This window comes from Herbivorax alkaliphila, assembly GCF_030848475.1.
Lineage (GTDB): Bacteria > Bacillota > Clostridia > Acetivibrionales > Acetivibrionaceae > Herbivorax.
Genome location: NZ_JAVDDS010000010.1, coordinates 57,672 through 102,661, shown reverse-complemented (window position 1 = coordinate 102,661; position 44,990 = coordinate 57,672). Strand labels below are relative to the sequence as shown.

The 44,990-nt window shown below is 31.8% G+C and carries 49 protein-coding genes (1 of these 49 only partly in view); 38 read left to right on the top strand and 11 right to left on the bottom strand.

Going from position 1 to position 44,990, the window contains the following annotated elements:
* Nucleotides 1-134: 134 nt before the first annotated feature.
* The 9 genes from RBH29_RS05680 to RBH29_RS05640 all read right to left on the bottom strand — a co-directional run bounded on the left by RBH29_RS05680 (nucleotide 135) and on the right by RBH29_RS05640 (nucleotide 6,658).
* Entirely contained in the window at nucleotides 135-695 is a 561-nt protein-coding gene (locus RBH29_RS05680; RefSeq protein ID WP_306695802.1) for a hypothetical protein, read from the bottom strand.
* A 134-nt stretch (nucleotides 696-829) separates the two neighbouring features.
* Nucleotides 830-1,129, bottom strand: coding sequence for a hypothetical protein (locus tag RBH29_RS05675; protein WP_306695801.1), 300 nt, complete (start codon nucleotides 1,127-1,129; stop codon nucleotides 830-832).
* Nucleotides 1,130-1,619: 490 nt separating this feature from the next.
* A complete protein-coding gene (locus RBH29_RS05670) occupies nucleotides 1,620-1,979 on the bottom strand; it encodes a hypothetical protein (RefSeq protein ID WP_306695800.1) in 360 nt (119 codons plus the stop codon).
* Nucleotides 1,976-2,686, bottom strand: coding sequence for a hypothetical protein (locus RBH29_RS05665; protein WP_306695799.1), 711 nt, complete (start codon nucleotides 2,684-2,686; stop codon nucleotides 1,976-1,978). The genes RBH29_RS05670 and RBH29_RS05665 overlap by 4 nt, the downstream gene beginning before the upstream one ends.
* 170 nt (nucleotides 2,687-2,856) lie before the next feature.
* Entirely contained in the window at nucleotides 2,857-3,408 is a 552-nt protein-coding gene (locus RBH29_RS05660; protein WP_306695798.1) for an AAA family ATPase, read from the bottom strand.
* Between the two features lie 12 nt (nucleotides 3,409-3,420).
* Nucleotides 3,421-3,882, bottom strand: coding sequence for an NUDIX hydrolase (locus RBH29_RS05655; RefSeq protein ID WP_306695797.1), 462 nt, complete (start codon nucleotides 3,880-3,882; stop codon nucleotides 3,421-3,423).
* 128 nt (nucleotides 3,883-4,010) lie between these two features.
* Nucleotides 4,011-4,751, bottom strand: a complete 741-nt coding sequence (locus RBH29_RS05650; protein WP_306695796.1) for a DUF5919 domain-containing protein — start codon at nucleotides 4,749-4,751, stop codon at nucleotides 4,011-4,013.
* Between the two features lie 4 nt (nucleotides 4,752-4,755).
* A complete protein-coding gene (locus RBH29_RS05645) occupies nucleotides 4,756-5,895 on the bottom strand; it encodes a Rossmann-fold NAD(P)-binding domain-containing protein (RefSeq protein ID WP_306695795.1) in 1,140 nt (379 codons plus the stop codon).
* 580 nt (nucleotides 5,896-6,475) lie between these two features.
* Nucleotides 6,476-6,658: a hypothetical protein gene (locus RBH29_RS05640; protein WP_306695794.1), complete on the bottom strand. Its 183-nt coding sequence runs from the start codon at nucleotides 6,656-6,658 to the stop codon at nucleotides 6,476-6,478.
* Between the two features lie 377 nt (nucleotides 6,659-7,035).
* Between RBH29_RS05640 and RBH29_RS05635 the strand changes: the two genes are divergently transcribed.
* Nucleotides 7,036-7,824, top strand: a complete 789-nt coding sequence (locus tag RBH29_RS05635) for an ATPase (protein ID WP_306695793.1) — start codon at nucleotides 7,036-7,038, stop codon at nucleotides 7,822-7,824.
* A gap of 71 nt (nucleotides 7,825-7,895) precedes the next feature.
* Here the strand turns inward: RBH29_RS05635 and RBH29_RS05630 are convergent, their stop codons facing one another.
* Both RBH29_RS05630 and RBH29_RS05625 read right to left on the bottom strand, forming a co-directional pair.
* Nucleotides 7,896-8,639 (bottom strand): type 1 glutamine amidotransferase, encoded by a 744-nt coding sequence (locus RBH29_RS05630; protein ID WP_306695792.1) that lies wholly within the window; start codon nucleotides 8,637-8,639, stop codon nucleotides 7,896-7,898.
* Nucleotide 8,640: 1 nt separating this feature from the next.
* Nucleotides 8,641-10,026, bottom strand: a complete 1,386-nt coding sequence (locus RBH29_RS05625) for a Mur ligase family protein (RefSeq protein ID WP_306695791.1) — start codon at nucleotides 10,024-10,026, stop codon at nucleotides 8,641-8,643.
* Between the two features lie 169 nt (nucleotides 10,027-10,195).
* Between RBH29_RS05625 and murA the strand changes: the two genes are divergently transcribed.
* The 37 genes from murA to fliR form a co-directional block, all read left to right on the top strand.
* Entirely contained in the window at nucleotides 10,196-11,167 is a 972-nt protein-coding gene (gene murA, locus RBH29_RS05620; protein ID WP_306695806.1) for a UDP-N-acetylglucosamine 1-carboxyvinyltransferase, read from the top strand.
* Between the two features lie 10 nt (nucleotides 11,168-11,177).
* Nucleotides 11,178-12,011: a cell division protein FtsQ/DivIB gene (locus RBH29_RS05615; protein ID WP_306695790.1), complete on the top strand. Its 834-nt coding sequence runs from the start codon at nucleotides 11,178-11,180 to the stop codon at nucleotides 12,009-12,011.
* A 60-nt stretch (nucleotides 12,012-12,071) separates the two neighbouring features.
* The gene (locus tag RBH29_RS05610; protein ID WP_306695789.1) at nucleotides 12,072-12,434 is read left to right on the top strand and encodes a small basic family protein; all 363 of its coding nucleotides are present in this window, start codon (nucleotides 12,072-12,074) and stop codon (nucleotides 12,432-12,434) included.
* A 170-nt stretch (nucleotides 12,435-12,604) separates the two neighbouring features.
* On the top strand, nucleotides 12,605-13,840 hold the full coding sequence (gene ftsA, locus RBH29_RS05605; protein ID WP_306695788.1) for a cell division protein FtsA: 1,236 nt from the start codon (nucleotides 12,605-12,607) through the stop codon (nucleotides 13,838-13,840).
* Between the two features lie 367 nt (nucleotides 13,841-14,207).
* On the top strand, nucleotides 14,208-15,305 hold the full coding sequence (ftsZ, locus tag RBH29_RS05600) for a cell division protein FtsZ (RefSeq protein WP_306695787.1): 1,098 nt from the start codon (nucleotides 14,208-14,210) through the stop codon (nucleotides 15,303-15,305).
* Between the two features lie 541 nt (nucleotides 15,306-15,846).
* Nucleotides 15,847-16,743, top strand: coding sequence for a sigma-E processing peptidase SpoIIGA (gene spoIIGA, locus RBH29_RS05595; RefSeq protein ID WP_306695786.1), 897 nt, complete (start codon nucleotides 15,847-15,849; stop codon nucleotides 16,741-16,743).
* A 63-nt stretch (nucleotides 16,744-16,806) separates the two neighbouring features.
* A complete protein-coding gene (gene sigE, locus RBH29_RS05590) occupies nucleotides 16,807-17,541 on the top strand; it encodes an RNA polymerase sporulation sigma factor SigE (protein ID WP_306695785.1) in 735 nt (244 codons plus the stop codon).
* Between the two features lie 167 nt (nucleotides 17,542-17,708).
* Nucleotides 17,709-18,482, top strand: a complete 774-nt coding sequence (gene sigG, locus RBH29_RS05585; protein ID WP_306695784.1) for an RNA polymerase sporulation sigma factor SigG — start codon at nucleotides 17,709-17,711, stop codon at nucleotides 18,480-18,482.
* Nucleotides 18,483-18,544: 62 nt separating this feature from the next.
* A complete protein-coding gene (locus RBH29_RS05580; RefSeq protein WP_306695783.1) occupies nucleotides 18,545-18,805 on the top strand; it encodes a YlmC/YmxH family sporulation protein in 261 nt (86 codons plus the stop codon).
* Between the two features lie 102 nt (nucleotides 18,806-18,907).
* On the top strand, nucleotides 18,908-19,363 hold the full coding sequence (nrdR, locus tag RBH29_RS05575) for a transcriptional regulator NrdR (RefSeq protein ID WP_306695782.1): 456 nt from the start codon (nucleotides 18,908-18,910) through the stop codon (nucleotides 19,361-19,363).
* A gap of 89 nt (nucleotides 19,364-19,452) precedes the next feature.
* Entirely contained in the window at nucleotides 19,453-20,193 is a 741-nt protein-coding gene (locus tag RBH29_RS05570) for a cohesin domain-containing protein (protein ID WP_306695781.1), read from the top strand.
* A 298-nt stretch (nucleotides 20,194-20,491) separates the two neighbouring features.
* Nucleotides 20,492-22,027, top strand: coding sequence for a YifB family Mg chelatase-like AAA ATPase (locus tag RBH29_RS05565; RefSeq protein WP_306695780.1), 1,536 nt, complete (start codon nucleotides 20,492-20,494; stop codon nucleotides 22,025-22,027).
* A 98-nt stretch (nucleotides 22,028-22,125) separates the two neighbouring features.
* Nucleotides 22,126-23,238, top strand: coding sequence for a DNA-processing protein DprA (dprA, locus tag RBH29_RS05560; protein ID WP_306695779.1), 1,113 nt, complete (start codon nucleotides 22,126-22,128; stop codon nucleotides 23,236-23,238).
* 76 nt (nucleotides 23,239-23,314) lie between these two features.
* Nucleotides 23,315-25,411 carry a type I DNA topoisomerase gene (gene topA, locus RBH29_RS05555; RefSeq protein ID WP_306695778.1) on the top strand — a complete coding sequence of 699 codons (2,097 nt, stop codon included), beginning with the start codon at nucleotides 23,315-23,317 and terminating at the stop codon, nucleotides 25,409-25,411.
* Between the two features lie 15 nt (nucleotides 25,412-25,426).
* A complete protein-coding gene (gene trmFO / locus RBH29_RS05550; RefSeq protein ID WP_306695777.1) occupies nucleotides 25,427-26,728 on the top strand; it encodes a methylenetetrahydrofolate--tRNA-(uracil(54)-C(5))-methyltransferase (FADH(2)-oxidizing) TrmFO in 1,302 nt (433 codons plus the stop codon).
* 559 nt (nucleotides 26,729-27,287) lie between these two features.
* Nucleotides 27,288-27,701: a flagellar basal body rod protein FlgB gene (gene flgB, locus RBH29_RS05545; protein ID WP_306695776.1), complete on the top strand. Its 414-nt coding sequence runs from the start codon at nucleotides 27,288-27,290 to the stop codon at nucleotides 27,699-27,701.
* Between the two features lie 3 nt (nucleotides 27,702-27,704).
* Nucleotides 27,705-28,139 (top strand): flagellar basal body rod protein FlgC, encoded by a 435-nt coding sequence (gene flgC, locus RBH29_RS05540; RefSeq protein ID WP_306695775.1) that lies wholly within the window; start codon nucleotides 27,705-27,707, stop codon nucleotides 28,137-28,139.
* Nucleotides 28,140-28,182: 43 nt separating this feature from the next.
* The gene (fliE, locus tag RBH29_RS05535) at nucleotides 28,183-28,494 is read left to right on the top strand and encodes a flagellar hook-basal body complex protein FliE (RefSeq protein WP_306695774.1); all 312 of its coding nucleotides are present in this window, start codon (nucleotides 28,183-28,185) and stop codon (nucleotides 28,492-28,494) included.
* A gap of 46 nt (nucleotides 28,495-28,540) precedes the next feature.
* The gene (locus RBH29_RS05530) at nucleotides 28,541-30,106 is read left to right on the top strand and encodes a flagellar M-ring protein FliF C-terminal domain-containing protein (protein ID WP_306695773.1); all 1,566 of its coding nucleotides are present in this window, start codon (nucleotides 28,541-28,543) and stop codon (nucleotides 30,104-30,106) included.
* Between the two features lie 179 nt (nucleotides 30,107-30,285).
* Entirely contained in the window at nucleotides 30,286-31,308 is a 1,023-nt protein-coding gene (gene fliG, locus RBH29_RS05525; protein WP_306695772.1) for a flagellar motor switch protein FliG, read from the top strand.
* Nucleotides 31,301-32,086 (top strand): FliH/SctL family protein, encoded by a 786-nt coding sequence (locus tag RBH29_RS05520; RefSeq protein WP_306695771.1) that lies wholly within the window; start codon nucleotides 31,301-31,303, stop codon nucleotides 32,084-32,086. The genes fliG and RBH29_RS05520 overlap by 8 nt, the downstream gene beginning before the upstream one ends.
* Before the next feature lie 10 nt (nucleotides 32,087-32,096).
* A complete protein-coding gene (fliI, locus tag RBH29_RS05515) occupies nucleotides 32,097-33,404 on the top strand; it encodes a flagellar protein export ATPase FliI (RefSeq protein ID WP_306695770.1) in 1,308 nt (435 codons plus the stop codon).
* Nucleotides 33,405-33,429: 25 nt separating this feature from the next.
* Entirely contained in the window at nucleotides 33,430-33,873 is a 444-nt protein-coding gene (gene fliJ, locus RBH29_RS05510) for a flagellar export protein FliJ (protein ID WP_306695769.1), read from the top strand.
* Between the two features lie 54 nt (nucleotides 33,874-33,927).
* Nucleotides 33,928-34,719, top strand: a complete 792-nt coding sequence (locus RBH29_RS05505; protein WP_306695768.1) for a DUF615 domain-containing protein — start codon at nucleotides 33,928-33,930, stop codon at nucleotides 34,717-34,719.
* 22 nt (nucleotides 34,720-34,741) lie between these two features.
* Nucleotides 34,742-36,250: a flagellar hook-length control protein FliK gene (locus RBH29_RS05500; RefSeq protein ID WP_306695767.1), complete on the top strand. Its 1,509-nt coding sequence runs from the start codon at nucleotides 34,742-34,744 to the stop codon at nucleotides 36,248-36,250.
* 14 nt (nucleotides 36,251-36,264) lie between these two features.
* Entirely contained in the window at nucleotides 36,265-37,131 is an 867-nt protein-coding gene (locus tag RBH29_RS05495; RefSeq protein WP_306695766.1) for a flagellar hook capping FlgD N-terminal domain-containing protein, read from the top strand.
* Nucleotides 37,131-37,520 carry a TIGR02530 family flagellar biosynthesis protein gene (locus tag RBH29_RS05490; RefSeq protein ID WP_306695765.1) on the top strand — a complete coding sequence of 130 codons (390 nt, stop codon included), beginning with the start codon at nucleotides 37,131-37,133 and terminating at the stop codon, nucleotides 37,518-37,520. The genes RBH29_RS05495 and RBH29_RS05490 overlap by 1 nt, the downstream gene beginning before the upstream one ends.
* Nucleotides 37,521-37,616: 96 nt before the next feature.
* Nucleotides 37,617-38,945, top strand: a complete 1,329-nt coding sequence (locus RBH29_RS05485; RefSeq protein WP_306695805.1) for a flagellar hook protein FlgE — start codon at nucleotides 37,617-37,619, stop codon at nucleotides 38,943-38,945.
* Nucleotides 38,946-39,135: 190 nt separating this feature from the next.
* Nucleotides 39,136-39,333 (top strand): flagellar FlbD family protein, encoded by a 198-nt coding sequence (locus RBH29_RS05480; RefSeq protein ID WP_306695764.1) that lies wholly within the window; start codon nucleotides 39,136-39,138, stop codon nucleotides 39,331-39,333.
* Between the two features lie 72 nt (nucleotides 39,334-39,405).
* Entirely contained in the window at nucleotides 39,406-39,912 is a 507-nt protein-coding gene (locus tag RBH29_RS05475; protein ID WP_306695763.1) for a flagellar basal body-associated FliL family protein, read from the top strand.
* 12 nt (nucleotides 39,913-39,924) lie between these two features.
* Nucleotides 39,925-40,914, top strand: a complete 990-nt coding sequence (gene fliM, locus RBH29_RS05470; RefSeq protein ID WP_306695762.1) for a flagellar motor switch protein FliM — start codon at nucleotides 39,925-39,927, stop codon at nucleotides 40,912-40,914.
* 1 nt (nucleotide 40,915) lies between these two features.
* Entirely contained in the window at nucleotides 40,916-42,118 is a 1,203-nt protein-coding gene (fliY, locus tag RBH29_RS05465) for a flagellar motor switch phosphatase FliY (protein WP_306695761.1), read from the top strand.
* Between the two features lie 98 nt (nucleotides 42,119-42,216).
* Nucleotides 42,217-42,579 (top strand): response regulator, encoded by a 363-nt coding sequence (locus RBH29_RS05460; RefSeq protein ID WP_306695760.1) that lies wholly within the window; start codon nucleotides 42,217-42,219, stop codon nucleotides 42,577-42,579.
* A gap of 41 nt (nucleotides 42,580-42,620) precedes the next feature.
* The gene (locus tag RBH29_RS05455) at nucleotides 42,621-43,145 is read left to right on the top strand and encodes a flagellar biosynthetic protein FliO (protein WP_306695759.1); all 525 of its coding nucleotides are present in this window, start codon (nucleotides 42,621-42,623) and stop codon (nucleotides 43,143-43,145) included.
* Nucleotides 43,120-43,902 carry a flagellar type III secretion system pore protein FliP gene (fliP, locus tag RBH29_RS05450; RefSeq protein WP_306695758.1) on the top strand — a complete coding sequence of 261 codons (783 nt, stop codon included), beginning with the start codon at nucleotides 43,120-43,122 and terminating at the stop codon, nucleotides 43,900-43,902. Before RBH29_RS05455 ends, fliP begins: the two co-directional genes overlap by 26 nt.
* Before the next feature lie 91 nt (nucleotides 43,903-43,993).
* The gene (gene fliQ, locus RBH29_RS05445) at nucleotides 43,994-44,263 is read left to right on the top strand and encodes a flagellar biosynthesis protein FliQ (protein WP_306695757.1); all 270 of its coding nucleotides are present in this window, start codon (nucleotides 43,994-43,996) and stop codon (nucleotides 44,261-44,263) included.
* Nucleotides 44,264-44,408: 145 nt separating this feature from the next.
* On the top strand, nucleotides 44,409-44,990 hold the 5' portion of the coding sequence (gene fliR / locus RBH29_RS05440) for a flagellar biosynthetic protein FliR (RefSeq protein ID WP_306695756.1). It continues 207 nt past the right edge of the window; the window shows 582 of its 789 coding nt (coding positions 1-582); the start codon lies at nucleotides 44,409-44,411; its stop codon lies beyond the right edge, outside the window.

Genomic DNA, 44,990 nt, shown 5'->3' with positions numbered 1-44,990 from the left:
ATTCACAAGAAATATTAATTGTATTTGCTACCACAAAGATTTATGGTGCTAACCTCTAAAGACGTGTATTTAAATGTTAAACAGTAATATATCGTTTTTGTTGCCAGTATAGTGGAATATATTGCCTAGTATACTTACCAAAAAGGTTGTTTAACTGCTCTATAGAACCATCTTAGCCAAAAAGAAACTGAAACTGCAATGGCAATTGTAAAAAGAATACATGCCAGTATTTCTGAACCTATTCCTTCAAAATCCCATGGATTGTGTATGACAAAGTATGCTTCAAGCCATGCTAAATCAAAGATATATGATAAAACAATGGATCTTGTCAATAGGTTTATATAACCTATGGCAGGAGTTTCATCTCCAGCCCATGCACAATGAGCTATCCATAGGGAGGATAGTCCGTCTAAAATCCCGACACATCCGTATCTTAGAATACTAAGAATACCCATAATTATAAAGCAGAGCATAGACCAGGTCATAATTATTAGTCCGCCCCCTCCGTTTTGAGTTAAGAAACTTTCATAAAAAGGGGTATTGCTATCTTCAAGAGGCAGACCAAAAGCCAGTCTTCCTAAAGATTTTCCATCGAAGGAATCAAAGCCTATTTCATCTTCGTTAAGATTATCTAGAAGTATAATGGACTGATTTTCAGGTTTATTGTATTCCTCAACAAGTACGTTGTTTGCCAAAGAGTTTATAAAAAGGTTTGATACATCTATAAGTTTGTCTGTAGCATAAAGGGAGAGTGAACATCCTACAACTGCAATTATAAAGACCTTTAAAAGGGCTAAAGAAGTAGTGTTTCTCCTGCCTGTTAATACGTTTAAGATAGAAATATTTTAACATCAGTTCTCATAGCTGAAATTTGAAATAGGGGAGACCTGCTAAAAATACTTTCGCCAGCCTTAATGGTTTTAGTGCTATTTAAGTTAGGTTCAATATTTTCACCATCTATAAGCCAAATGATATGTGCAGTTACATCTTGGCTTCCCTCATTGATTATCATAGCTCTTGCAGAGTAAAGTATTGATGATATGCGTGGTTTTTTAGCTCCTTCGGTGATTTCAACCTGTAAGGATGCAAAGGAGTATAAGATGTTTGATGTTAGGGTGGCAATTAGCATTGCGATGAATAGCAGCTTTTTCATGATTTTTCACCTGTCTTTCGGGCATAGAAAAAAGCCATTAATATGGCTTGAGGATAGTGTTTCATTTTTGACGCTTCTTTCGTTAATTTGTGGTATATAAAAAAACACTTAGTGGTTGGCTAAGTGTTTTTGGGGTTAGGTTCATGATAATGTGAGAGGCATTTTTCACATAGTTCTTGGTTTAGAAGTATTCGTGAGCGAAGTCAGATGTACCTAGTATCAGAAAGGCACATGGACGTGTCATCTTAAACTATTCTCTACAGTTAATTATATTATACTAAAAATTAATTTCACAAGGATGTCACGATAATTGCACCTAATGTTTCAGAAGTACATCTGCCTCAGATAGCTTTTATTTTTGATGGATGAATTTGGGGCGGAGTGCCGAAACTATTCACAGTATTTAAAACCAGAACGAAGCCTACAAATTCTTGAAATCTAAAGTTATAGTCTCTGTTTTCTTGAGTTATGGATGGAGCAACCATAGTTTCCTATAAATACATTGATGGATTTTGTGCAAAGTCTTCAAATTTTTTTCCGTATAATTAATTTTGGCACCAAACAATCTTCTATAACGAAGCTCCTCTTCATTTTTTATCTCATCTTTTTTAGAATCATGATTATTTACTATAATAATTTTTGGTTTAGTAATACGTCTATTTAGAATTCCTCTCTTAAGTAAATATTTAATATGAATATCTGCATCTGGCATAGAATATCCACAAAACACAATTTTTTCACTTTCTCTAAGTTCATATTCTGCTTTATTCCATATTTGAATAAGAAATGGGTTTGACATCATTTTGAAATAAGTAGGAGGTATCAAAATAGGAACGAATCTTCCTTTGCATAAAGGGCATAACGTGAGGTTTCCATTTTTTTAATGAGTTGTGTAAAACCCTTCATTTTAGAGGTTAGTTTAATTTGTTTGCAAACAGGACAATATAACCAATTTAATGAGCCATGTATTTTAAAAAGTTTTGTGCAGTTGTTAATGTTGGGCGGTTTCCAATTATCCTCAAATTGATAGTTCATGAAGTCGATACAATAATCTAAATCAATATATTCATGTAACCCTGTTATTGCATTATCAATAAGAATATCGTAGTTTAATGAAATAAAAACAGTGTCTTTTATTTTATGATTGTCTATTAATTTATGTATAAGATTTGTATAGTGAAAGTTTGAGGCAACTAATTTACGCTTTAAAATATCCGCTATTAAAAATATTAAATCTTCAATTATATGGTCGATACTATCATAAGATAATCCCTGAAAACACTCTCTTCTATTTTTAGCTAATTCTAGCATTCCTAATGCTTCTTCGAAGGTTGGAAAAACAATGCCATCAATTTTCCCTTTTTGAATATTAATTCCCCAAAAATCTGAAAAGTACCTATAAATATGATTATCTTTTTTTTCATTAGGAGTGTTTATTAATTCATTAAAATAATCTCTAAACAAATTAGATTGACTTGGAGCTCCTTCAGATACCGAGGCACTTGCTCCTAAAAAAATAATATTTTTAGCCATCTTTTCTCCTTTCTAATAATATCAGCCCCATAATGGGCGATAGAATCAATGAAAGTCTATTTAACAGTTCCTTAATAATCAAATGTTAAATAGATATCTATATTAATTATATTTTTTAAAGTATGATTGTTGTAGATGTCAATTGTTTCTTTCCATATTAAATATAAAAACTAAATAACATTATTAACGTTATTTAATATAAAATTCACCCTTTTTTCAATAGGCATAATTGGTACTCTTATAATATCATACTCGAGTTCAGAATAAGCTTTAATTAAATGCTCATTAAGCTCTTTTGACTCCTCTTCACTTTCCATAGTTAAGTAATCTTTATCATAAAAATTAAGAGGTTCAAGTAAAAAAATTTTGGAATATCTAAACTTTAATTTACTATTTCTTAATAAATCTGGCATATCCCTCTTATACAATCTTGCAAACGCAATACTGTCAATTATACTTCTATCAAAAAAAATTGTATCTCTACGATTAAAATTTTTCTCAGCACTTAGTTTCTCATAAAAAATATTTTTTTCAAGTTCCTGTCCATTTGATGTTATACTTTGCATACTTCTCCCTTTACTAAGCTCGTTGTCAATGTATATTCTTAGTATCTCAGGACAAGTTTTATATCCTAAAAAGGAAAGTCTTTCAATAATTTTTGTTTTACCCGATCTAGGACTTCCTGTTATAACATGCCAATTTGACTGAGTAGCATTAATCATATTTTTTTACTCCTATCCAATAAATAAAAATGCTTCTTGCATAACTTTCTTGAAATCCTTAAACATATCTAATTGCAAAGCTTCTTTAAAAGTGTACCATCCAATATTCTTCTTTCTTTCTTTATCTTTTAATATAGAAAATTTAAGCTTACATAAATAAACTAAATCAATATGAAAATGATTCTTTTCGTTGTCATATTGAGGTATATATTCGTGTAAAATACAAAAAGGTGTATTAAGCATTTTTACATATTCATCTTCATATGAAAATCTTTTTGATTTAATTATTGATATATCGTAATTTGTTTCTTCTTTTACTTCTCTTATTAGAGCTTCTTCAGGAGTTTCGTTATTTTCTATATGCCCTCCTGGATAAATCCATTTATTAAATTTTTTATGTTTTATAAGTAATACTTTGCCTTTATAAAATACAAAACCCGAAACTGTGAAATGTGTTATTACATTTTTATACATATTGTCACCTGTCCTTTATCTTTCTTATATTTTTTAAATATAAGAAATTTGCTTTTATTACAATTTATTAAAATAATTATATCATTAATAATATTAGTTTCAGTCTAAATATACATAGGTTTAAAGTATTAATTTTTACTTTCAGAGCAAAAATTATTATCTTTCCAAACTCTTTCAAAATAATCTTTGTAATACTTGTAACCATCTCTGTTTTTTACATACTCGAAAGATATAGTCTTTTGACTAGTCAGACCATATAAGTATGGTCCTAAATATATATAGTTATCAATTCGTTGATATGAAAACAATGGCATTGTGTCATAAAACTTTATTTGTATATTTTTTTTATTAGGTGCTATATTTTTTAACTTTTCAACCCATTTGATAAGATCTATTAATGTCTTTTTAATTTCTCCATTAGAACTTCCTTCATCGATTTCTCTTTGCTCTACAAACATTGAATCAGGTTTTAATGTAAGTATTCTAACCTTTAATCCTTTTTCCACTTTTTTCTCAATATCATTACCAACTGCATCTCTAAAATTTCTTAATCCAAAGCATATCATGTCTAGTTCATTTCTTAAGTTTTTCATATGACGATCACAACTTAAATTCATATCAGATCTTTTTTTGTAAATGTTTATTAAGCCCCATTTATCAACTACTTCATAATTTTTATTCGTCTCCGATAATAAGAAAAAAGTTATAATACTGCTAGCTATAAGAGAACACCCAACGCTTATTAAAGTTATTTTCATATCACTTCCTTTAAAGTTGATTAATGGCAGTGAATATCTTTCATCAACAAAAAAACTAATTAGACAAATAACTATACCGATAAGTAATATAACCTGATTTGTTTTTTTCATATGTTCACACTCCTTTTATTTGTTCTAAATACATTTGTGAAATTATTTCTAAATATTTATCTTCAACACAAGATATTTTAGAATTATCATTAATCTTTTTATCTAAAAGAATGTTGCAGGCACAAAGTATTTCAGAAAAAACCAAGTCAATTATCTCATTTGGCACACTATCAATTAAGAAGTTAACTGGATTCCCATTATTTATTATGTATACTCTTTTTTTATTTAATATGTATAAGTTAATATTCTTGCTAATTTTTCTCTCAGTATATGCATTAAATTTTATTTTTTCTAAATCAATTTCTATATTTTTTGAACTTGCACTGGCTAGATATATATATCCTTTACAATTCAAAATATCAGATAAAGAAATCGATTGAGTTCCAGTAGCTCCTATAATAATATCTGTATGTTCTAAAATCTTTTTTCTTGTTCCTGTTATAAAACCATCAAAATGTGCTTGTAGTTGTTTAATGCTTTTTATATCAAGCACACTAACATTACATTCTCTTTTCTTTAATGAATGTGCCACATTTTTACCAATCATACCATACCCAATAACTAGAGCATTTCGACCACATAAAGTCTTTCCAGTACTTTTTAATACATTTTCAAGTGAATCAACAACTGCATTTCCAACAAATTTAGCTTCTATTTCTTTAAGAAAACTTTTTGCAACTGAGAAAATGGGAATGCTGTTTATTAATTTTACCTGATATTTTTTGTATCCATATGCCGTATCCTCTATAATTCCAATTAATTCATTGCTTCTAATACTATTTAAATGGAAAGCAAATTCACCACCCAAATCAAGTATAATTATTTTTTTATTATCAGTTTTTGACATTTGTATAGCTTCATCTAAAGTTGATATTAACATCTTCTTATTAGAATTGACCAATTCATTTAATTTCTGAATTCTAATCCCTTCGTTTATTATTGTGTTATATATTTTTCTATTAATAGAATATGGTTTAGCTATTAAGCAGAAAATTTCACTACCTACAGATGTAAGAGATTGAATAAACTCATAAGTATCATCTAATATATGCTGAACAATAATAAACCTAACATTTCTAAATAATTCAGTTTTTAAATATTTACTTAGCATAATATTGCATATTTTTAAAACATTTTCATTCATTATATCATATCCTTTTTTTTAGTTGGCTTAAAATCAAATCTCCAAAGTTCTAAAGATACTTCATTGTTCAGAGGTGTTTTGTCTAACTTCGAGAACTACAAACACAAATTTTGATAATATATATTTTTTCATATTGTATTAAACAAAAAAATTAGTTAAGTTTAATTATATTTTAGACTTTATAAAATTTCCCTATTATAATTACTTCTTTTTTCTGTCAGACTCTATGAAGTATCTTCAATGGCTAGATAATAAATCCCTACTAACTTTGTGTACATAATATATCAATAATTGTATACCGAAAAGAATAAAATGTCAAATAGCATATACCAATTTTGACAATTATATTTACAAACATCGAAAATATGAGTATTATCGATATTTTTTGCATCAACCTCAAAAGGAATATCAATAGTTCTATTCACTCCCAATATCAAAGGCTTTATTGTTACATAATCCTTTATATACAGGGAAGGGACTTCTGTCTACTAAGTCGTAAAAGATTTTTTGACAAACAAAAAACTACTTTCAAAATTAAAAGTAGTTTCGGCTAGTATTTAAATATAAAATTGTAGGTACTCTATTTTACTCTTATAATAGTCTTATCTTTAGTGCGAATTACATCCATTTTATTTCTTGCTTCATCTATAAATTTATCGCTCTTTTCCATAACTTTAGAATCAGGATTTTTCATTTTTTTAGAAAATTCTTCTCCGTCTTTTCCAGAAAGAACAATAGATCCTTTGCGATTTATTAAAGCCATAAAAATACCTCCATATTATTCTAACATTTCTTCAATTATAGAATTATTTCTGAAATCAATAAACATTTCAACTGTACTATCATTAATATTAATAATTATAACATAAATAAAGCAAATTTAATGCACATCAGAAGGGGATAGAAAATTTTTGTGAGAAATAATATGGAAGAAACATTGTGGAGCAAGTTGTAGAGCGTGTTAATACGACGAGGAAAGGGAGAGCATTGTCTGAGCGATAGCGAGATTTGCTCGACCCCGAGGAGTATTTACAGGCTCTAAACTGCGTAACTTTAGTTTCTGGAATATTATTCTCACAAAAATTCACACCACCCAACTTAAAACCACCACACCTTTGTGCCTAAGAGACATCTACACATGTGGTGGATCCTAAAAATCCTGGTGCTGTCGATGAAATCATTCATTTAGGCGATTTCTGGGATGAAGATGGAATTAGAAAAAATAAAGATAAAATAATAAAATGCAATAGGGAAGTTGGAGAAAGTTTTAAAAGAGCGTACAGGTACATAAAAGCTGCTTATTTAATTTATGAAGATAACATTGAGATGATAAAGCAGTCCGTTAATATTCCTAAAATTAATCAAGAAAGTTACCAAATTATAAATAGCATTTTTAAAGATATAGAAATATCAGATAAAATGGGGAAGGACAGAAAACTTTTTGCAAGTGCTATTGCACCAAAGGGACTTGTGAATTATCTTTCAACAATTTTAGATACAGATGAAATTTATTGTGTAAGTGGAAAACATGGAACAGGAACAGAAGTTTTTCTTGAAAAAATAAAAAATGCAGCTTTAGAGAGGGGATTTGATGTAGAGTCATTTTATTGTGCACTAAATCCTTCAAAACTTGAACACCTGATAATAAGAGAACTGGATATTTCATTTACAACTTCAAATGAATATCATAGTGCAAATATTAAATTTAGTGAGTATATTGATTTTGACAAGTATATTGAACAGTTTTCTTTAAATGAATTGGTGCTAGAAGAAAACAAGCAAAACTTTGATTTTCTATTGGGTTTAGGAATTAAAAATATTGCTAAAGCAAAGAGTATACACGATGATATGGAGGCTTATTATATACCCAATATGGATTTTGAAGCTGTTCAATTGTGTTTAGAGTCAACTATGGCAAAAATCTTATAAAGATTAGGATTTAAAAGGGACAGGGGGATAAAATTATCTACCCTGTCCTTTTAAATAGCATTGAACTAAACTTAAATAATTCTTTTAATCATTGAATTATGAGCTTTTATTTCAAAATCGTCATCTAGAGATTGTAAGGATACAAAGTCCTTGTATTTTTGTCTTAATGCAATAGTAATAAGGTGATCGGTTAGTGAAGGATTTTTAGGCAGTAAACTTCCATGGGAATATGAACAATACACATTATTATAAAGTGCTCCTTCAAAACCATCTTCACCATTGTTGCCATATCCCTTGATGACTTTGCCTAAAGGTTTTACATCTTTTCCAAGATAGGTCTTACCTGCATGATTTTCAAATCCGACTATTTTTCCATCAAAAGTTTCATTCATTAAAAAGTCACACTCAAATACATAGTTTCCTATTAATCTTTCTTTACTTCCTATTGTCCACAAATCTAATGCTCCTAAAAGCTCTATCTCTCTTTTATCCCACGTCATATAATACTTTCCGAGAATTTGATAGCCTCCACAGATTGCTAAAAATACTTTGTTAGCATTTATAGCATTTTTAATTTCATCTCCTTTTTCATTAAGTAAGTCATTTTGAATTACTTTCTGTTCATAATCCTGACCTCCACCTAAGAATATAATATCATATTCCTCTGCATCAAATTTATCACCTAAAGAAATGTTTGAGATGTTTACATTGATACCTCTCCAAAAGCAGCGTTTTTCTAAAGCCATTATATTACCACGATCTCCATAAAGATTTAATATATCAGGATATAGGTGACAAATATTTAAATCATACATATTATCTCCAAAACTCCTTTAATCCAAATTTTTTCTTTAAAAAATTTCTTATGTCAAGCATTGCTGTATAAGTAGGAAGTATATAAAAACTATGCCCTTTCAAGGTGTTTGAAAGCCCTTTTTCAATAAGTTCTTCATAGTCTTTTACAATTTTTATTTTATCACTGAAAATTCCTGCATATTTAAGTCTTACAGCCATATCTTCTGCTCTGATTCCAGAAGCATAGAAGGAAGAAACATTTTCCTGAATTTTCATAAGCTCTTCTAAGTCTACATCCCAAAGCCATGAAATATCTGTTCCGTCTGCAAGTTTATCATTTATAACAAAAGCTATTTCGCTTTGTTTTGTTTCAGTTAAAAGAAAATTAATTACTTGATTAAATCCTGTAGGGTTTTTTACAAGAATTAATTTAATAGCTTTACCATAAGCCTCAATAGTTTCCATTCTTCCAAATCCACACTCAAAATTTTCAAGAGAAGATATAATGCTTTTAGAAGAAAGGTTTAGAGCATGTCCGCATGATACTGCTGCTAGTGCATTATATGCATTGTAAAGACCTGGAAGGTTAATTTTTGCCTTATGATTTTGATTTCCACTTATTGAAATATCTAGCGTTGTATGTGAACTGTTGAGCTCTTCAACCTTTAAACAGTTTATATCAGATTGAGGACGCTTATATCCGCAAGAGGGACATTCAAATGTACCTAAATGTCCATAAACCCTATTTTTGTAGTGATATTTGTTCATACAGTAGATACAAAAAACAGCATCTGAATTTAAAAGACTTTCGCTGCCTTCATAAGCATTTTGGGCAAAGCCATAGTATAAGACTTTTCCATTATGATTTTTAGCTAATGAAGCACATAGTGAATCATCTGCATTTAAAATAAGCTTAGCTTTAGGTGATTTTTCTATTCCGGATTTTACCTTGCGTAAAGTTGAATACAGCTCACCAAATCGATCTAACTGATCTCTAAAAAAGTTTGTTACAACCAAAATATCTGGTTGTATGTCATTGGTTATTACATTAAATATGGCTTCATCAATTTCAATTAGTGCAGTTTTATATTTGGTTTTTCCAGATAGATTGACAGAGTCAATCAATGTAGTTATTATACCACTAACAAGGTTAGCACCAGATTTATTTGTAATGTAATCTATTTTATTTTCCTTTAGTATTTGACCAATAATGTGTGTTGTTGTCGTTTTACCATTTGTTCCTGTAACCATTATAATTTTAAGGTCTTTTGAAATATGCTTAATTATTTCCGGGAAAATTTTTCGTGCAACTTTCCCAGGAAGGGTTGTACCTCCACGTTTTAAAAGTCGTAATAAAAAAATTAATAATTTAGTAACTATAATGGTAAAAGTAAGTTTAAAATTCATCTACATCCCTGCTTTTAGTAAAATTTTTATCCCTAAAGATTATAACACAAACAGTTTGCTTATGTACAAGTTTTTTTATAGGAGAGTATTTCCCTAAAAAAACATTTGATACGTATTTTATGAAGTGATAAAATATAAAAATAGGTATTGATTAAAAAAGAGTTGCCAGATTAATGTAGGGCGGTATAGATATATTTGTGCCAGTAAACTTACCCATCCAGGTGGGTGCGAAATAGGCCCAAGACCGATAGATATGCATATTAAAGCCTTGAGGAAAATGGGTGTAAAGGTGCATGATGCACATCATGGTTTTTTGTATTGTGAAGCTGATAAAATGAAAAGTTGTGATATACAGCTGGATTTTCCTAGCGTGGGAGCTACAGAAAATATAATGCTTGCAGCTGTATTTTCAGAAGGAGATACTGTAATACGTCAGGCAGCAAAAGAACCTGAAATAATTGATCTTCAAAATTTTTTAATAAAAATGGGAGTTAAAGTTTCAGGAGCAGGAACAAGTGTAATTAGAATTCAAGGAAATTATAAAAAACTCAACAGTGTAGAACACAAAGTAATACCTGATAGAATTGTTGCAGGTACATATTTAGTAATGGCTGGAATCACAGGGGGGGATATTACTTTAAAAAATGTTGCGTCAGAGTATATAACCTCAGTTATATCATACTTAAGGGAATGCGGATGTTGCATTGATTTAAAAAGAAATTCAATACATATTTATGGACCTGCAAGACCAAGGTCAATAGATGTGATTAGAACTTTGCCTTATCCAGGTTTTCCAACAGATATGCAGTCCCAGTTTGTGTCGCTTTTGTCAATTGCTAAAGGTACCAGCATTGTTGTTGAAACTATTTTTGATAACAGATATAAACATGTTGAAGAACTTATCAGAATGGGGGCAGATATTAAATTAGAAGGCCGTCTTGCTGTAATAAGAGGTGTAAGAAAGCTTACTGGAGCAAACGTCTATGCAAGGGACTTAAGAGGGGGAGCTGCATTGGTTTTAGCTGCTCTTGCAGCTGATGGAAAAACAGTAATAAGTGGTATAAAGCACATAGATAGAGGATATGAAGATATTGAAGTAAAGCTCTCAGGTGTTGGTGCTTTAATAAAAAGAGAAGAATGAGGGAATACAAATGAAAAAAAGTGGGACTTTAAATAAAAAAGAGAAAAAAAAACAAAAGAATAAAAAAATTATTAAGAATTTTTTTTGCATTATATTTATAGCTGTGCTAATAGTTGGTCTTGCGTTATCTCCATTATTTTATATAAATAGCATTGAAGTTTATGGCAATAAGCATTATAATAACAGTGAAGTGGTTGAAGCATCAAGAATGCCATATGGTGTCAATTGGTTTAAAGAAATAGGTGCTGATATTAAAGGTATATTGACATTTAGATCAACACAGTCAGAGAATAATATATTGAGCAGGTGTTCATACGTAAAAGATGTTGTTGTTAGAATGGCTTATCCTGGAGTAGTTAAAATAACAATTACAGAAAGGGAGCCAGTTGCTGTAGTTCCATATATTAGTACAAGTCTTATAATTGACAGTGAAGGCTATGTCGTTGATGCAGAAAATGAAAAATACAAAGAGGTTTTGCCTGTTATTGAGGGTCTAGATGTAAATGGTTATAGATTAGGACAAATGCTTAGATCGAATAATATAAAAGGTATAGATGCTTTTAACAGAGTTTTTGACACTATAGATTTTGTAAAAAAAACAAATGAAGACAAAGATTATGTCAAAGGCTTAGACGAATATATATCAAATGTTGATGTTGAGGACTTGGATAATATTTTGATTTTTCTTGATTCAAGGATAACAGTTAATTTAGGTGCATATAGTCAAATAGATGAATATACAATTGTACTTTTAGAGGAAATTTTTTTCAATAATATTGATAAGGATAAAAAGGGATATTTAGACTTAACGACAGGTGACAGTCCTACTTTTATACCTGAATGATGCAACGTGATAGTATATAATTTACTACATTAAAAAATACAATAGAAAAGGAGAAAACTAATGGTTCCATTGCTAGGTTTAATAATTGGGATTATACTGGGAATTTTTATTCCTTTTGACATTCCGCCTGAGTATTCAAGCTATGTGGCAGTAGCTATACTTGCTGCACTAGACTCGGTTTTTGGAGGGATTTATTCAAGTCTTAGGGGAAGTTTTAAAATGAAAATATTTCTCACAGGTTTTTTTGGCAATGCTATACTTGCAGCGGGGTTAGCTTATATTGGAGATAAATTGGGCATACAGTTACATTTAGCAGCAGTTTTTGCTTTTGGAAATAGATTATTTTTAAATTTTGCTAGAATTCGAAGATTTCTATTGAATAAAAACAGAAAAAAAGATAATATAGTAAATGATAATGTTTAAGATTTATATTATCTAAAAAAGATAGATATTTTAAAAATATTTAAATATAAAGTATAATAAAAGTAAGCTTCTGTCAATATATATTAAATATAGGTAGCTTTAAAGAGATGTGTTATGTATTTGTTTTTGAGTAAATTAAAATAGATGAAATTGTTTAGGAGGCTACATAAGTGGATGATATAATATGTTGTATTGATATTGGTACATCAAAAGTTTGTGCTGTGGTAGCTAAAGTGAATAGATTTAAAAATATTGAAGTTTTGGGTAAATCAATGAAGCCCTGTAATTGTGTAAAAAAAGGAGTAATTGTTGATATAGATGAAGCATCTAGCATTATAAGTAGTTGTATTTCAGAAATTAGAGCTATTAAAAACATTGAGATTAATTCTGCATATGTTAATATAATGGGTAATCAAGTAAGCATAGTTTCTAACAAAAGCTCAGTAGAGACTTCAAATTCTGAACATGAAATTACAAAAAAAGATATTGAGAGAGTTTTATTTAATGTAGAGAAAGTGAATTTCCCTAAAGATCGTCAGATTATAGATGTTATACCCAGTCAATATATTGTAGATGGGTGCGATGAGATTGTGGATCCATTGGGTATGTCAGGGGGTAAACTTGAAGTTGAAGCTGATATTATAGCTGGCAAGATTACTTCTGTTCAAAACATAGTAAAAAGCATGGAGAAAGCAAATGTAGAAGTTGAGGGAATTATTGTTGAGGCCTTAGCCATAAGCGAATTATCTTTAACTTCTCAGGAAAAGGAAATGGGAGTTGTATTAATTGATATAGGTGGAAGCATAACAAATGTTTCTTTATTTAAAAATGAAAGAGTGGTCTTTTATGATTCACTGCCTGTTGGAGGGGCTCATATAACAAATGATATATCAATTGGTCTTAGAATATCTTTAGAAGAAGCTGAAAAACTAAAAAGAGAGTATGAGTTGGCTCTTACCTCTCTTATCAAGAATGATTATGAAATTAGTGTTAATGATATAAATGAGAATAAAAAAAGAGAGATAAGGGTATCAGAAGTTATTGAAATAATTGAAGCAAGAGTACATGAAATTTTTTACTTATGTAAAGAATTATTAGAAAAAAATGAAGCATTAAATGGTTTTGATGGAAGTATTGTTTTAGCAGGTGGAGGAATTTCATATGTTGATGGTAATATGCAGCTGGCATATGAAGTATTTGGTTATCCTGTGAGGGTAGCTAGCCACAAAGTACCTGGTGTTTCAAAGCCTGAGTTTTTAACCTCTATTGGCACGGTAAAGTATGTTGCTAAGAGAATGAAAATGAGTAAAAAGGATAATGAGAGCAAGAATAAGATACCAGAAAAGCCAAAACAAAAGTTTAGACTTTTAAAAAAGATTTATAAATTTTTTACTGGATTGTTTTAGAGTTATAGCTATTTTCCAAATATTGTTTTTGTATTATAATAAATATTATTAAGAATATTGTAATGTTATCTGAAAATAATCCGATATATATTAAAGTTTACGTTAACTGTTTGAATAATCCATAAATATGTAATATTTATTTCATTCATAGTATTTTGCCTTTTAGAACAGTCTTAATGTAATAAAAACACAAAAAAGCATATAAAATTTAAAATACAATCTTGCGTTAAACGCAATAATAATATATTATTTAATACTAAGGGAAAGTGTGTAAGTGATGGTGATTAGAAAATAATATCTTGAAAATTTGTATAAAATAGTATTGGATAGTTAGTGCAATTACAAATGAGAAGAAGGGGGATTAAAGTTGCTGGAATTTGATGTTGATATGGAACAATTTGCACAAATAAGAGTTGTAGGTGTTGGTGGCGGCGGAAATAATGCAGTTAACAGAATGATTGCTGCAGGACTTCGTGGTGTTGAATTCATATCTGTAAATACTGATAAACAAGCTTTACTTTTATCTAAGGCAAATACTAAGATTCAGATTGGGGACAAGCTGACAAAAGGACTTGGAGCAGGAGCAAATCCTGAGATTGGTGAAAAGGCTGCTAATGAGAGCAAGGATGAGATTGCAGAGGCAGTAAAAGGTGCCGATATGGTTTTTGTAACAGCAGGTATGGGTGGAGGAACTGGAACAGGAGCAGCACCAATAGTTGCTGAGATTGCAAAAGAAATGGGAATACTTACTGTAGGAGTGGTAACCAAACCTTTCATGTTTGAAGGAAGAAAGAGAATGCAACATGCTGAAAGAGGAGTTGAAACTTTAAAAACCACTGTGGATACGTTGGTTACAATACCTAATGATAGACTTTTACAGATTGCAGAAAAGAAAACATCCATTGTTGATGCATTTAAAATTGCTGATGATGTTTTAAGACAAGGTGTACAAGGTATATCTGATTTAATTGCTGTTCCTGGGTTGGTAAATCTGGACTTTGCAGATGTTAAGACTATTATGTTGGATACAGGACTTGCTCATATGGGAATAGGAAGAGCATCAGGTGAAAGCAGGGCTGAAGAGGCTGCTAAACAAGCAATACAAAGTCCACTTTTAGAAACCTCTATTGAAGGAGCCAGAGGAGTTCTTTTAAACATTACAGGTGGTGCTGATTTAGGACTGTTTGAGGTTAACACTGCTGCAGAATTAGTACAAAAATCTGCAGACCCAGATGCAAATATTATTTTTGGTGCTGTTATTGACGAAAATCTGAAAGAAGAAATATTGATTACTGTTATTGCAACAGGTTTTGATAAAGCACCTGTAATAAAGAAACCCGAAAAGTCTACAGTAGGTGAAAAAGAAAGACCACAGACTGCTGATAATGAGGAGCCTGTCGCAAGTCAGTCAGAGGTGGATGAATTAGAAATTCCTACATTCTTAAGAAGAAACAAATTTAAATAGTTAATGTTTAACTAGGGTTTAAAAATCTTAGCCTCAGGTGGAGTACAATCTCCACCTGAAGTTTATGTGTAGAACACCATCTTATAAAAGCTGGTGTTTTAGCTTTTTAAAAATACGCATGAGTACATTTTTGTGCTTTTGTGTATTTTTTTATTTCCAAATCTATTCTATAATATATCTTAATTTAAAAGCATTGTTCTAGACGCGAAAAAGAATATTCTAAAAACTAAAGTTTTGCAGCCTAGAGCCTGTTTCCATATTTTCATTTACCTTAATAACATGCACTTATAAGTGCATTCGAATTTTTTTTGGGTATTAATTTTTTTTTCTACAGTTTGGTTTGACAAAATAAATATTGTTTTAGTTGTATAATTAATAATAAATAAACATGCTTTTGCATATAACTTATTAAGGTATTTTCTTTATAGACATAAAAAAGCTGGGGTTTGTAATGTGGGGATAAAAATCTTTAGTAAATATAAAAAAGTTATTTGCAAGAGGTTAGTTTTGCAGCGTACTACTTGTTATGAGGAGGGTTAAAATGGAAATATACATTGATGTGTTGATATTACAAAACGTTGTTATGAATTATTTAATATTGATGATGACTGCTAAACTATCCAAAACAAAGATATCTAGTTTACGTTTATTGATAGGTTCTTTAGTAGGTGCATCTTATGTTGTGTTCCTACTAATGTTTCCAGATGTTGAAATATATTATACTACTGCGGCTAAAATTCTCCTGTCTTTTTTTATTGTTGCAGTAACTTTTTATCCTCCCAAGCCAATGATTTTTATGAGAATTCTGGCTATATTTTATATATCAACTTTTATATTTGCAGGTGCTGCCTTTGCATTTTTATACTTTAATAATACTGGTGGACTAGTTCAAAATGGTATATTTTACATTTTTGATAATTCAAAATGGTCTGTGCTGTTTTTTTCGGTAATAACAGTTTATATAATTATAAAAATATTTTGGGACTTGATACAGGAGAGATTTATAAAAGACAATTTATGTATTCCGTTAAAAATAGCATTTGAAAATGGAAAAATAGATTTATTTGCATTGGTTGATACAGGAAATTCCCTTCATGATCCATTAACAAATGTTCCTGTTGTAGTGGTTGAATTTAGTGCAATAAGAAATATATTACCTATAGATATTCAAAATATATTTGAAAATTCAAAAGAGGATGATCTGGTATGTGCTACAAAAGTAATTTCAGATTCAAAATGGTTTTCCCGGTTTAGACTTATACCATTTACATCTCTTGGGAAAGAAAATGGAATGCTTATAGGTTTTAAACCTGATTATATAGAAATAGGGGAGAATATTGATAAGAAGGGGGTATCCAATGTGATTATAGGAATTTACAACAGAACATTATCTAATAATGATAATTATAATGCGCTTTTAAGTCCAGAACTAGTCTAAAAGTTATGGTAGCATGCAGCAAAAGCTAGTATTTACACTAAATTCGAAGGGAGAACTTAAATAATGTATGCTTTAAAGAAATTGAAAATATTTATAATGATAAAGTACATAAATTTTCTTGAAAGATTTAAAATACATAAAAGATTTCCAGTTCATTATATAGGAGGAAGTGAAGCTTTGCCACCTCCTCTTAGTAATGATGAAGAGAGCTATCTTTTAAATAAGCTTGAAAAAAGCGATTATGGAGTTAAGTCAATTTTGATTGAGAGGAATTTGAGGTTGGTTGTGTACATAGCAAGAAAATTTGAAAATACCGGTGTGGGAGTGGAAGATTTAATTTCTATTGGAACTATTGGATTAATAAAAGCTATAAATACTTTTAATCCAACTAAAAATATAAAACTGGCTACATATGCATCCCGCTGTATTGAAAATGAAATATTAATGTATTTGAGAAGAAATAATAAAATGAAAACAGAGATATCAATTGATGAGCCTTTAAATATAGATTGGGATGGAAATGAGCTGCTTTTGTCTGATATATTAGGTACAGATAATGATTTGATTCATAAAACTATTGAAGATGAAGTTGACAGAGAATTATTAACAATTGCAATGAGAAAATTATCTATTAGAGAAAAGAAAATAGTGGAATTACGATTTGGTCTCACTAATGGAGGAATAGAAAAAACCCAAAAGGAAGTTGCTGATATGTTGGGTATATCTCAATCATATATATCAAGACTTGAAAAAAAGATTATAGGCAGGTTAAAAAAGGAAATAAGCAGAATGGTTTAAAGGACAATTTTGTTAGAAAATACCATAAAAATTTCAGTTTAGTAATTGCAATTGGTGCAGGGTTTGTCAAGGTGTTTGAGTAAAATTTTATGTCTTTTTTTACAGTATAAAAATAGCCTCTATGGCAATAATGATACTGACTTAATTATATTGCCGGGAGGTTATTTATGCTAATCAATAAAGTTGAAATTTGCGGAGTAAATACATCTAAACTGCCAGTACTATCCAATGAACAAAAGAAGGTTCTCTTTGAAAGGATGCATAAAGGAGATGCCACGGCAAGAGAGGAATTTATTCGGGGAAATTTGAGGCTTGTATTAAGTGTTATTCAAAGATTTAATAATAGAGGAGAATATGTTGATGATCTTTTTCAGGTGGGATGTATAGGTTTAATTAAAGCTATAGATAATTTTGATGTTTCTCAAAATGTGAAATTTTCCACATATGCAGTCCCTATGATAATAGGAGAAATAAGAAGGTACTTACGTGACAACAATTCAATTCGTGTTAGTAGATCATTGAGGGATATTGCCTATAAGGCTTTGCAGGCAAAAGAAAGACTTACAAACAAGAACTCAAAGGAGCCTACAATAAATGATATTTCAAAAGAACTTGCAATGCCAAAAGAAGATATTGTATTTGCACTCGATGCAATACAGGATCCTATTTCGTTGTTTGAGTCGGTATATCATGATGGTGGAGATGCTATATATGTTATGGATCAGGTAAAGGATGAAAAAAATAATGATGAAAACTGGTTAGAGGGAATTGCATTAAGCGAGGCGATGAGAAGATTAAATGACAGGGAAAAGCTTATATTAAACTTAAGATTTTTTGATGGAAGAACCCAAATGGAAGTAGCTGAAGAAATAGGAATTTCACAGGCGCAGGTATCACGTCTGGAAAAAACTGCACTTATGCATATGAAAAAATATATATAAATTAGATTCGAAGATTATTTTATTGTAAAAATGGTCAATTTGTATTTATGGGGTGTTATATTATGAATAGAACATCAGATTTTAGGCAGAAAGAAGTAATAAATATCAATGATGGAAAGAGACTGGGGTTTGTATGTGATGTAGAGATTGATTTAGAAAGTGGAAGACTGGAGTCTATTGTAATTCCAGGCGAAAATAAATTATTTGGAATTTTAGGAAGAGATAGCGAGTACGTAATCCCATGGGAAAAGATAAAGAAGATAGGGGAAGATATAATTTTAGTGGAAATGGATGATAGGTTTATTAAAAAGTATTTTGAATAAGAGAGGTGTATGTTAAGCTATATTGTTGCGGCTTTATAATGCATGTAGTATAATTAATGTAAAAGTTGCATCTTACTTTAAACTGTATTTTGGAGGATAGCTATGAAATGTCCATATTGTGGATTTGGAGAGGACAAGGTAATTGATTCAAGACCAACAGATGAAGGTTCTGCTATAAGAAGGCGAAGAGAATGTTTGGAATGTCAAAAAAGGTTTACAACTTATGAAAAAGTAGAAAGTTTGCCTCTTATGGTTATTAAAAAGGATAAGACAAGGCAGGCTTTTAATAGGGAAAAACTTATGACAGGATTATTGAGAGCATGTGAAAAAAGACCTGTTTCTTTTAATGATTTAGAAAAGCTGGTTGAGAGCATAGAAAGTCAAGTTTATAATTTTCTTCAAAGAGAAGTGACTTCTCAGGCTATTGGAGAGATGGTAATGGAAAAACTTAAAAGTATTGACGAAGTTGCTTATGTCAGGTTTGCTTCTGTTTATAGACAATTTAAAGATATAAACACATTTATGGAGGAGCTTCACAAGTTGTTAAATGAAAAATGACAAAATAGGGTAAGTTTAAATTTATACTGACAAGCTTTTTGTATTATGGTATAATAATGATAAAAATATATCATAACGAGGTGCATAAAATGAAAAAAATTATTTTAGGTTTAATTGCAGGTGTAGTTTTAAGTACAGGTATTTTTGCTTTGGCGGCAACTGGTTCATGGACGGCAGTGGCTCCTAACTTTGATGTACTTGTAAGAGGTGAAATTTTTGAGCCAGAGGATCCTGCAGTTGTTATTGATGGAAGAACATACTTGCCACTAAGAGCAATGAGTGAAGCTTTAGATGTTGACATTGATTGGGATGGTGACGCAAGAGAAGTACATGTTGACATGGAAGGCTACAGTCAAGGGTCATCTGATGAAGTAGTAGAGCATGAAGATATTACCATGGGAAGTGATGCAGTTGAAGCTAGCCCTGGTGAAACTATAACAATACCTGTGAAGTTTTCTAATGTTCCTTCTGAAGGAATAAACAGTGGAAATTTAAGAATATCTTTTGATAATGAGAAAATTGAATTGACAGGTATAGAGGGTGGGGATATAATAAACAACCCTGAAAATGATTTGCAATATAACATTATGAATGAAGAAGGTGCGGTAACTCTTTTATATGTTGAGGCAAGACAATTAGGTGAAGGAATGATAGATACAGATGGAGTATTTATCACAATTGAAGCTGAAGTAAAAGAAGATGCCCTTGATGGAGTTGATTCAGACAGCTTAAGTGCTGAGTTTACTATAGACGAGAGTAAATTTGAAGATTACGATTTTAATGAAATAGGAGTTATACCTTCACTAGGTGAAATAGAAATTAAAAAATAAAGTACATAAATAATTTTTTCTTTGAAAAACGAGAGTGAGCATGTTGCTTTCTCTCGTTTTTTGATGCTAAAATGCAATAATTATAATTTTTTCCTGTCCTAGAATTAAAATATATGATAAAATATTAATAATTCATAAAAAGAAAGTTTTCGATATTTTATATGTTGCAAAATTAAAAATTTTATATATTGTTATAATTTGTGATATAATAAAATAAAGAAGGTTGTTTATCAAAAAGTCATAAATCACATTGCGTTAATAAAGTCTATTCAAAAACTTATTTCATACGAGGTGAAATATGCTTTCCAAAATTAAAAGTCTGGGTTTAATGGGTATCGATGGATATGTTGTTTTGGTTGAAACAGACATATCAAACGGGCTTCCATCTTTTGATATGGTTGGTTTAGGTGATACTGCTGTCAAAGAATCAAAGGAGCGGGTGAGGGCTGCTGTTAAAAATGCTGGATTTAAATTTCACGTAAATAGAATAACGGTAAATCTTGCACCTGCTGATAAAAAGAAAGAAGGCTCAGCTTTTGATCTTCCTATAGCATTGGGAATTTTGGCAGCAACCAGACAGATAAATGATAATAATATTGACAAAAGTGCTTTTTTAGGCGAATTGTCTTTAGATGGTGAAATCAAACCTGTTAAGGGAATCCTTCCAATGGCTATAACTGCGAAAGAAAATGGTCTTAAAAACATATTTCTGCCTGTGGAAAATGCAGATGAAGCTGCTGTTGTATCGGGTATAAACATTTACCCTGCAAAAAGCATTAAAGATGTTGTAAATCATTTAAATAAAATTAAAAATATAGACAAATATGTTGTGGAAAGGGAAGATATTTTTAAAAACAATATGTCTTATGATGTTGACTTTTCAGATGTAAAAGGTCAAGAAACGGTGAAAAGGGCACTTGAAGTAGCAGCCTCTGGTGGACATAATTGTATTATGATTGGAAGCCCAGGATGTGGAAAGACAATGATAGCCAGAAGGCTTCCTACAATACTTCCCTCTATGATTTTTGAAGAAGCTCTAGAGGTTACCAAAATTCATAGCATTGCAGGGGTACTTCCTAAAAATACATCTCTTATTACTCAAAGGCCTTTTAGATCTCCACATCATACCATATCAAATGTGAGCCTGACAGGAGGGGGAAGGTATCCAAAACCAGGTGAGATAAGCCTTGCTCATTATGGGGTTTTGTTTTTAGATGAACTGCCCGAGTTTAACAGAAGTGCATTAGAAGTTTTAAGGCAGCCTTTAGAAGATGGAGCTGTTACAATCTCTAGAGTTAATGCAAGTCTAACATATCCAGCAAGAACTACTCTAATATGTGCAGCAAATCCATGCAAATGTGGTAATTATCTTGATGATTCAAGAGAGTGTACATGTACTCCAAGACAAATACAACAGTACTTAGGGAAGCTCTCAGGTCCTTTATTAGATAGAATAGATTTACACATTGAAGTTGCTTCCATTCAGTATAAAGATCTTGACAGAGAGGAAGAATGTGAGAAGTCAGATGATATCAGAAAAAGAGTTAACATAACTAGAAAGATTCAGCAGGAAAGATATAAAGGTCTTAACATATATTCTAACGCAGAACTTTCACCTTCAATGATTAAAAAATATTGCATCTTAGACGATGAATGCAAAAGTATTTTAGAGAATGCTTTTGAAAGGTTGGGTTTAAGTGCAAGAGCTCATGGAAGAATACTTAAAGTGGCTCGTACAATAGCTGATATGGAAGAGTCGAAGAATATAAAAGCTAATCATTTATTAGAAGCTATACAGTATAGAAGTCTTGACAGAAAAATATGGAGAGGGTAATGTGTCATGAAATTTATACTTGACTAAGATGCAAATACATGATAAATTGATTGCGACAAATAAAGAATATATTATTCTTTTGTAAAAGGAGTGCTGTTATGGTGGATAACAGGCAGTATTGGGTATGGCTTAGTTCAATTCCTGGTATTGGTTCGGTCAAGTCTAAGAGGCTTTTAGAACATTTTAAAGAGCCCTATAATGTTTGGAAGGCAAAAGAAAATGAACTTAGAAAATTGACTTTTCTTACTGGTAAAGATGTATTTAATTTGATGGATGATAAAATAAAGCAACAGGCACAAAAACATTTAGAAAAAATTAACAAGAACAATATAAAGGTTTTAACCATTAATGACGAACTATATCCATATTATCTTAAGAATATATATGATCCACCTATTGTATTATTTGTTAAAGGAAACATTAAAAAAAGTGAAAAATATGTAGCAGTTGTAGGTTCAAGGAAGGCTACTTCATATGGTTTGAGTATGGCTCATACTATTTCGGGTGAATTGTCTAGGTACGGTATTACTGTTGTGAGTGGTATGGCACGTGGAGTGGATTCATATGCTCATAAAGGCATTATAGATGCAGGTGGAAGTACTATAGCGGTGTTGGGCTGTGGATTAGATGTTGTATATCCATATGAAAACAAAAAGCTTATGAAGTCTATTATAGAAAATGGAGCTTGTATATCAGAGTATTTACCTGGAATAGCTCCATTAGCTAATAATTTTCCTGCACGTAACAGAATAATAAGTGGTATGTCTCTAGGAGTTATAGTAATTGAAGCAGGAGAAAGAAGTGGTTCACTTATTACTGCTGATTTTGCACTAGAGCAGGGAAGAGAAGTGTTTGCTCTTCCAGGAAATGTTTGCAGCATAAAGAGTGCAGGTACAAATAGACTAATAAAGGAAGGGGCTAAAATAGTAACAAGCATTGAAGATATTTTAGAGGAAATAAATATAAACTTTAGTGATGAAAATATCGAAAATTATTTTGCAAAAAAAATTTTAAATGACAGGTTTTTTAAAGGGCTTGACAATGAAGAAAGAACAGTGGCTTCATGTCTTAAATCCGAGCCTTCACATATAGATTTAATATCTAAAAAAACAGGTTTTAGTGTTAAACTTGTAAGTTCTATATTAATTATGTTAGAGTTAAAAGGGATAGTTGAACAGCTTCCCGGAAAGATATACAAATTAAAATATTAATATTTATTTGCATAATGACAATATATAATATTATAATAATGTATTGTTATTTGATAATTTTAATTGGAGGAAAAAAATGGCTGATAAATTAGTTATTGTCGAATCTCCCGCAAAGGCGAATACCATTAAAAAGTTTTTGGGAAGAAATTACAAAATAGTTGCTTCTGTAGGACATGTGAGAGATCTTCCTAAAAGTCAAATAGGAGTTGATTTAGAAAATCACTTTACGCCCAAGTATATCACCATAAGAGGAAAGGGAGAAGTAATTTCAAAACTTAAAAAGGAAGCAAAAAAAGCAAAGAAAATATATCTTGCCACTGACCCTGATCGTGAGGGTGAAGCAATTTCATGGCATTTAGCTTATTTGCTTAAATTAGATGATACTGAAAGGTGTAGAATCACTTTTAATGAAATAACAAAAAATGCAGTTAAGAATTCAATAAAATCCCCCAGAGAAATTGATATGTCTTTAGTTGATGCTCAACAGGCTAGGAGAATTTTAGACAGGATAGTGGGGTATAAAATAAGTCCTCTTTTGTGGAAAAAAGTTAAAAAAGGCTTAAGTGCAGGAAGAGTTCAATCAGTAGCTACAAGGCTTATTTGTGATAGAGAAGAGGAAATAGATGATTTTGTTCCAGATGAATATTGGAGTATAACTGCAGAACTTAAAAAGGAAAAAGTAAGAAAGCATTTTAATGCAAAATTTCATGGAATTGACAACAAAAAGCTTGAATTAAAAAGTGAAAAAGAAGTAAATAAAGTATTAAAAGAAATAGAAAAGGAAGAGTTTAAAGTTAAAAAAATTAAAAAGAGTCAGAAAAAGAAATCGCCTCCTGCACCATTTATAACAAGTACACTGCAGCAGGATGCTTCAAGAAAGCTTGGTTATTCTACTAAAAAGACTATGATTGTGGCTCAACAATTATATGAGGGAATTTCTATTGAAGGTGTTGGCACTACAGGTCTCATTACTTATATACGTACAGATTCTACCAGAATATCAGATGAGGCTATGCAGGATACAAAAAGTTATATAGAAGGTAATTATGGTGAAAAATATTTACCTGACAAAAAAAGAACATATAAAAACAAGTCAAAATCTCAGGATGCACATGAATGTATAAGACCTACTGATGTTAACATTCAACCAGATGATATTAAGAGTTCACTATCAAGAGAACAATACAGACTTTACAAGCTTATATGGGGAAGGTTTGTTGCAAGTCAGATGGCTCATGCAACTTATGATACAATAAGCGTTGACATTAATGTAGGAAGATATTTATTTAAATCAAGTGGTTCATCAATTAAATTTAAAGGATTTATTGTACTTTATAAAGAAAGCAAGGACAATGAAAGTGAGGAAGAAAATCTTGTATTGCCTGAACTTTCAGAGGGGGAACAATTAAAGAAAAAAAGTGTTAATCCAAAGCAGCATTTTACTCAGCCACCTCCAAGATATACTGAGGCAGCACTGGTAAAAGCTTTAGAAGAAAGGGGAATTGGAAGGCCGAGTACCTACGCACCTACAATTTCAACAATTCTATCTAGAGGCTATGTAGTAAAGGAATCTAAGGCACTTATGCCTACAGAGTTAGGGAAAATAGTAAATGATATTATGAAAAAGTACTTTCATGATATTGTAGATGTAGAGTTTACAGTTGAAATGGAAAGAAAGTTGGATGATATAGAAGAAGGGGGCAAAAAATGGGAAGAAATTATAGAGAATTTCTATGCTCAGTTTGTTCATGTATTAAATGATGCGGAAGAGAAAATAGGAAACATTGAAATTCCAGATGAAGTTACAGATGAAATTTGTGAAAAATGTGGCAGGAATATGGTTATAAAAATGGGAAGGTACGGGAAATTTCTTGCATGCCCGGGTTTTCCAGAGTGTAGAAATGCTAAGCCTATTTTAGAAGATACTGGTGTAAAATGTCCTAAATGTAAAGGTAAAGTCTATATTAAAAAAACAAGGAAGGGCAGAAAGTATTTGGGGTGTGAAAATAATCCAGAATGTGACTTTATGACATGGGAAAAACCTTCTAAAGAAGAATGCCCTGATTGTGGTAATTTCTTAACCCAAAAGTATTCTGGGAAAAAAGCACAGCTTAAATGTAGCAATGAAGACTGTGATTTTGACAAAATTGGAGAAGATGAAGAAAAAAAATAGTAAGGATTTTTAAATATGACTGATTATATAAATGTAATAGGAGCAGGGCTTGCAGGATGTGAAGCTTCTTGGCAGATTGCCAGAAAAGGAATAAAGGTAAAATTGTATGAGATGAAGCCGTTGTCATTTTCACCGGCTCATCATTTAGATACTTTTGCAGAGCTTGTTTGTAGCAATTCATTTCGCTCAAATCAGCTTGAAAATGCTGTTGGTCTTTTAAAAGAAGAAATGAGAATGTTGGATTCTTTGATAATGAAATGTGCAGATAAAGTAAAAGTTCCTGCAGGTGGTGCCTTGGCTGTTGACAGAGAAGAATTTTCAAAGATGGTAACTGGATATATTAAAAGCAATGAAAATATTGAAATAATAAATAAAGAAATAAAGGATATACCGAAAGAAGGGGTGACTATAATAGCATCTGGCCCTTTGACTTCACAGGGGCTCTCAGAAGCTGTAGCCAGTCTAATCGGTGAGAATTATCTCTATTGTCTTGACGCGGCGGCACCAATTGTTACATTTGATTCTATTGATATGAATAAAGCTTTTAAAGCTGCACGTTATGACAGAGGAACAGATGACTATATTAATTGTCCTATGACAAAAGAAGAATATTATGCATTCTGGAATGAACTGGTAAATGCTCAATTGGCAGATGTTAAAGAATTTGAAAAAGATGTTGTATTTGAAGGGTGTATGCCGGTAGAAAGGATGGCAAAAAGAGGTGTTGATACTTTAAGATTTGGTCCATTAAAACCTGTAGGTTTGATTAATCCGGCTACAGGTAAAGAAGCGTATGCCACTGTGCAGCTAAGACAGGACAATACCTCAGGAACTCTTTATAATATGGTAGGATTTCAGACACAATTAAAATGGCCAGAGCAAAAAAGAGTGTTTAGAATGATATCTGGTCTTGAAAAAGCTGACTTTGTGAGGTTTGGAGTTATGCATAGAAATACTTTTATAAATTCACCAAAGCTTTTAGATTCAGTTTACAAGCTAAAAAATATGCCCAATATATACTTTGCAGGTCAGATTACAGGAGTTGAAGGTTATGTTGAATCTGCATCATCTGGTTTGGTAGCAGGCATAAATGCTTCTATGAATGTACTAAAAAAAGAATCGGTTGTATTTCCAACAACTACTGCAACAGGTGCACTTAGTAATTATATATCAGATAAAAACATACAAAATTTTCAGCCGATGAATGTAAATTTTGGTTTGGTAGATGGTCTTGATGTTAAAATAAAGAATAAAAGAAAAAAAAATTATGAAATTTCAATGAGAGCTCTTAAAAATATTAAGGATATATTACAGTAATATATATGAACTTTAAAAAAATATTTTTACTGTTGAAGTTTTTAAAAATTTGTGATAATATCATTATAAGGTTGTTACGATTTATGGATAATTTCTTTATTACTGGTTTTAAAGTTTAGTTAAGTGCTTAAAAATTTATCGATTTCACCGTAAGACATCTTCTTTAAGATGGGTAATATAAGGCAAAGTTTTATTAAGAGTTCGGGAAGGCATACCATGTAAACTTGTGTAGTGTCTAGATTAAGTAGCTTCTTAAAGCAAGAAACTTTCTTCTTTTAGAGCGAGAAGGATGTCAACAAAATCAACAGTTCATAAATTTTGTTTTTGCAGAATTTAGGATGGTTAAAAAATAAATTGCAGTATTGTAAGCTGGAGGTTATTTTTTAGCTATTCTTAAGTTTTTCAATATAATACATTCTTATATTACATTATAATTGTGTAAGTTCTTTTTAAAGTTTATTAGAAAGTGAAAAGTTAATATGCTATGTAGTGCAAATTTTATACTTAATTTAAAGCAAATTTCATGCAATTCTTTACAATGCTAAAGGAGGTGTTTTTGATGCTTGAAAAGATACTATACCGTACTATGCCGTTAGAAAAGTCGTTAGATGCAGCATTACTCAGAAATGAAGCCATTTCTCAAAACATATCTAACGTTGATACACCTAATTATAGGAGAAAAACCGTAGCTTTTGAAGAGCATCTTCGTGATGCCTTAGGGAGAGACACTATTAACGGAACGAGAACAGATCACAGGCATATACCTATCGGTGCAAAAAACTTTGATGATATTGAGATAAAGATAGGAGAAGATGGAAGTAATTCTGATATGAGACTTGATGGAAACAATGTGGATATTGATAGTGAAATGGCACAACTGGCAAAAAACTCAATTAAATATGATGTATTAGCTCAAAGATTAAATGACGATTTTCGTAGAATTAAAACTGTGATAAGCGAAGGGAGAAGATGATAAATGGGTTACTTCAGATCTCTTGATATAGGAGCATCAGGTCTTACCGCTCAAAGACTACGGATGGATACAATTTCTCAAAACATTGCAAATGTAAATACCACAAGAACTGAAAATGGTGAACCTTACAGAAGAAGAACCGCAATATTTGAAGAAAAATCTCCAGACCCTCCTTTTGCAGAGTACTTAGATGGTGCAAATTCAGCGGGTAAGGGTGTAAGAGTTTCTCGTGTTACAGAGGATATGACGCCATTTAGAAGAATGCATGATCCAGGACATCCAGAAGCTGATGAAGAGGGATATGTAATGATGCCAAATATTGATGTTATAACTGAAATGGTAAATATGATATCAGCTACAAGAGCATATGAAGCAAATGTAACAGCAATAAACACTTCTAAAAATATGTCAATGAAAGCTTTGGAAATTGGAAGATGATAAATTTGTACTACATATTTTTTCAGACTAAGGAGGAATCTTGGTGGATATAAGAGTTGTAAATTCTGTTGGTAGAGAATTTGGATCTGTTTCAGGTACAAGTCTAGTCGGAAAAAAAGAGGATCAAAATATAATTGGTGATTTTGGGAAATATTTAAATAATGCACTTAAACAGGTAAGTGGCCTTGAGAAAGACGCACATACTATAACTGAAGATTTTGCAGCGGGAAAAACAGATAACATTCACCAGGTTATGATTGCAGCTGAAAAATCAGATATAGCTCTTCAGTTTACAATGCAGATAAGAAGTAAAATTATGGATGCGTATGATGAAATAATGAGAATGCAGATTTAAAATTGGTATTACTAAAGATGAATAACCTTTAAAAGGTGGTGTATTCATGTCTGAAGCTTTTTCAAAGTTGCAAAATCAGATTAATGAACTATGGGAAAAACTTGACAAATCTCAAAAGAATAGAGTTTTAATAACGTCTGGTATTCTTTTAGTTGTTCTCACTGTAAGTATAGTAGTGCTTACTAGAACAAACTATGTTCCCCTTATGGTAGTTAATGATTCAAGGGATGCTCAGGAAATAGAAACTGTTTTAGAAGAGCGAAATATAAAGTATAAGCATGGGGATCGAGGAAGTTTGTTGGTAGATTCAAGGGATAAAAATGAGGCGGAATTTGCAATTGCTTCTGCCGGTCTAACTTCTACAGGAATGACATTTGAAGATGCATGGAATTTACTTAACATAAGCTCTACTGAAAGTGATAAAAAACAATTATGGCAAAATTTTAAAACAAACAATCTTATTGCAAAACTTAGAATGTTTGATAATGTAAGTGATGCAGATGTAGATTTAGCGTTGCCTGAAGATTCTATGTTTTTTTCAGGAAGTGAAAGTAATGAGGCAACAGCATTTGTAAGAGTCACACCAAGGGGAAATATTAGTCCTGAACAGGTAAAGGGAATTGTTCAGGTTGTTGCATCCTCAATTGAAGGATTAGATCCTTTAAATGTAACAGTTGTAGATAACAACTTTAATATTTTAAATTCCGACATGGAACCAGGAATGAATGTGCCATCTAGCCAATATGAACTTACTGCACAGGTAAAAGAGGATATGGAAAGAAACATAAGAGCACTGTATGCAGGACGTTCTAATAATTATGATTTCATAAGCGTTGTTGCAAATCCGGTTTTAGACTTTGACCAAGTGTCAACAAAGAGAAATGAAATAGAAAAACCTACTGATCTTGATGAAGCAATTGTAAGCAGTCAGACAACTAGGGAGAATTTAGAAAATTATGCAGGAGAAGATGTTCCACCAGGTATGGATGCCAATCCAGGAGTTGGAGAGGTTCCTGAATATCCGATGGACGGGGGAGAAAATTCTTCTTATGAAAAAAGAACGGAAATAATAAACAGAGTATTTACTGAAACATTAACCGAGGAAGAGAGAGCTATAGGAACAATAAATCCTGAAAAATCTTCAATGACTGTTGCTCTATGGTATGGTCAAAGAGTTCCTGATGACAGTAACATTACACCTGAATTCCTAGAACAGTTTACCCAAGATGTAAGTAATGCTACAGGAATACCGGCAACAAGAATCTCTGTAAGCAAATATCCTTTAGCACCTGAAGAAGAAGTTGTAGAACCATTAGGTGATAGGATAAAGAATTTTATTGATACATATGGGTTCTTTATATTAATGATTTTACTTATAATTGCACTAATGATTGCACTTATGCCGAAAAAGAAAGAAGAGGAAGAAATGGAGCCGGTGCCGGAACTTGCTGCAGAAGGTCCAAGGTTTATTACTCCTGAAGAGGAAGATGTTCCTGAAATAGATCTTGGAGAGCGTTCAGAAGTTAAAAAACAAATTGAGAAAATTGTCAAGGAAAAGCCGGATACAGTTGCAAATCTTTTAAGAAACTGGCTTTCTGATGATTTTGATTAATAATGATTTAAACCTGTGTGAATCATAGGGTTATAATAAAAGAATATAGTTTTTAAGATTATCTACTATAACAAAAGTTTGAGATTTAATAGATTATAAAAGGTTGAAGGATTTTAGGCAAAAAGATATTTTTAAACACTATATTAGACAATAATTACATCAAGGTTTGGGGGTAGTACATGGTGGCTCATGGAGGAACAAAATCAGATTTGACAGGTAAAGAAAAAGCTGCAATGTTACTTATTGCATTAGGTCCGGAAAAATCGGCAGAGATATTTAAATATCTTAAAGAAGAAGAAGTAGAGCAGCTTACTTTAGAAATAGCAAACATAAGATCTGTATCTCCAAAAGAAAAGGAAAAGATTTTGGAGGAGTTCTATCAGATTTGTCTTGCTCAGGATTACATTACTGAGGGAGGAATAGGTTATGCAAAAGAAATACTGGAAAAAGCTCTTGGAACACAAAAAGCGTTAGATGTTCTAAACAAGCTTACGGTGTCTTTACAGGTAAGACCTTTTGATTTTGTTAGAAAAGCAGATCCTTCACAGCTTTTAAACTTTATTCAAAATGAACATCCTCAAACAATAGCGTTAATTTTGGCTTACCTGAGACCACAACAGTCATCTGTCGTTCTTGCAGCTCTTCCGCAGGAAAAACAAGCAGATGTAACCAGAAGAATTGCAATAATGGATAGGACGTCTCCAGAAGTTATAAAAGAAGTTGAAAGGGTGCTAGAAAAGAAATTATCTTCACTTGTTACTGAAGATTTTACTGCAGCAGGTGGTGTGCAGTCAATAGTAGATATATTGAATAATGTGGACAGAGGAACTGAAAAGAACATAATGGAGACTCTAGAAATTGAAGATACAGAGCTGGCAGAAGAAATTAAAAAGAGAATGTTTGTATTTGAAGATATACTTACATTGGACAATCGCTCAATTCAGAGGTTTCTCAGAGAGGTTGAAAATAGTCAGCTGGCAATTGCATTAAAGGGAACAACAGAAGAAGTTCAGGATAAAATATACTCTAATTTGTCCAAGCGTATGGCTGAAATGATTAAAGAGGACATAGAATTTATGGGGCCATTAAGACTTAAAGATGTTGAAGAAGCACAGCAAAAGATTGTTAACATTATAAGAAAACTTGAGGATGCAGGTGAAATAGTAATTTCCAGAGGTGGAGGAGATGAAATAATTGTATAACAAAGTATTTAAAAGCAATCAAATAAATGTTGGTGTTCCGGTTCAAATAAGAAAACCAGTTAATTATCATAATATCAAAAAATTAAATGATTTAGAATTTGATATTGAAAAAAATGAAGATGATATGAATAAAAATGAAGATTACGATGAGCTTATAGAAAGAGCAAAAGAAGAAGCAGAGACTATAATAAAAGAAGCAGAAATTGAGGCTGTTAAGCTTATTGAAGCAGCTCAAATTGAAGGTGATAAATTAAAGGAATCAATTGAAATTGAGGCAAGAGAAGAGGGGTTAAAAAAAGGTTATGATGAGGGTAAAGAGGAGTATAAAAGTTTATTAGAAGAAGCGGAATCTATAAAGAAAAATGCAGAGAAAGAATATAGAGAGGTGATGAACGGAATTGAAAAAGACGCTGTAAATGTGATTTTAGATATTGCAAAAAAAGTTATAGGAGAACAGGTATCTTTAAATAAAGAAAACATTTTTGAAATATTGAGGAAAGGATTTGAAAAGTGTTCTAATAAAGATGATGTTATAATTAAAGTTTCACCTAAAGATCATGACTTTGCAGTTAGAAACAGGGAAAAAATTCTTTCTTTGATAGAGGGTGTAGGTAAACTTGATATAAAAAAAGATTCATCGTTAGAAGAAGGTGCATGTATGATTGAAACACCTTATGGAACTGTGGATGCAGGAGTTTCTACAAAACTTAAGAAAATTGAGAATGCTTTTACAAAGCTTATTGGAAAAAAAGTCTTAGACAAAAGTATAGAAGGTTAAAGGAGTCACTATGTCAAGCATTAATCTTTTAAAATATCAAAAAGCTTTAGATAAATGTGATTTTATTGAGTGTACAGGCAAAGTTTCAAAAGTTGTAGGGCTTACAATTGAGTCTACTGGTCCGGAAGTTAATATAGGTGAACTTTGCAAAATAAAAGGTCAAAAGAAAACGATAATGGCTGAAGTAGTTGGTTTTAAAGATAACAAAGTGCTTTTAATGCCTTTAGGTGATATGAGTGGTATTGGGCAGGGAAGTGCAGTACTTTCAACAGGGGATTTTTTAAGTGTAGAAGTAGGGAAAAATTTAGTAGGCAGAGTTATTGATGGCATGGGAAATCCCATTGATGATAAAGGTGAAATCCATTCAGAATGCTTCTATCCTGTTGACAATTCTCCACCAGCTCCTTTAGACAGAAGCAGGATACGGCAACCCTTATCTTTAGGAATAAAGTCTATAGATGGTCTTTTGACAGTGGGGAAAGGTCAAAGAGTAGGTATTTTTGCAGGAAGTGGAGTGGGTAAAAGTACACTGATGGGTATGATAGCAAGAAATACGAAAGCAGATATTAACGTGATTGCTTTAGTTGGTGAGCGTGGAAGAGAGGTACGAGAATTTATAGAAAAGGACTTGCAAGAAGAAGGGTTAAAAAAATCTGTTGTAGTGGTAGCAACTTCTGATCAGCCTGCATTGGTAAGACTAAAAGGAGCATTAATGTCAACAGCTGTTGCAGAATATTTTAGAGATCAGGGAAAAAGTGTATTGCTGTTAATGGATTCTTTAACTAGGTTTGCAATGGCACAAAGAGAAGTAGGCTTAGCAGTTGGAGAGCCTCCTGTATCAAGGGGATATACACCTTCAGTTTTTGCTGTTCTTCCAAAACTTTTAGAAAGAGCCGGCAATTCTGATAAAGGTTCGATAACAGGCCTTTATACAGTGCTTGTTGATGGAGATGATTTGACAGAGCCTGTAACAGATACTGCTAGAGGAATTCTAGATGGGCATATTGTTTTGTCAAGAGAGCTGGCCAATAAAAATCAGTTTCCTGCAATAGATGTTTTAGCAAGTATAAGCAGGGTTATGTCCGAGGTTGTGACAGATGAACAAAAGGAAATAGCCGGGAAGATAAAAAAAGTAATGGCAATATATAAAGATGCAGAAGACCTTATAAATATTGGTGCGTATGTAAAGGGAAGTAATAAAAAAATTGATTATGCAATAGATGTGATAGACAATATAATTGGATTTATTGAACAAGGTGTTGATGAAAGATATACGTACGATCAGATATTTAAAAAGTTAAAAAATATTTTAAAGTAAAAATATTTAAAGGCTGGTGATTCACATGGGCAAATTCACATTTAGATTACAATCCCTTCTAAACTTAAAAAGACAAATTGAAGATGGTTTAAAAAATGATTTGGGGAAAGCCATTGGTGAATATGAGAGCCAGAAAAGAATTTTTAATAAAATTGAAAACGAAAAAGAAGCGTTTGCAGGTCAAATAAATACTAAATCTAGAGATGGTGCCAGTATAAGGGATTTGCAAAAGTACAGTAAATATATAGAAGTTCTAAATAAAAAAGCGAAACGTCAAATGGAAAATGTAAAGAATGCCAAGGATAATGTCGATAGATATAGAGAAAAGCTTATAAAAGCTTCCCAAGAAAAAAAGATAATAGATAAGCTGCGAGATAAAAAATATAAAGAACATTTAAAAGAGCAGTTACAAAAAGAACAAAAGATTAATGAGGAAATTTCCAGCTATAAATACATAGAGGGTGCATAAGGCATTTAAAAATAGATTAATATCTTGATTTTATAATAAAAACAGGAGATTAAAATGGCAAAGAAAAAAAAGAATCTCAATAAAAAACAAAATGATAATAAGAAAAAAAATAGCTTTTTATTTGGAATACTTGCATTTGTTACGGCATTAGTTATCGTAATTGGAATAATTGCAGGGGTTTTTTATCTTATTATAAAAAACAATTTTAATGGTTTAGCGGAAGACTATAGAAATGAAATCAGAAGAATTCCTGTTTTAAGAAATGCTTTGCCGGAAGCTCCGGAAGATTATGATCCATATGCTCCTGAAAATTTAACAGATAGAGAATTGTTAAATGCTTATGATGAATTTAGAAGTAGAAACAGTGATTTGATAAGTGAGTTAGAACAAGCAAAGAAAATTATTAGGGAGCTTGAAGATATCGAAGATAAATACAAAGAATTAGAAATTGAGTATGAAAAAATAAAAAATTATGTGGACAGTGTTGAAGAAAAAGAGTTAATAGTTGATGAAATTATAGCTTCTGGAAATAAAGAGGAATTTAAAGAGTATTTTGCAGTTATTGATCCTGAAAATGCACAAAAAATATATACAGAATTAATGGAAGAAGACATAATTAATGAGGAAGCCTTGGAGTTTTCGAGAATTTATCAAGATATGGATTCAAGTGCGGCGGCTGAAATATTTGAAGAACTTGGAGACGCAAAAATGGATTTGGTTGTTTATATTTTAAAAGATATGAATAACAAAAATGCAGCATTGATACTAGAAGAAATGAGTGAAAACTATGCAGCTAGAGTTACAGAAAAACTTTCAAAAGAGTATGGAATAGTTTTAGAATATTAAAGTTTTGAAAGGAGGTGAAAAAATGATAACTAAAAGCTCAGCTCAAACTCTTTTTTCAATGCCTTATAACAAAACAGGCCAGGTAGACAAAAGAAATTCAAACAGTTCTTTTCCTAATTTTAATGATACCTTAAACAGATCAGTTGACAAAAAACCAAGTAGCAGTAGTGACAGAAAACCTAATTTTTCTAATAAGAGTGATAGTAAAAACAGTTATAGAGATGTAGTAAAACGTAAAGAGCAAAAAAATGAGAAAGAAGTTTTAAGGTCTAAAAGCAGTGGAGAAAGTGAAACAAAAAAGGTATCAGAAAAGTGTCAAAAAGAGGAAATTATAAAAGAATGTCTGGCAGAAGGGTTAGGTATAAGTATCGAGCAGTTAGAGATTCTGTTAGATACATTTAAAGTTGATATTATGAACATTGAAGAAGGCTTTGATATGCTAAAAGAATTCTTAGGTCTTGATTCAAAAGAAGAAAGTGCATTACTTAAGCTTATTGAACTGGTAAAAGGAGAAGTTGAAAAATCTTTAGGTGAGCATCCAGAAAATATAGGTGGCAAACATATAAAAGAAACTGATGAAAGAGACAACTGGATAAAACTAGAAGGTGTTGAGGTAGAAGTTGAAGAAAGTGAAATTAATATTGACAAAGAAGAATTAAGCCTAAGAATCAAAAAAAGTTTAAAAGAACTGTTAAATGAGGAATCTAAAAGCCTTCCAGAAGAGATGTCCAAAAACATGAAAGACATTGTAGAAAAAAGAGTAGATTCTGTAATTGAAAAAGTAGATGTCAAAGTAAAAGAAGATGTCAAAGTAAAAGAAGATGTCAAAGTAAAAGAAGATGATGAAATGCTAGATGGGAAAAATGACAAAAACTACATAGAAAGTAAAAAGACAAATACTGAGCAAAACAATTCTAGTAGCAGTGAAGAAAGTGAAATGGATGAACATTTTCTTCATCAAAAGGGCGAGGTGTTAGAAGAAAAAGTCAATAATGGCAATCAGGGTGAATTTAGAAGCTTATTTTCTGAAGAGGTCAAAAGTTCGGAACAGGTAAAAGAAATAGCTAATGGTCAGAAGGCAGAAGTTGTTACCAAAAAAGAAATATCATTTCAAATTGTAGAAAAGGCGAAAGTTCTTTTAGATGGGGACAAAAGTGAAATGATTATGGATTTAAAACCGGACAATCTTGGTAAATTGTCATTAAGACTGGTTACAGAGAGAGGGCTTTTAATTGCAAGATTTGTTGCAGAAAGTGAACAGGTACGTGCTGCCATAGAAGCAGATATGGATACCTTAAAAGAATCACTTAAAGAGCAAGGGTTTTCTGTACAGGAATTTAGTGTATCTGTAAATCAAAATAAAGACAGACATCATAATGGAAATGGAGAAAATCCAAGGAATTTAAAAAGACTTAATGAAAAAGATAAATCAAATTCATCAGGTAGTGTAAGTGTAAAAGATATTGGTATTGAAATAGAAAAAAGCAACCCATATCTTTTAAGTGACAGCAGTATAAATTTAACTGCATAGAAAGGAGAGTAGAAATGTCTGTAAATGGAGTAGAACATCAGAAAACATTGCAGGATATTATAGACTCAACAGAAAACAGGGTTGAGGAGAGAAATACTGATGAACTTGGGAAAGATGATTTTTTAAATCTTTTAATTACTCAGCTTAGTCATCAAGATCCTATGAATCCTGTAGAAGATAAGGAATTTATTGCTCAAATGGCTCAATTTAGTTCATTAGAACAAATGCAGAATATGAACAGTGGTTTTTCACAGATAAAAGCATTTAGTATGATTGGAAAAAATATAACTGCTGATGTAATTAATCAAACATCAAATGAAAAAGAAGTGGTAGAAGGTCGGGTTGACAGTGTTAGTATAGAAAGTGGCAAAACAGTTTTAGATGTTAACGGCAGAGATGTGCCAGTTGATAGAGTCAGAAGCGTTGAAGGTGAAAGTGAAATTTATAATGATGAAGGTATATCACAGTACACTGGGCTTATAGGACATAAAGTTGATGGGGTTTTATATGATGCTTCAACAACGGATATGGTCGGCGTTACTGGTGTTGTAAAGGAAATTCAAAAAGGAATGAATGAAAATTATGGAGTGATGGATGAAGTATCTGTAAATGTTGCATCTATAGACACTGAATTTTCTGCTACCAACCCTGAATTCAGGACTGATTATTTGACTAATAATTTAGGACAGCAGGTGAATTTAATTGTTTCTGATGATACAGGCAATGAGGTTCCTGTTACTGGATTATTGAATAGTTTTGATGTAGAAGAAAGCGGCAGGATAACAGCAGTTTTAAATCAGGTACAGGTTTCCGTTGACAGTATTAACAGTATAAAAGAAAAGCCAGGTGGTTCTCTAGGAGAGGAAGGAGAAGGGGAATAATGATTATAAACAATAATTATTATGCTAATGTGGGAAGAATATCTCCTCAAAAGAAAACTGACCTTCCTAAAAGGCCTGATAACAAACAGACTGGAAGTTTTAATGAAATATTTAAGAGCAAGTCAGATAAAAATGTTGAAGTTACATTTTCAAAACATGCTAGGGATAGACTTGAAAGCAGGGAAATCAAACTTACTAATATGCAAAAAGAGAAAATTTCAAAAGCAGTTCAAAGGGCTAATGATAAAGGTGTAAAGGAGTCCCTTGTATTGGTAGATGATATGGCTTTTGTTGTCAGTGTAAAAAACAGGACTGTTATAACTGCTTTAAATAATGGAGAACTGAAGGAAAATGTATTTACCAATATCGACGGTGCAGTAATCGCATAAAAAATTAATTGAATCATGCAGCTGGACCCTTTTAGGGAAGCTGCCTATTCCAGAGTGATAGAAGGAATAGATTTACTTAAAGGAGGTCGTAAAACTATGATGAGATCTATGTTTTCAGGAGTGTCTGGTCTTCGTAGTCATCAGACAAGAATGGACGTTATAGGTAACAATGTATCAAATGTAAATACAGTAGCCTTTAAATCAGGAAGAGTTTCATTTGAGGAAGTGTTTAATCAGACTATAAGCGGTGCAGGTGCTCCTGATGCAGCCACTGGACGAGGTGGTACAAATCCTATGCAGGTAGGACTTGGTATAGATGTTGGTTCTATAGACACTATAACAACGAGGGGGAGTGTTGAAAGGACAGATAATCCTACAGATCTTTCAATAGAAGGAGATGGATTCTTTATTGTTAGAGGTGGAGACGGTGATACATTTAACTTTACCAAGGCTGGAAATTTCGGAGTTGACAAGCTCGGTAACCTTGTCACTGGAAATGGTATGAATGTATATGGGTGGCAGGCCTATGAAAGAGAGGCAGATGGCAGTTATACATTTGATACAGAAAATGAGATTGAACCGATAAATATCTTTTCTGATGAGCACAATAACAATAAAAGAATGATTGATGCAAGTGCTAGTACCAGTGCTATGTTCACAGGAAACCTTGACTCATCCAATCCAGCACTAGGAGGCGAAGCTGGAGAAGATGATAATGTACAGTTTATGACTCCAGTTACTGTATATGATTCACTAGGTAACGATTATCAAATAAATATAAACTTTTGGAAAGAAGAAGCTACTGGTGGGGAAACTACTTGGTTGTGGGAAGTAGGTTCTGGTGCAGATATTGATCCAGGAGCAGCTGCTGGTGGAAGCATAAAGTTTGACGACAATGGACAAATTGTTTCAGATGCTGATTCTGACGTTTTTCCTGATGTAGTAATCCAACCTGATGATAGCGTAGGAAGTGAAGATATAGAAATTCAACTTGACTTTTCACAACTTACAATGTATTCAGCAGATAGTTCTGTAAATCCTACAAATGTGGATGGATATTCAACTGGATCAATGGTTACTTTTAATGTAGGTGCGGATGGAATGTTAACGGGTATTTATAGTAACGGTCAGCAACAACCCTTAGGATTGATTGGTCTGGCAGAATTTGAAAACCCTGCGGGGTTAGAAAAGGTTGGAAACAATATGTTTATTCCAACTACCAATTCAGGTGATTTCAATAAAGCTGTAAGAGCAGGTTCAGGAAGGGCAGGAACGCTAAACCCAGGTACTTTGGAGATGTCAAATGTTGACCTTTCCAGAGAGTTTAGTGATATGATTATAACCCAAAGAGGTTTTCAGGCAAACAGTAGAATTATTACCACATCAGATGAGATGCTTCAGGAATTAGTTAACTTAAAAAGATAGTAAAAATTATATTGCCTAAGGTGGAGGATTTTCTCCACCTTAGGTAGAATAAAATAAAATGTAAACAATTTTATAAGTATTTACTATTTATATTATTAAAAAACCACATTTTCATATAAAAACTTACATTATAGAATATTTTTTTCGATAAATTATAAAATTACTATTGAATTTTTGAGGTAAAAATATTATGATTAATGTAACTAGATTAAACGGTTCGAAATTTGTTCTAAATTGCGAGTATATTGAAACTCTTGAAAAAACCCCAGATACTGTTATTACGACAATAAATGGCAAAAAAATAGTTGTTGCCGAAACTGTTGAAGAAGTAGTGGAAAAAGTGATACAATATAAGAGTAAAGTCTTTTTTTTCAACAAAGAATTTTAACTCTTATAGGAAATCTGTTTTTACTGTTTGCCCGTTGTAAAATCAACTTTAAAACATTAAGGGGGCATAAAATTGGAAAGTAAAAGTAGTTTTTTTATTCTAATTGGCGTAATTGCATTTCTTTCATTAACGATTGCATTGCTAACAGGGTATATATTATTAGGAGGAAGTCCAGACCCTGTAGATGCGGAAGACCCAGAAGATGAAATAATTATAGTGCCTAGAGAAGATGAGCTTATAAGAAGGATGCTTTTTGAAGAAAAAACGCCTTTTAATTTAAAAAGCGAGGATTCAGAAAGACAATCTGTTATTGTAGTGAGCATGGAAATTTCCTACTATGAAGATGTAGATGGAATAAGGGATACTACAGAAAAGGTTGAAGCAAATATAAGTAAACTTCAGGAGATTGTGGGCACATATTTTCAAAACTTAACCATTGATGAAGTGGTAGATGTGGATGCTAAAGAAACAGCACGAAATAAACTGACAGCATTAATGAATGAGCATTTACTTCGAAATGAAGAGACAAATGACGATATTATTTATACTATTGTATTTGATCAATGGTTTTATCAGTAGGAGGTGCTTTCTTTGGGAGATATACTCTCACAAAACGAGATAGACGATCTATTAAATGCGTTAAACACTGGTGAAATAGACGTAGAGGAGATAAACAATACAAAAGAAGAAAAGAAAGTTAAAGTTCATGACTTTAGAAGACCGAGTAAATTTGCAAAGGATCATATTAAGACTTTAAATATTATACATGATAATTATGCACGGCTTGTAACCAACTTTCTTTCTGGATATTTGAGAAATCTTGTGCAGGTTAATGTTATTTCAGTAGAGCCGGTAGCGTATAGTGAGTTTAATAACTCAATATCAAATCCTGCATTGCTTGCGGTAGTGGATTTTTCTCCACTGTCAGGTTCAATAATAATGGAAATGTCTCCGTCAATTGCATATGCACTAATTGACAGAATTCTAGGCGGAAAAGGCAACTCGATAGAAAAGCTAAGAGATTTTACAGAAGTAGAAATTGCTATTATTGAAAGAATAATTATCCAAATTTTAAACTTAATGAGGGAGCCATGGGAAAATGTTATTTCAATAAGACCAAGGCTTGAAAAAATTGAAACTAATGCACAGTTTGCACAGATAGTATCTGCAAATGAAATGATAGCTTTAATAACCTTGGGTACAAGAATTGGTGATGTTGAAGGAATGATTAATATATGTATTCCTCACATGGTTGTAGAGCCTATAGTTTCTAAGTTAAGCACTAAATTTTGGTTTTCCTCTGTTGAAAAGGAATCTACTAAAGATACTAAGGTTAATATTGAAAACAAAATAGAGAGTACCAAAGTACCACTTAAGGCAGTTTTGGGAAGAACTTCAATTTCAGTAGGTGATTTTATTGAATTGCATTCAGGAGATGTAATTCCGTTAGATACTAATGTAAATAATAACTTAGAAATATTAGTAGGTGAATTGTTGAAATTTTATGGAACTCCTGGTGTTAAGAAAAATAAAGTTGCTGTTAAAATAGCTGAAGTTATAGAGGGAAAGGAGGAAGGGTAAATTGGATGATATGTTGTCGCAAGCAGAGATTGATGCATTACTAAATGGAGATAAAGAATCCAGTGAATCACAGGAAAGCGAATCACAAGATCAAACAGATGAAGATACACAAGCCGAAGATCAACTAACTGAAGAAGAAATGGATGCATTAGGTGAAGTAGGTAATATTAGCATGGGTACATCAGCAACAACACTGTATACACTTCTTGGGCAAAAAGTATCTATAACTACACCAACAGTTTCAGTTGCTTCATGGGAAGAATTAGCTGAAGAATACAAGAACTTATATGTGGCGGCAAAGGTTGAATATATTGATGGTTTGAATGGAAGTAATCTAATGCTTTTAAAGGAAAAGGATGCAAAAATAATTACAGACTTGATGATGGGGGGAGATGGAAGCAAGGTAGATGATGACATAACAGATTTACATATAAGTGCTATTTCTGAGGCTATGAATCAAATGATAGGTTCAGCAGCTACTTCTATGTCATCTGTTTTTGATAAAAAAATAGATATTTCTCCACCTAAAGCTTTTTCAATAAAAATTAAATCTGACAATCCAGATTCTGCGTTTGAAGATTCAGGAAATGTAGTTAAGATATCTTTTAAGATGGTTGTGGGAGATCTTATTGACAGTGAAATAATGCAGCTTATACCTATTGAATTTGCTAAAGAATTAGTTGCAAATCTTTTAAAAGCAGAAGAAGAAGAACAGCAACAGCAACAGCAACAACAGCCACAACAACAGCCACAACAGCAGCCACAACAACAGCAGCCACAACAGCAGCAACCACAGCAACCACCACCACAGCAACAACAACAGCAATATCAGCAACAGGCATATATGCAGCAAGGTGGAAACAATAATGCTCAAAGTGGTGGGAAAATGCGTGAACCTGTAAATGTACAACCAGCAAGCTTTGAAGCATTTGACGAAGATGTAATATCTGTTGAGAAAAAAAATATAAGCCTTATTATGGATGTGCCTTTAGAGGTAGCTGTTGAGCTTGGTAGAACAAAAAAATATATAAGAGAAATATTGGAGTTTGGTCCAGGTTCTATAATTGAGTTAGATAAGTTAGCAGGAGAACCGGTAGATATTTTAGTAAATGGAAAAGCAATAGCAAAAGGTGAAGTCGTAGTAATAGATGAAAGCTTCGGTGTCAGAATAACTGATATAATTCATCCTTCCCAAAGAATATAAAAAATGTTTGAAAGAGTGGCATTTGATATTAAAAACTAGAAAATAGCAATATAAAAAAACATTAGTTTCACAGACCATAATTAAGGAGAGGATAAATAATGAGTAAAAGAGTACTTATAGTTGATGATGCAGCTTTTATGAGAATGATGATTAAAGATATTTTGTCAAAAAATGATTATGAAGTTGTAGGAGAAGCTGAAAATGGTGCAAAGGCAATTGAAAAGTTTAAAGAATTAACACCTGATTTGGTAATTATGGATATTACAATGCCAGAGGTAGATGGTATTGCAGCAGTAAAAGAAATTAAAAAGATTGATGGAGATTCAAAAATTATTATGTGCTCTGCTATGGGGCAACAGGCTATGGTTATTGAGTCTATTCAGGCTGGAGCAAGAGATTTTATTGTTAAACCATTTCAAGCGGAAAGAGTGGTGGAGGCAGTAAAAAAAGTTATTGGATAAGTCAAATTATCAAAAATTTTATATAAGGGAGGGAGTTACAAATGGAAGGACTTGTTGGTGGGATTGCATTTGTGATTGTTTTTAGCTCCATCCTGTTTTTAGCATACGTAACTACAAAGTATATAGGGAAAAAGACAAACCGTGTTATGAAAGGAAAGTATGTTACGGTTATTGAAACTGTTAGCTTAGGTTTTGACAACAGGTTGCATTTGGTAAAAGTAGCTGATGATTTTATGTTGATTTCTTCTGCAGGGAAAAACATACAAATGTTAAAAACAGTTGAGCTGGATGAGCAGAAAAAAGAGATAGATACAAATAACCCCAATACTGTAAACTTTAAAGATTTTTTTAATAAGTATTTAAAGAATTTTAAATCTAAAAATGCTAATGAAACGATTGAAAATTCAGATAAAAATGTTAATGCAGGGGACGATAGGAATCTTAAAGGAGAGAAAATTAAAAAGAATTTAAAAAGATTAAAAGAACTTGGTTCAGATTTACAAGCAAGTAAGACGACAGAAGATGGGGATGAATATACAAATGAGAATAAAGCTGAATTATCTTAAAATAATTATATTGAGTGTTTTGATTTTTATGATATTGGTATCAAATGTTTATGCAGATACTGATATAATAGAATTTCCCAGAATTGATTTAAGTGTAGGTTCTTCAGACGATGCTGAGGACTTAACGTCAACTGTTCAAATTTTGTTGCTGCTAACAGTGTTGGCATTGGCTCCAGCTATATTAATAATGATGACGAGTTTTACAAGAGTAATAATTGTATTATCTTTTTTAAGAAATGCAATGGGAACTCAGCAAATGCCGCCGAATCAAGTATTGATTGGGCTAGCTTTGTTTCTGACTTTATTTATAATGGGACCAGTATTAACAGATATAAATGAGAGTGCATTACAACCCTACGCAAGTGAAGAGATTACACAGGAGGCAGCAATGGAAGAGGCTTCAGACATAATAAAGGAGTTTATGTTAGGACAGACGGCAAAAAAAGATTTAGGACTTTTTGTATCATTATCTGGAGAAGAGACTCCTATTAATGAAGCAGATATTCCTAATTTGCCACTAACTACAATAATTCCAGCGTTTTTGATTAGCGAATTGACAATTGCTTTTAAAATTGGATTTTTAATATATATACCTTTCCTTGTAATTGACATGGTGGTTTCTAGTACTTTGATGTCAATGGGTATGATGATGCTTCCGCCGGTTATGATATCACTACCATTTAAAGTATTGTTGTTTATTATGGTTGGTGGGTGGAATCTTATAACCCAGTCTTTAATAAATAGTTTTGTTACTTAGGTAATGTTTTTTACAAAGATTCCCCAAGATTTTATTAGCTTTCAGGTTACAGAGTTTTAAAATAGAAATTCCTTTAAAAGGAGGTGCTCTAGTGGATCAGGGTATGGTAATTGACTTAGCACAAAAAGCTCTTTTGACAGTAATATATGTAGCAGCACCTATGCTTGGAATGAGCTTGCTTGTAGGCTTGGCTATAAGTATTTTTCAGGCAACAACCCAGATTCAGGAACAGACACTAACATTTATTCCAAAAATTTTAGCTGTTTTAGGTAGTATTGCTATATTTGGTTCGTGGATGCTTAGAGTATTAATTGACTTTACCGAAGATTTATATATGAATTTAAATCAATTTATAAGATAGAAAATAACAGGTAATGGCTAAGAAATAAAATTTAATTATCATCGTCTAAAACCCGTTAGATTATAAGGATTTTATCCTTGAAAATAGGACGTTATTTCTAAGGCATTCCTAGGTGGGAAACTACAGAAAAGTGGGGGGCAAAAAATTGTTTATACCAGAAGGAATTTTATTAAATGGTATAGAAGTATTCTTGTTAGTGTTTGTCCGAATGACTGGACTTTTTGTAATAGCACCTATTTTTGGCAGAAGGAATATTCCGGCGTATTTTAAAATAGGTTTTTCATTCTTGTTAGCTTTAATGCTTGTTAATTCTTTACAAGTTGATGGCGGATTGCATTATTCAAGTGTTTTTGAATATTTTCTTCTGGTATTAAAAGAGTTTTTAGTAGGAATTACTTTAGGATATGTGTCATATGCAATATTTACTGCAATTTACCTAGCAGGTCAGCTTATTGATATGAAAGTGGGATTTGGGATTGTAAATGTTGTTGATCCTTTAAGTAATATTCAAGTACCTATTACGTCAACTTTTTACTTTATATTTTGCATGATGATTTTTCTTATTTGCAATGGACATCATATTTTAATCAGGGCACTTTTTTACAGTTATGAGTTTGTTCCTTTGGGTTTAGCTATATTTGAAGAAGAATTAGTTAATGATGTTATAAGAGTTTTTGGAAATATTTTTCTTGTAGGTTTTAAAATCAGTGGGCCTGTTGTTGCGGCT

Coding starts and splice junctions, on each gene's coding strand:
- RBH29_RS05495 (WP_306695766.1), top strand. CDS start 36,265: ATGTCTGTAAATGGAGTAGAACATCAGAAAACATTGCAGGATATTATA.
- RBH29_RS05480 (WP_306695764.1), top strand. CDS start 39,136: ATGATTAATGTAACTAGATTAAACGGTTCGAAATTTGTTCTAAATTGC.
- dprA (WP_306695779.1), top strand. CDS start 22,126: ATGGTGGATAACAGGCAGTATTGGGTATGGCTTAGTTCAATTCCTGGT.
- RBH29_RS05610 (WP_306695789.1), top strand. CDS start 12,072: ATGGTTCCATTGCTAGGTTTAATAATTGGGATTATACTGGGAATTTTT.
- sigG (WP_306695784.1), top strand. CDS start 17,709: ATGCTAATCAATAAAGTTGAAATTTGCGGAGTAAATACATCTAAACTG.
- RBH29_RS05675 (WP_306695801.1), bottom strand. CDS start 1,129: ATGCTAATTGCCACCCTAACATCAAACATCTTATACTCCTTTGCATCC.
- RBH29_RS05455 (WP_306695759.1), top strand. CDS start 42,621: ATGGAAGGACTTGTTGGTGGGATTGCATTTGTGATTGTTTTTAGCTCC.
- RBH29_RS05530 (WP_306695773.1), top strand. CDS start 28,541: ATGTCTGAAGCTTTTTCAAAGTTGCAAAATCAGATTAATGAACTATGG.
- RBH29_RS05655 (WP_306695797.1), bottom strand. CDS start 3,882: ATGTATAAAAATGTAATAACACATTTCACAGTTTCGGGTTTTGTATTT.
- spoIIGA (WP_306695786.1), top strand. CDS start 15,847: ATGGAAATATACATTGATGTGTTGATATTACAAAACGTTGTTATGAAT.
- RBH29_RS05630 (WP_306695792.1), bottom strand. CDS start 8,639: ATGTATGATTTAAATATTTGTCACCTATATCCTGATATATTAAATCTT.
- RBH29_RS05615 (WP_306695790.1), top strand. CDS start 11,178: ATGAAAAAAAGTGGGACTTTAAATAAAAAAGAGAAAAAAAAACAAAAG.
- nrdR (WP_306695782.1), top strand. CDS start 18,908: ATGAAATGTCCATATTGTGGATTTGGAGAGGACAAGGTAATTGATTCA.
- flgB (WP_306695776.1), top strand. CDS start 27,288: ATGCTTGAAAAGATACTATACCGTACTATGCCGTTAGAAAAGTCGTTA.
- RBH29_RS05490 (WP_306695765.1), top strand. CDS start 37,131: ATGATTATAAACAATAATTATTATGCTAATGTGGGAAGAATATCTCCT.
- RBH29_RS05565 (WP_306695780.1), top strand. CDS start 20,492: ATGCTTTCCAAAATTAAAAGTCTGGGTTTAATGGGTATCGATGGATAT.
- fliJ (WP_306695769.1), top strand. CDS start 33,430: ATGGGCAAATTCACATTTAGATTACAATCCCTTCTAAACTTAAAAAGA.
- RBH29_RS05665 (WP_306695799.1), bottom strand. CDS start 2,686: ATGGCTAAAAATATTATTTTTTTAGGAGCAAGTGCCTCGGTATCTGAA.
- flgC (WP_306695775.1), top strand. CDS start 27,705: ATGGGTTACTTCAGATCTCTTGATATAGGAGCATCAGGTCTTACCGCT.
- fliG (WP_306695772.1), top strand. CDS start 30,286: ATGGTGGCTCATGGAGGAACAAAATCAGATTTGACAGGTAAAGAAAAA.
- RBH29_RS05500 (WP_306695767.1), top strand. CDS start 34,742: ATGATAACTAAAAGCTCAGCTCAAACTCTTTTTTCAATGCCTTATAAC.
- RBH29_RS05485 (WP_306695805.1), top strand. CDS start 37,617: ATGATGAGATCTATGTTTTCAGGAGTGTCTGGTCTTCGTAGTCATCAG.
- fliP (WP_306695758.1), top strand. CDS start 43,120: ATGAGAATAAAGCTGAATTATCTTAAAATAATTATATTGAGTGTTTTG.
- RBH29_RS05460 (WP_306695760.1), top strand. CDS start 42,217: ATGAGTAAAAGAGTACTTATAGTTGATGATGCAGCTTTTATGAGAATG.
- trmFO (WP_306695777.1), top strand. CDS start 25,427: ATGACTGATTATATAAATGTAATAGGAGCAGGGCTTGCAGGATGTGAA.
- RBH29_RS05505 (WP_306695768.1), top strand. CDS start 33,928: ATGGCAAAGAAAAAAAAGAATCTCAATAAAAAACAAAATGATAATAAG.
- RBH29_RS05625 (WP_306695791.1), bottom strand. CDS start 10,026: ATGAATTTTAAACTTACTTTTACCATTATAGTTACTAAATTATTAATT.
- RBH29_RS05645 (WP_306695795.1), bottom strand. CDS start 5,895: ATGAATGAAAATGTTTTAAAAATATGCAATATTATGCTAAGTAAATAT.
- fliI (WP_306695770.1), top strand. CDS start 32,097: ATGTCAAGCATTAATCTTTTAAAATATCAAAAAGCTTTAGATAAATGT.
- RBH29_RS05640 (WP_306695794.1), bottom strand. CDS start 6,658: ATGGCTTTAATAAATCGCAAAGGATCTATTGTTCTTTCTGGAAAAGAC.
- RBH29_RS05650 (WP_306695796.1), bottom strand. CDS start 4,751: ATGAAAAAAACAAATCAGGTTATATTACTTATCGGTATAGTTATTTGT.
- RBH29_RS05570 (WP_306695781.1), top strand. CDS start 19,453: ATGAAAAAAATTATTTTAGGTTTAATTGCAGGTGTAGTTTTAAGTACA.
- sigE (WP_306695785.1), top strand. CDS start 16,807: ATGTATGCTTTAAAGAAATTGAAAATATTTATAATGATAAAGTACATA.
- topA (WP_306695778.1), top strand. CDS start 23,315: ATGGCTGATAAATTAGTTATTGTCGAATCTCCCGCAAAGGCGAATACC.
- RBH29_RS05580 (WP_306695783.1), top strand. CDS start 18,545: ATGAATAGAACATCAGATTTTAGGCAGAAAGAAGTAATAAATATCAAT.
- RBH29_RS05660 (WP_306695798.1), bottom strand. CDS start 3,408: ATGATTAATGCTACTCAGTCAAATTGGCATGTTATAACAGGAAGTCCT.